The sequence below is a fragment of the Stenotrophomonas sp. PS02297 genome (genome assembly GCF_029959705.1).
GTDB lineage: Bacteria > Pseudomonadota > Gammaproteobacteria > Xanthomonadales > Xanthomonadaceae > Stenotrophomonas > Stenotrophomonas nitritireducens.
In genome coordinates this window covers 1-55,525 of record NZ_JASCOS010000006.1, presented here as the reverse complement: position 1 = coordinate 55,525, position 55,525 = coordinate 1, and the positions used below count along the sequence as shown (strand labels likewise).

General features: G+C 65.2%; 59 protein-coding genes and 1 pseudogene (1 of these 60 cut by a window edge). 23 read left to right on the top strand and 37 right to left on the bottom strand.

What is annotated here, in order from left to right:
• Together QMX80_RS02755 and QMX80_RS02750 are read right to left on the bottom strand one after the other, a co-directional pair.
• Positions 1-140, bottom strand: partial view of a CBASS cGAMP-activated phospholipase gene (locus QMX80_RS02755; protein WP_003454800.1) — the 5' portion only. Its footprint begins 862 nt before the window's first position; 140 of the gene's 1,002 nt are visible here — the first part of the coding sequence; its start codon is at positions 138-140; its stop codon lies beyond the left edge, outside the window.
• A 5-nt stretch (positions 141-145) separates the two neighbouring features.
• Positions 146-370 carry a DUF2188 domain-containing protein gene (locus QMX80_RS02750; RefSeq protein ID WP_003454802.1) on the bottom strand — a complete coding sequence of 75 codons (225 nt, stop codon included), beginning with the start codon at positions 368-370 and terminating at the stop codon, positions 146-148.
• A gap of 276 nt (positions 371-646) precedes the next feature.
• Between QMX80_RS02750 and QMX80_RS02745 the strand changes: the two genes are divergently transcribed.
• A complete protein-coding gene (locus tag QMX80_RS02745; protein ID WP_049591575.1) occupies positions 647-1,024 on the top strand; it encodes a helix-turn-helix transcriptional regulator in 378 nt (125 codons plus the stop codon).
• 11 nt (positions 1,025-1,035) lie between these two features.
• Positions 1,036-1,905, top strand: a complete 870-nt coding sequence (locus QMX80_RS02740; RefSeq protein ID WP_003454806.1) for an ImmA/IrrE family metallo-endopeptidase — start codon at positions 1,036-1,038, stop codon at positions 1,903-1,905.
• Positions 1,906-2,040: 135 nt separating this feature from the next.
• On the opposite strand, the gene QMX80_RS02735 is transcribed toward QMX80_RS02740, so the two are convergent.
• The 34 genes from QMX80_RS02735 to QMX80_RS02570 form a co-directional block, all read right to left on the bottom strand.
• Complete coding sequence (locus QMX80_RS02735) at positions 2,041-2,790, bottom strand: TIGR03747 family integrating conjugative element membrane protein (RefSeq protein WP_004265580.1); 750 nt, start codon at positions 2,788-2,790, stop codon at positions 2,041-2,043.
• A complete protein-coding gene (traD, locus tag QMX80_RS02730; RefSeq protein WP_049591576.1) occupies positions 2,787-4,946 on the bottom strand; it encodes a type IV conjugative transfer system coupling protein TraD in 2,160 nt (719 codons plus the stop codon). Before traD ends, QMX80_RS02735 begins: the two co-directional genes overlap by 4 nt.
• 20 nt (positions 4,947-4,966) lie before the next feature.
• A complete protein-coding gene (locus tag QMX80_RS02725) occupies positions 4,967-5,521 on the bottom strand; it encodes an integrating conjugative element protein (protein WP_004265578.1) in 555 nt (184 codons plus the stop codon).
• Entirely contained in the window at positions 5,518-6,102 is a 585-nt protein-coding gene (locus tag QMX80_RS02720; protein ID WP_016451647.1) for a transglycosylase SLT domain-containing protein, read from the bottom strand. The genes QMX80_RS02725 and QMX80_RS02720 overlap by 4 nt, the downstream gene beginning before the upstream one ends.
• Entirely contained in the window at positions 6,087-6,818 is a 732-nt protein-coding gene (locus QMX80_RS02715) for a TIGR03759 family integrating conjugative element protein (RefSeq protein WP_049591577.1), read from the bottom strand. Before QMX80_RS02715 ends, QMX80_RS02720 begins: the two co-directional genes overlap by 16 nt.
• A 9-nt stretch (positions 6,819-6,827) precedes the next feature.
• The gene (locus tag QMX80_RS02710) at positions 6,828-7,472 is read right to left on the bottom strand and encodes a hypothetical protein (RefSeq protein WP_004265569.1); all 645 of its coding nucleotides are present in this window, start codon (positions 7,470-7,472) and stop codon (positions 6,828-6,830) included.
• Positions 7,469-8,080 (bottom strand): PilL N-terminal domain-containing protein, encoded by a 612-nt coding sequence (locus QMX80_RS02705; protein WP_016451646.1) that lies wholly within the window; start codon positions 8,078-8,080, stop codon positions 7,469-7,471. Before QMX80_RS02705 ends, QMX80_RS02710 begins: the two co-directional genes overlap by 4 nt.
• 159 nt (positions 8,081-8,239) lie before the next feature.
• Positions 8,240-10,522, bottom strand: a complete 2,283-nt coding sequence (locus QMX80_RS02700) for a helicase-related protein (RefSeq protein WP_016451645.1) — start codon at positions 10,520-10,522, stop codon at positions 8,240-8,242.
• A 132-nt stretch (positions 10,523-10,654) separates the two neighbouring features.
• Positions 10,655-11,770 carry a DUF6094 domain-containing protein gene (locus QMX80_RS02695; protein WP_049591578.1) on the bottom strand — a complete coding sequence of 372 codons (1,116 nt, stop codon included), beginning with the start codon at positions 11,768-11,770 and terminating at the stop codon, positions 10,655-10,657.
• Positions 11,771-11,837: 67 nt separating this feature from the next.
• A complete protein-coding gene (locus QMX80_RS02690) occupies positions 11,838-12,494 on the bottom strand; it encodes a hypothetical protein (protein ID WP_004265557.1) in 657 nt (218 codons plus the stop codon).
• Positions 12,495-12,994: 500 nt separating this feature from the next.
• Positions 12,995-13,822 (bottom strand): DUF932 domain-containing protein, encoded by an 828-nt coding sequence (locus QMX80_RS02685; protein WP_004265548.1) that lies wholly within the window; start codon positions 13,820-13,822, stop codon positions 12,995-12,997.
• A gap of 137 nt (positions 13,823-13,959) precedes the next feature.
• Positions 13,960-14,229 carry a hypothetical protein gene (locus tag QMX80_RS02680; protein WP_003454871.1) on the bottom strand — a complete coding sequence of 90 codons (270 nt, stop codon included), beginning with the start codon at positions 14,227-14,229 and terminating at the stop codon, positions 13,960-13,962.
• A gap of 7 nt (positions 14,230-14,236) precedes the next feature.
• Complete coding sequence (locus QMX80_RS02675; RefSeq protein ID WP_003454873.1) at positions 14,237-14,629, bottom strand: hypothetical protein; 393 nt, start codon at positions 14,627-14,629, stop codon at positions 14,237-14,239.
• A gap of 101 nt (positions 14,630-14,730) precedes the next feature.
• Positions 14,731-15,360 (bottom strand): DUF3275 family protein, encoded by a 630-nt coding sequence (locus QMX80_RS02670; protein ID WP_003454876.1) that lies wholly within the window; start codon positions 15,358-15,360, stop codon positions 14,731-14,733.
• 120 nt (positions 15,361-15,480) lie between these two features.
• A complete protein-coding gene (locus QMX80_RS02665; protein ID WP_003454879.1) occupies positions 15,481-16,044 on the bottom strand; it encodes an STY4534 family ICE replication protein in 564 nt (187 codons plus the stop codon).
• 298 nt (positions 16,045-16,342) lie between these two features.
• A complete protein-coding gene (locus QMX80_RS02660; protein WP_003454883.1) occupies positions 16,343-16,687 on the bottom strand; it encodes a hypothetical protein in 345 nt (114 codons plus the stop codon).
• A gap of 143 nt (positions 16,688-16,830) precedes the next feature.
• The gene (locus QMX80_RS02655) at positions 16,831-17,196 is read right to left on the bottom strand and encodes a DUF3085 domain-containing protein (RefSeq protein ID WP_175191785.1); all 366 of its coding nucleotides are present in this window, start codon (positions 17,194-17,196) and stop codon (positions 16,831-16,833) included.
• A 75-nt stretch (positions 17,197-17,271) separates the two neighbouring features.
• Positions 17,272-18,069, bottom strand: a complete 798-nt coding sequence (locus tag QMX80_RS02650) for a hypothetical protein (RefSeq protein WP_049591581.1) — start codon at positions 18,067-18,069, stop codon at positions 17,272-17,274.
• Between the two features lie 292 nt (positions 18,070-18,361).
• The gene (locus QMX80_RS02645) at positions 18,362-19,078 is read right to left on the bottom strand and encodes a hypothetical protein (protein WP_016451644.1); all 717 of its coding nucleotides are present in this window, start codon (positions 19,076-19,078) and stop codon (positions 18,362-18,364) included.
• An 80-nt stretch (positions 19,079-19,158) separates the two neighbouring features.
• Positions 19,159-19,623, bottom strand: a complete 465-nt coding sequence (locus QMX80_RS02640; RefSeq protein ID WP_004265538.1) for a hypothetical protein — start codon at positions 19,621-19,623, stop codon at positions 19,159-19,161.
• 103 nt (positions 19,624-19,726) lie between these two features.
• Positions 19,727-20,119 (bottom strand): hypothetical protein, encoded by a 393-nt coding sequence (locus QMX80_RS02635; protein WP_003454890.1) that lies wholly within the window; start codon positions 20,117-20,119, stop codon positions 19,727-19,729.
• A 25-nt stretch (positions 20,120-20,144) separates the two neighbouring features.
• Positions 20,145-20,396, bottom strand: coding sequence for a hypothetical protein (locus QMX80_RS02630; protein WP_003454891.1), 252 nt, complete (start codon positions 20,394-20,396; stop codon positions 20,145-20,147).
• An 805-nt stretch (positions 20,397-21,201) separates the two neighbouring features.
• Positions 21,202-23,217, bottom strand: a complete 2,016-nt coding sequence (locus QMX80_RS02625) for a DNA topoisomerase III (RefSeq protein ID WP_004265528.1) — start codon at positions 23,215-23,217, stop codon at positions 21,202-21,204.
• Positions 23,218-23,494: 277 nt separating this feature from the next.
• Positions 23,495-23,944: a single-stranded DNA-binding protein gene (locus QMX80_RS02620; protein ID WP_003454893.1), complete on the bottom strand. Its 450-nt coding sequence runs from the start codon at positions 23,942-23,944 to the stop codon at positions 23,495-23,497.
• Positions 23,941-24,492, bottom strand: a complete 552-nt coding sequence (locus QMX80_RS02615; RefSeq protein WP_004265525.1) for a DUF3158 family protein — start codon at positions 24,490-24,492, stop codon at positions 23,941-23,943. Before QMX80_RS02615 ends, QMX80_RS02620 begins: the two co-directional genes overlap by 4 nt.
• A complete protein-coding gene (locus QMX80_RS02610) occupies positions 24,489-25,268 on the bottom strand; it encodes a PFL_4669 family integrating conjugative element protein (RefSeq protein WP_282275121.1) in 780 nt (259 codons plus the stop codon). The genes QMX80_RS02615 and QMX80_RS02610 overlap by 4 nt, the downstream gene beginning before the upstream one ends.
• Before the next feature lie 229 nt (positions 25,269-25,497).
• Positions 25,498-26,748 carry an STY4528 family pathogenicity island replication protein gene (locus tag QMX80_RS02605; RefSeq protein ID WP_020306388.1) on the bottom strand — a complete coding sequence of 417 codons (1,251 nt, stop codon included), beginning with the start codon at positions 26,746-26,748 and terminating at the stop codon, positions 25,498-25,500.
• 3 nt (positions 26,749-26,751) lie between these two features.
• The gene (locus tag QMX80_RS02600; protein ID WP_003454899.1) at positions 26,752-27,312 is read right to left on the bottom strand and encodes a DUF2857 domain-containing protein; all 561 of its coding nucleotides are present in this window, start codon (positions 27,310-27,312) and stop codon (positions 26,752-26,754) included.
• Between the two features lie 12 nt (positions 27,313-27,324).
• Positions 27,325-28,986 (bottom strand): ParB family protein, encoded by a 1,662-nt coding sequence (locus QMX80_RS02595; protein WP_016451641.1) that lies wholly within the window; start codon positions 28,984-28,986, stop codon positions 27,325-27,327.
• Positions 28,979-29,236 (bottom strand): hypothetical protein, encoded by a 258-nt coding sequence (locus QMX80_RS02590; protein WP_003454921.1) that lies wholly within the window; start codon positions 29,234-29,236, stop codon positions 28,979-28,981. The genes QMX80_RS02595 and QMX80_RS02590 overlap by 8 nt, the downstream gene beginning before the upstream one ends.
• Positions 29,220-30,086, bottom strand: a complete 867-nt coding sequence (locus tag QMX80_RS02585; RefSeq protein ID WP_004265510.1) for a ParA family protein — start codon at positions 30,084-30,086, stop codon at positions 29,220-29,222. Before QMX80_RS02585 ends, QMX80_RS02590 begins: the two co-directional genes overlap by 17 nt.
• Positions 30,087-30,126: 40 nt before the next feature.
• The gene (locus QMX80_RS02580) at positions 30,127-30,345 is read right to left on the bottom strand and encodes an AlpA family transcriptional regulator (RefSeq protein ID WP_003454927.1); all 219 of its coding nucleotides are present in this window, start codon (positions 30,343-30,345) and stop codon (positions 30,127-30,129) included.
• Between the two features lie 141 nt (positions 30,346-30,486).
• Positions 30,487-31,245: a hypothetical protein gene (locus QMX80_RS02575; protein ID WP_003454930.1), complete on the bottom strand. Its 759-nt coding sequence runs from the start codon at positions 31,243-31,245 to the stop codon at positions 30,487-30,489.
• A 539-nt stretch (positions 31,246-31,784) separates the two neighbouring features.
• Positions 31,785-32,693 (bottom strand): LysR family transcriptional regulator, encoded by a 909-nt coding sequence (locus tag QMX80_RS02570; protein ID WP_012761385.1) that lies wholly within the window; start codon positions 32,691-32,693, stop codon positions 31,785-31,787.
• A gap of 139 nt (positions 32,694-32,832) precedes the next feature.
• On the opposite strand from QMX80_RS02570, the pseudogene QMX80_RS02565 reads away from it, so the two are divergent.
• Positions 32,833-33,262, top strand: a pseudogene (locus tag QMX80_RS02565) (IS66 family transposase); the annotation flags it as partial.
• A 37-nt stretch (positions 33,263-33,299) separates the two neighbouring features.
• Here the strand turns inward: QMX80_RS02565 and QMX80_RS02560 are convergent.
• On the bottom strand, positions 33,300-33,677 hold the full coding sequence (locus tag QMX80_RS02560; protein WP_016446188.1) for an IS110 family transposase: 378 nt from the start codon (positions 33,675-33,677) through the stop codon (positions 33,300-33,302).
• Between the two features lie 284 nt (positions 33,678-33,961).
• On the opposite strand from QMX80_RS02560, the gene QMX80_RS02555 reads away from it, so the two are divergent.
• The 20 genes from QMX80_RS02555 (at position 33,962) to QMX80_RS02460 (ending at position 55,409) form a co-directional block, all read left to right on the top strand.
• On the top strand, positions 33,962-34,243 hold the full coding sequence (locus tag QMX80_RS02555; RefSeq protein ID WP_019373850.1) for a helix-turn-helix domain-containing protein: 282 nt from the start codon (positions 33,962-33,964) through the stop codon (positions 34,241-34,243).
• A 32-nt stretch (positions 34,244-34,275) separates the two neighbouring features.
• Positions 34,276-34,845 (top strand): Hsp20/alpha crystallin family protein, encoded by a 570-nt coding sequence (locus QMX80_RS02550; RefSeq protein ID WP_016446189.1) that lies wholly within the window; start codon positions 34,276-34,278, stop codon positions 34,843-34,845.
• 93 nt (positions 34,846-34,938) lie between these two features.
• On the top strand, positions 34,939-37,788 hold the full coding sequence (gene clpK, locus QMX80_RS02545; protein WP_049591583.1) for a heat shock survival AAA family ATPase ClpK: 2,850 nt from the start codon (positions 34,939-34,941) through the stop codon (positions 37,786-37,788).
• A gap of 16 nt (positions 37,789-37,804) precedes the next feature.
• A complete protein-coding gene (gene cls, locus QMX80_RS02540) occupies positions 37,805-39,235 on the top strand; it encodes a cardiolipin synthase (protein WP_282275083.1) in 1,431 nt (476 codons plus the stop codon).
• 27 nt (positions 39,236-39,262) lie between these two features.
• A complete protein-coding gene (gene ftsH / locus QMX80_RS02535; RefSeq protein ID WP_077446922.1) occupies positions 39,263-41,080 on the top strand; it encodes an ATP-dependent zinc metalloprotease FtsH in 1,818 nt (605 codons plus the stop codon).
• An 87-nt stretch (positions 41,081-41,167) separates the two neighbouring features.
• Positions 41,168-41,626 carry a small heat shock protein sHSP20-GI gene (hsp20-GI, locus tag QMX80_RS02530; protein ID WP_049591586.1) on the top strand — a complete coding sequence of 153 codons (459 nt, stop codon included), beginning with the start codon at positions 41,168-41,170 and terminating at the stop codon, positions 41,624-41,626.
• A gap of 22 nt (positions 41,627-41,648) precedes the next feature.
• Complete coding sequence (gene yfdX1, locus QMX80_RS02525) at positions 41,649-42,563, top strand: heat resistance protein YfdX1 (RefSeq protein ID WP_049592136.1); 915 nt, start codon at positions 41,649-41,651, stop codon at positions 42,561-42,563.
• Between the two features lie 102 nt (positions 42,564-42,665).
• Positions 42,666-43,553: a heat resistance protein YfdX2 gene (gene yfdX2, locus QMX80_RS02520; RefSeq protein WP_049591587.1), complete on the top strand. Its 888-nt coding sequence runs from the start codon at positions 42,666-42,668 to the stop codon at positions 43,551-43,553.
• Between the two features lie 97 nt (positions 43,554-43,650).
• Complete coding sequence (hdeD-GI, locus tag QMX80_RS02515; RefSeq protein ID WP_049591588.1) at positions 43,651-44,262, top strand: heat resistance membrane protein HdeD-GI; 612 nt, start codon at positions 43,651-43,653, stop codon at positions 44,260-44,262.
• A gap of 79 nt (positions 44,263-44,341) precedes the next feature.
• Complete coding sequence (locus QMX80_RS02510; RefSeq protein ID WP_049591589.1) at positions 44,342-45,487, top strand: hypothetical protein; 1,146 nt, start codon at positions 44,342-44,344, stop codon at positions 45,485-45,487.
• Entirely contained in the window at positions 45,477-45,917 is a 441-nt protein-coding gene (gene trx-GI, locus QMX80_RS02505; RefSeq protein ID WP_049591590.1) for a heat resistance system thioredoxin Trx-GI, read from the top strand. The genes QMX80_RS02510 and trx-GI overlap by 11 nt, the downstream gene beginning before the upstream one ends.
• Before the next feature lie 3 nt (positions 45,918-45,920).
• Positions 45,921-47,636, top strand: coding sequence for a heat resistance system K+/H+ antiporter KefB-GI (kefB-GI, locus tag QMX80_RS02500; RefSeq protein ID WP_049591591.1), 1,716 nt, complete (start codon positions 45,921-45,923; stop codon positions 47,634-47,636).
• A complete protein-coding gene (gene psiE-GI, locus QMX80_RS02495; protein WP_031329106.1) occupies positions 47,633-48,130 on the top strand; it encodes a heat resistance protein PsiE-GI in 498 nt (165 codons plus the stop codon). Before kefB-GI ends, psiE-GI begins: the two co-directional genes overlap by 4 nt.
• The gene (locus QMX80_RS02490) at positions 48,108-49,073 is read left to right on the top strand and encodes a zinc metalloprotease HtpX (protein ID WP_016451627.1); all 966 of its coding nucleotides are present in this window, start codon (positions 48,108-48,110) and stop codon (positions 49,071-49,073) included. The genes psiE-GI and QMX80_RS02490 overlap by 23 nt, the downstream gene beginning before the upstream one ends.
• A 24-nt stretch (positions 49,074-49,097) precedes the next feature.
• Complete coding sequence (locus tag QMX80_RS02485; protein ID WP_004265443.1) at positions 49,098-50,249, top strand: trypsin-like peptidase domain-containing protein; 1,152 nt, start codon at positions 49,098-49,100, stop codon at positions 50,247-50,249.
• A gap of 232 nt (positions 50,250-50,481) precedes the next feature.
• Complete coding sequence (locus QMX80_RS02480) at positions 50,482-51,390, top strand: LysR family transcriptional regulator (protein ID WP_003141085.1); 909 nt, start codon at positions 50,482-50,484, stop codon at positions 51,388-51,390.
• Between the two features lie 266 nt (positions 51,391-51,656).
• Complete coding sequence (gene rimK / locus QMX80_RS02475) at positions 51,657-52,532, top strand: 30S ribosomal protein S6--L-glutamate ligase (RefSeq protein ID WP_057505333.1); 876 nt, start codon at positions 51,657-51,659, stop codon at positions 52,530-52,532.
• A 213-nt stretch (positions 52,533-52,745) separates the two neighbouring features.
• On the top strand, positions 52,746-53,213 hold the full coding sequence (locus tag QMX80_RS02470; protein WP_057505332.1) for a hypothetical protein: 468 nt from the start codon (positions 52,746-52,748) through the stop codon (positions 53,211-53,213).
• Between the two features lie 188 nt (positions 53,214-53,401).
• Complete coding sequence (locus tag QMX80_RS02465) at positions 53,402-54,079, top strand: response regulator transcription factor (RefSeq protein WP_054667261.1); 678 nt, start codon at positions 53,402-53,404, stop codon at positions 54,077-54,079.
• Complete coding sequence (locus tag QMX80_RS02460) at positions 54,072-55,409, top strand: HAMP domain-containing sensor histidine kinase (protein ID WP_282275045.1); 1,338 nt, start codon at positions 54,072-54,074, stop codon at positions 55,407-55,409. The genes QMX80_RS02465 and QMX80_RS02460 overlap by 8 nt, the downstream gene beginning before the upstream one ends.
• Positions 55,410-55,525: the final 116 nt, after the last annotated feature.

The following is a 55,525-nucleotide window of genomic DNA, read 5'->3' as shown; positions in this document are numbered from 1 at the left end:
GTGCCGCAGATCAGGTCGAAGTGCGAAGCGATGGGGCGGCCTAGCACGGCTTCAAGCTCGGCAAGAACCGTCGCTGTGTACAAGCCGCGATAGCCGCCCCCAGACAGGGCGAGCACATGGTAGGTGGGCACGCCCATCATGGCACTCAGCCCTTCGGCGGGAAGGAGTCGTTACCGTGGCTGTCCTTGTCACGGATGCGACCGTCCGGACGGTGGATGACCAGTTCGGACTGCTGGTTGCGTGCGATGTCCCGCGCCGCGTCAATGGCCTGCTGCTGCGTATCGTGCACGGAGGTTGCCCGTTGATTGCCGGCACCCTTGACGGCCCAACCGTCCTGGTGAGGAACTACATGCTGATTTTTGCCTGTCATGGCGAATTTCCTAAAGTTGAACCATCGAGACCCCGGCCAGCCGGCCGGGTTGCCAATGACCACCGGTTGAAGCAAAATTCGTTGCTCTTGCAGACAACGGGCGAGTCAAGCCAAATCAACTTGCTGCAGTCGTAGAACTCACTTCTGTTGTCTGGCTGGACAACAATGTATCAGACTTGGTGCCAAGCTGCAAATGGTGGGCTTGGTGCCGCAGAACGCAACTGCTTCGGACCGGACACACACCGTTGTCCGCCGCAGCCACAAGGAACGGAACGGATGTCACAAACAGGCCTGGGCGTCGCCCTCAAGACGCTACGCGAGCGCAGAACCCTCTCATTGCGCGAAATCGGTCAACTGTCTTCGGTGGACCATGCCTATGTCCACCGGCTGGAGTCCGGCGAAAAGACAAATCCGTCAGTGGACTTAGTCGAGAAGCTGCTGAAGGTTCTCAAACCAGGTGAAAGAGATGCTGCGCTGGTGATGTGGCTTGTCGACCATGCGGAGGCCGATCCCCGCCTTGTTGAATTCGTGCTGAACGATCCTTCCATCAGCATCGACATCTTTTCGGCTGCAGCAGGCGTGAGGCATCGTGGAAATACAAGGCCCGATCCCGCGACACTGATCGCCCGGATACAGCGAGCATTCGAGGACTAGGATGACTGAATATGGATGAAGCGGATGTCACACAGAAAGCACGGGCCTTTGTTGCGAAGGTTGATGTGTCCGGCATCCGAGAAGACCTGACGCCCTATGTGGTCGCGGCCAACGCCAAAGTCAAGAAAGAGGAGCTTAGTGAGGGGGAGTCCGGCTACACGATCACCAAGCCGAATGGCAAGCACGTGATCACGGTGAATTCGCTGGAGACAGAAGAACGCCAACGCTTCACCATCTGCCACGAAATTGCGCATATCGTCCTTGCGCTGGAATCGAGCCACGAAGAGGTGCCGTCCTGGTCCTATGCGAAGCGGCATCCGAACGAAATCGCATGCGACACTTTCGCCGCCGAGTTGCTGATGCCGTATCAGCAATGGCTATCGCTTGTGCCCAAGGAAGAACCTTCGCTGGAGCTGATCCAGGGCATGGCGGCGCTTTTCAGCACATCATTTCCCGCCGCTGCGTCGCGGTTCGCCTCCCTCAGCGACATCCCTTGCGCCTTCGTCACCATGGAGCGCGGTGCAGTGCGCTACGCGGCACGCTCCACCAGTTTGCGACAGGCTGGGGCTTGGATATCTCCCAGGTCTGCCATTCCTGTCGGCTCTGTGGCTCACCGTCTCCGTTCTTCAGGCAGCAGTGCTGCCGACACAGATGAGGTTGCACAAGACATCTGGTTCGACAACTGGGAAAAGGGCCTCGATCTCTGGGAACTCTCCAGGCACTACGCACGTACTGACACCACGACCTCGCTGCTCTGGTTCGACAGCGACGATTTACCTGAGGTCGAAGTGAACCGCTTCGGTGTACGCGTCGAGGACGACGGTGGCTTGGCTGAACTCACTGGGCAGCTACCGTGGCCGGGACGCAGCAGGCGCCGCTGAGGCCATTTGCGTTCGTGTGTCTGAGTGGCCACATGGCCTCGAAGATGTAGGGTGGATGCAGTGTCAAAGGTCAAAAGATGTTTGGTGTCGATGAGTCGCCATGAAGAGTGAGACGGAGATTATCTTGAACCGCTTTCACAGATACTTCTTGAACGTCGCCGACGCGATGCACACCGCGACGCCGAGCAGCGCCGCGCTGGGCAGCAGGATCAGCAGCGGATGCACGCTGACCGGCAGCGCGAGGTAAGTGACCCAGGGCAGCACCGCCAGCGGCATCAGGCTGGCTCTCGCCCGGTGGTAGACGAAGCCCGATTCGCGGCCGGCGCCGAAGCCGCGCACGTCGCGGCGCACGAGCCCGTCCACCAGGCCGGTGAAGGCCGCCATCAGGAACAGCGGCAAGGTCAGGACCAGCACCAGCAGCCGCACGAGGAACACCAGCACTGTGTACGCCGAGGCGATCAGGTAGCTCTCGACATGCACGTAGAGCTGACCGATGTAGTAGCGGAAGTCCTGCGCCTGGCTGCGCGCGCCGGCACGCGATTGCGCCGCCGCGTCGCGTATCCAGTCCAGCAGGCCCGTTTTCACGAACAGTCCTTGGTAGGCCCACTCGACGAGCTGGAGGGCGCTGCGCCCCGGCTCCTGCACCAGCACGCTTTGCGTGAAATGCTCCGAGACCTGCGACAGCTCGTAGTTCAGCATGCCCTGCGCATGGCGCCAGCCCTGCTCGGGCCAGAAGAAGTGCATGCCGATGCACTCGATCGCGATGCACAGCACCAGCGAACCGGCCAACACCCCGAACAGCCGGAACGGCAGCGTGATGAGGCCTGCGATCAGGCCCTGCTGGCGAACCTGCTGGCGCTGGACGGCGACGGCGGGGTCGCTCATGCCGTGGCCCCTTCATCCGCGCTGGCCATCTGCTTGAATTCGGCGAGCAAGTCGTCGGGCAGTGCTTGGTCCTGCAGTCCGGGAAGCCCATTGTTGTCCCACCAATCGCCGGCCTCGACGTAGTGCTGGCGCATGTAGCCGGCCAGCTCCTGCAAATCCTTGGGCATGGCCTCGTCGGGGTCGGGCGCCGGCAAGGGCATGCGCACCTTCCAGAGGTGCCCGCCCTCGATCAGTGCAAAGCACTGGCCCTTGGGCAGCCCGACCACGTGCGCCGGTTCAATCAGCGGCACGCTGTTGCTGCTGATGCGGTCCTGCGTGTTGGAGGTGAAGGCGGTGTTGCCGGTCGGGTCCGAGCTGTCGGTGGCGCCGCTCATCACCGTCGTCGTGTAGACCTCGACCTTGGGCAGTTGCCGCGTCAGCAGTTCGGCCGTGGCGGTCTCGCGCACGCGCAGCATGAACAGGTTGTTGAAGTTGCCCACCACCTGGCCCGCCTTCGCGCGGTTGCCGATGCGTGCCTCGATGTCCGAGAGGGTCTGCGTGTAGGCCGTGACCTGGACGCCCGCGCCGCCGCCCTTGTTGACCATGGGTATGAACTCGTCGCCCATGAGTTCGTTGAACTCGTCGGCATGGACGTTGATGGGCACCTTGATGCCCGTCGCGGCACCCGGCAGGCCGTCGTCGATGCCGAACTTGTAGATGTGACCCGCGACGGATACGAGGTCGGAGAACATCGAATTGCCGACCGCCGCCGCGACTTCCGCGTCCGACAGTGCATCGAGGCCGACATAGACCACGGCCCGCTTCCTGATGATCTGCATCCAGTCGAAGATCGGGCGTGGGTCGGCGAGGTCCGAATAGTTCGGCGCCAGCAACTGCGCGATCTTGCCGGTGGTCAGCTTCTCCAGCAGCGGTAGGAGCGATGCGACGATCTTGTCGAAGTACGTCCTGTCGTAGCGCACCGCGCTGCGCAGGCCGTCGAGCACAGGGTCGTAGATGCGCACCTGCGACAGGTACTGCTCCAGCGCGACGACGCGCTTCTCGCGGCCGATCATGTTGCGCGGGATGTTCTTGTCGTTCAGCTTGGCTTCGAGCTGGACGATGACCTCCCAGGCCTTGGGCTCGTTCCGGGCGAAGTAGTGCTGGGCGTACTCGATGAACAGCGCATCGATGTTGATGACATGGCGCTGGATCAGCAGGTAGTCGGGCCGCTGCCCCAGCTCGACCAACGCCCGCGCGATGATGTTGACGAAGCGCCAGGCGAACTCGCGGAACGCCGCGCTGTTGCCTTCACCGGAAAGCTGGCCGGCGATGCGCGTGGCAACTTCCGAGATGCGTCCGAAGCGGCCCACCGCGTTGTAGCGGGCGCTGATGTCCGGCCAGCCCAGGTGGAAAACGTAGAACTCGCCTTCGCGTCCGGCGCGCTTGGCCTCCACGTACATGCGCTTCAACAGATCCGCATCGCCCTTGGGATCGAAGACGATCACGACCTCGTGCTGTCCATTGACCTTGCGCCGGATGTCCTGCGTGATGAACAGCTCGGCCAGGCGGGTCTTGCCGACGCGCGTGGTGCCTAACACCAAGCTGTGGCCGACGCGCTCGGCCAACGGCAGGGTGACGTCGACCTCGTGCGGCTCGATGCCGTGCAGCCGCGGCAGGCCGCCCACCGGCGGCAGCGGCCGCGCCGGGTTCAGCGGGCTGTCCCAGGCCAGGGCCTTCGCCATCTTGGACAACGGGTACGGCGCGAACTCCAGGCGCTCTTCCATGCGCCGTGCCATCCGATAGATTGCCGTCGGCTCCACGTAGCGACGGAACTCCGACCGATACGTCTGCATCAGTCGGTGCGTGTGACGCTGGTCCCAGTGGAAGCCCCGGCCGACGAACAGCCGCTGCTGGCTGACCGGCACGTCGCGGCTGGTCATCACGTAGCGCGGCAGGCGCCGGATGTTGCGCCGGTAGCGCAGGATGGCCCAGGCGTCGCGAAAGCGCAGCGCGCCGAAGGTGAGGAAAGCGAGCGCGCTGCCCAGGCCCAGCAAGGGACTCAGCGCGAGCGACCACGGGGCCATCAGGCACAGAAACGCGGCGCCCGCACAGACCGCGACGGTGTATAGCTCCACCGCTGGCCGCAGCAAGACTTCGACGGCTTGGGACTGGGGCATGGCGGGTGCTTCACGTCACGTCAGGGCTCGATGCCGGTGGCGGTGATCAGCACCGGGTAGTGCTTGAGCCCCAAGCGCTGCGCCAGCTCGTCGCCCGAGGCCGGCGACAGCATCAAGCCCGGTGCGAGGCGACGCAGCGCGGCCAGGGCTTCGGGCGTCGCCACGTTGACCACCAAGCCCACGGCGCGTAGCGCCTGCAAGTCCTTGCCCCGTCGTTGGAGCCAGGCTCGTGAGCGGTCGTCGTCGCCGATCAGGAACAGCGGCGTCAGGCCCGGCGCGCGGATCACGCGGCGCGGCTCGTCGCCGGGTGTCAGCCGCATCGAGCGCACCGGCAGCATGGCCGCCTCGGCTTCGGCCGGGCCGCCAATGCGCGGCTTGGTTTGCGGCGTGGCTGGCTGACCGGGCTGCGCATCCTGCGGATTCAAGGCCCGGTAGTACGGCAGCGCCGAGGTGCCGCCTTTGTCCTCGACCACGATCAGCGGCGGGGAACTGTTCTTGGTAACGGGGCCGCGGTCCTGCGCGTCTGCGGTGGTGGCCAGCAGCGCCGCAGTCGCGGCGACGAGGATGCGGTTCATGGCATGGGACTCCGGGCAGAGGGAAGTGAGGCTCCCGGCCCGAGCACGCGGGTCAGGTGCTGGTGGACGCTGCGGCGGTAACGGGCGGCGGGCGCCCCGCCCGCGGGGCGGTGGTAGCGGCCGATGGCGACCAGCCAGTCCTCGCCCGGCGTGTGCTGCTCCTGCAGGATTTCCGCGGCGATGGCGAGGTTGCGGTATGGGTCGAGCAGCTCGCAGGGATGCGCGTAGCGGTGCGCGTGGTAGCCGAGGTTGACCTGGCCGAGGCCGGCGTCGATGCGGTTGACCGGCGTGCGGGCGAGCGCCCGGCGGATGCCGGCGCAGGCCTCGGCCCGCGTGGCATAGCGTTCGGCGCGGCCGGCGACGTTGAGCGTCCACGGCCACGGGATCAGCCGGCCGCGCAGCCGGGCGCCGCTCTCCTGCAGCGCCACCGCATACAGCACCGGCGACGGCACGCCCGCCTGCTGGGCGGCGAGCTGGTAGGCGGGTGGTGGCACCTCCTGGCCGAAGACGATGGCGGCATGGGCGCTGAGGCCGAGGACCAAGGCCGCGCAGCCTGCACGGCGGGTTACTGCCGCTGCCATTGGCCGTTGACCTCGCGCACCACGGCGGGCAGATCGCCGGGCAGGCCGAGCGACAGCCAGCGCCCGGCGTCATGGTTGAGCGTGATGGTGCGGGAGCGCACGCGGCCGGCGTCGATGCCGGCCTGCGTCGCCCACTGGCGGATGCGGGCGTCCTCCTGGCGGCTGCCGACCATGTAGAGGTCGAAGGTGGTGCCGGCCACCTGCAGCTGGCGCACGCGCTGCTCGCACGACGGGCACTCGGCCTTCACGAAAACCGCCAGCCGGCCCGAGCCCCGGTTGCCGGCGCCCGGCGCCTTCGCACCCGGCATGTTCACGCGCTGCTGTCCCGGATAGAGCCGCTTCCACGCCGCGTCGTAGGCCCGCTGGTAGGCCAGCGTCTTGCCCACGCGCTTCGATTCCGCCTGCACCTGCAGCTCCGCATAGCGGTTGCGTTCCTCGTCGCTGCGCGCCTCGATGCCCAGCGCCGTGAGCGGATCGAGGTTCGGGGAATAGATGCCCAGCGGCCCCTGCATCAGTTGGCGGTAGCGCGCCCACTCATCGGAGCGCAGGCCCCAATCGCGCGCCAGCCGTTCGTCCAGCGCGGCGTCGCTGCTGTTCTGAATCTGGGCGGGCACCGTGCGAGAGGACGCGACCGGCGCCGACTGTGCCGAGGCCGTGCCTGCCGTTCCTGCGACAGCGGCGAGGATGGCGGCGAAGCAGATCGCGGCGTGCTTCATGGCCGGCTCCTACGGCAGCGCGAGGCGCTGGGTCTGTCCATCCACGCGGAACACGGCGGCGCGCGCCTCGATCGCCAGCAGATGCCACGCGCCCACGGCATCGCCTTCGCGCAGCAGCCACACGTCCAGCACCGACGACGCCTTGGGTGCCGCCACCGACAGGAAGCGCTCGCCGCCGCGCAGCTCCACGCCCACGACGTTGAACGGCGGTTCGGGCACCTTGGGCTTGGCCGGCTCGGCGGTGCGCCGGGGTGCCGCGGCAGGCGCGGCGGTTCGCTTCATGCGAGCTTCGAGGTCGCCCATGCGCGCCTGCAGCGCCTGCAAGTCGCCGGCATGGGCGTCTGCGCCCTGGGTGTGCTCCACCTGTGCCAGGCGTTCGTCCAGCAACTTGCGGGCGGCCTCGAAGTCGGGTTGGGTGACGGGCTTGGGCTGGTTCTTCGAGGCCGCCGCCTGCTGTTCGAGTTCGGCGACGCGCGTGTTGAGCGCCTGCACGTGGGCATCCTGGGCGCTGGCCTGGCTTTGCTCGCTCAGGCGCGACAGGCCCACGCTGTTGACCACGGCCAGGATGCTCACGAGCAGCAGCCATGCGGCCGCTGTGATCTTCAACCAGCGCGCGCGGCCGGCGTTCTCGTCGGGAAGCTGCGGGATGGTCATGGCTGGGCCTCCTGGGGCACGTGGGAATCGGCGGGTTCGGCGGCCGGCGCGCTCGGTGCCGGAGCCGCGGGAATCGGGCTTGCGCTCGGCGCACGCGCAGTCGTCACGCGCGTGAAGCACACCGCGCGCGAAGCGTCATCGACGGACAACTCCCAGGCCGGGCCGGCGAGTGCCAGCAAGGCATCGCGCAGCGGCAGCGGCCCGAGCCGCAGGTGCGCCGCCGGCAGCGGCAACGCGTACAGCGCGGTCGCCTCGGTCGCGTCGCAGAGCCGGTAGCCGGTGCGCAGCAGCACGTGCCGAAGGGCATCGCCGACGCTCGCGTCCAAGATCGGCGGAATCGAAATCTCGATCACCTGTCGCAGCAGGTCGCGCTGTGCCGGTTCCGGCACCATCTCGACCAGCGTGTAGCGCCCGTAGCGGGCCACCGGGATCAGGCCCGGCTCGGGCTCCGGGGCGATGGTTCTGACCAACACCGCAGGCTCGGGGAGCGAGTCATGGACAGTGGGAGGGCTCGTCGTGCCCGTGGCGGCGCAGCCGGTGATGAGCACGCAGCCGGCCAGCAAGGCAGGCACAGCCAAGCGGTGAGCGACGCAGGTGAGTGGTTGCATGGGGCAATTCCCTGGAACACGGAGCCCTCACCATCGCCGCCGCGAAGCGTTCGGGCAGCAAACAAAGGGAACTGGCAGGCGCCCGACTTCATCGCGCGCCATCGATGCACGGAAAAAAGAAGCCGGCGCCCCGAAGGGCAGCCGGCGTGGGTGGGTGGATCAGGCCGCGACGAGTTGCCGGGCCAGTGCCACCTCGACGGAATCACCGTCCTGGTTCAGCACGTCCAATCCCGACTCGGGCACGTCTCCCGACGTGCTCTGCGAGACCATGATCTTTCGCGCCATCAGCCCCAGGCAGGTCATCTGCGAGGAAGCCGCGTAGCCGAGGTAGATCACGCGAACCGGCAGCTTCTGGCCGATGCGCCATGAGCGCCGGGCCGCCTGCTGCAGGCTGTAGACGTTGTAGCCCGACTGCATGAACACGATCGTCGGAAACTCCAACAGGTCCAGGCCGGTTTTCACCAGCTCGGGGTTCGTGATCAGCACGTCGATGCCGCGGTCCAACTGCTCGGCGATCCAGTCCTCGCGGCGGGAGGCATCCACGCTTGCGCGCAGCACCGCCACCTTGAAGCCTTCCTGCTCCAGCAGCACCTTCAAGCGCGACGTGGTGTCGCGCGTGCCGGTGTAGACCGAATAGACCAGCGTCTTGCGACCCGCAGCCTTCTCCTGCTTGCAGATCTCGATCAGCTCGCGCTCCTTGGGCATCACCTCCAGCTCGTTGAACTGAGCCGGAACGAAGGCCAAGGTCTGGCGTGTGCGCGGGTGCACCACCGTCTCCGACCGGAAGCAGCAATCCGGCCAGGCCAGCAGCACGTTGAGGACCACACCGAGCAGCGTCGTGTCGCGCTTGGCCAGCGCCTGTTTCAGCGCCGAGGTCAGACGAAACGACAGATCGCGATAAGCCGCGGCTTGCGCCGTGTCCATCGCCACCTCGCGGAACTCCTCGTCGTAGGACGGCAGCACGTTGCCGCCGATGTCCTTCAACTTGAGGAATACCGTGAACGGCAGGACGCAACGCAGCACGCCCTTCGGGCCGAAGCCCGGCGCCTTGACCGTGCGCACCGAGACCTTGCTGCCCTTGGCCGTCTTGTGCGCCGTGCCCGTGCTCTCGGAATAGATGTCCTTGAGGATGCCGTGATCCCTCATGAACGCCATCGCGGCCGAGGTCATGCTGCCGCTCTTGGTCGGGCGGTAGCCGTCTTCGATCATTCGCCCAGGCAGGGCTCGGAACAGCAGGTGGAACAGGTCGTCGCCGTAGCCGCCCATCAGCGTGCCAGTGAGCAGCAAGGCCTTGCGCGCCTTCGCTGCGAGCACGCCCATGGCCTGGCCTTGGGCGCTACCGCCGTTCTTGTACTCATGCGCCTCGTCGGCGATGAGCAGGTCGAACGTGCCTTGCGGCAAGTACCTTTTGATGAATTCGCTGGGCTGATACCCGCCCTCGCCGAAGCCGAACTCCATGTTCGCCATCGCCCGCTCCATGCGGTGCGCCTGACGATCCGAGAACACCAGCTCACCGTTGGCATCCATGAGGTTGATGAACTCGTGGATGTTGTCGCCCAGCATTGAGGCCAGGAAGCCGTCGCCGAACTTCTTCATCAGCTTATGCGCCGTGACCTCTCCGATGGTCGGGATGCGCTGCAAGGCTTTGAAGACGGCCGTGGACTGGTCGCTGGCGGACAGGCTCCGCGGTCGCATCAGCGTCCACAGCGGTGCGGCGCAATGGCTGCACCGGCGGCGGTAGTCCTCGGCTTCGAGTTCGACCGGGTTGATCGGCTCGCCGTCGAGATTGGTGATGACCTGGCCGCAGTCCGGGCATGCGCCCACTTCGCCGTGCCGCGTGCGCCGCACGTTGAAGACGGGCTTCCAGTGGAAACCCATGCGCATCCGCACGCGACCGAGAACGTAGAACTCCTGGCCGCGTACCGGCACGCCCAATTGCTCGCGCAGTTTGATGAGCTTGACCAGCGTGTCCGGGCCATTGAGCACCCAGACCTTGGCGCCGGCCACCGTCTCCTGGATTTCCCGGCGCCATTTGTAGACCAGGTGAGGCGGCGAGAGGATCAGCGTGCGGCGATAGCCTTCGGCGTGCAGCACGGCCGCCGTGGCGATGCCGACCGTGGTCTTGCCGCAGCCCATCTCGCCATTGACGATCGCGGCGCGTTCGCCGCGGTCGGCCAGCAGCTCGGTAACGGCATGCACCACCTCGGCCTGCGCGCCGAACAGCTTGCGCTTGAGACTGGCCAGCACGAGCTGGCGATGCGGCCGGGCCTGGCCGGTGTAGACGGGAGGGTTGGCGCGGTTGAGCGAGTCCAGCAGCTCGTCGCCGAATTCGGCAACGAAATCCTGAAGGCTCATCGCCAGGGGAGAAGCAGTCGCTTCGAGCACGTCGCTCTGGACGGGCGTGCCATCAGCGGCGGGAACGACTTCGGTATCGAGGGACATGGTGATGCTCCAAAGAAGATGGGGCATGCACCTCCCCCTGCGGGGCGATGGCATGCCCCGGGGTGGGAAGAGAAGAACGGCGCGAAGCCGCAGTGGAAGAACAGATCGACGGCGACCGTCAGGGAACAGCGATCAGCGGATGGTCAACACCTCGCCGCAGGTCGGCGAGCCTGGTGTCATGTCCCAGGCACGGATGACCGGCACGAACTTGTCGGTCAGGATGCGCGTCTCGGCCACGGAACCGTCGTCGCGCTCGGTGTACTCCGTGTGCAAGGTCTTCTCCTTGTGGGTGTCGCCTTTGACGACGAGCACGCGGCCCGTCTTGGACTTCACCACTCCGGAGATCGCACCTGCGGCGAGTGCCAAGGCGAGATGCCAATGCGATAAACCTCGCGCCGGGGACCGCAGCGACTGCTGCGCGGCGCCCAGGTGCGTGTCGAGCGTCGGCCAGAGCCCTTGCAGTCGGCCGACTTCCTCGGCGAACTGCTCGGGCTCCATCGTCACGCGGTAGAAGTGCTCCGGCTCGGCCGTGGCAGGCACCGTGTAGGGCAGGAACGGCCATTCGACTGGCAGCTCTTCCGCTTCGGCGTCGCCAAGACCTATCTGCAGCAGCAGCGCGCGCGTGGCCTTGACAGACTCCGATGCCTGGTCGCGCTGGCGAACCTTGCGACCGAAGATCACGACCTGCTTGAACTGCGTGTCCACCGCGCGGTAGATGCGCAACTCGGCGAAGTGCCGGGTCAGCCATCCGACCAGCTCGGCGTCGAGCATGTAGTGCGGGACGATGTAGATCAGCACGCCGCCGTACTGCAACAGCGGCAGCGCCTTCTGATAGAACAGCTTTTCCAGCCGAGCGCGGCCCTGGCCCTGGTAGCCGACGTTGCCGTTGGTGTCCTTGGACAGGTCGCCATACGGCGGGTTGAGCCACAGCAGGCCGAAGCTCTGCCGGCTGATCAGTGTGTCCATCAGGTCGCCGTGGATGCAGCGATCGACCAGTTGCCGGGCATGGCGTGCGCGCTCGGCCTCGTACTCGACGGCGAAGGCCTGGACCTGCTCGCGCCCGAGGGCGTGCGCGGCTTCGGCGATCGCCACGCCTTCGCCGGCGCAGGGATCGAGGATGCACAGCGGCCCGGCCGAGGCCTCGGCGGGCGCCAGTGCGGTGAGTGCTCTTTCGAGCGTGGGTTCATCCGTGGGGAAGTACCCGTTCTTGACGAAGTTGCGGGCGAGCCGCGGGAACATGAGGGCCATGGGAATCTCCTGGCATTGAAGATGAAGGGATGCGGACATGCGCGCGTGCATGTCCGGTGAAGGAACCTCAAGCCACCGCTTCGAGCGGTTGCGCCGAGGGGGTGCGGCTGGCGGGTGCGCCGCCGACGAGCGCGCCGCTGCGGATCAGGCCGCCCAGCACCTCGGTCAGCGTCGGCACGTCGATGGCGAGCCGATGGCCTTCCAGAGGCCCGAGGGCGAACGGCAGGCGCGTCAGCATCGACTTCGCCTGCAGCAGTTCCAGTACGCTGTCGCGCCAGGGATCGAGAAGCGGCAGCGGGCACGTGTCCCGCACCAGCGTCCACAGCCGGTCGAGCCGGTGCGTGGAATCGCGAGGCAGGAGCGCCAGTGCGCTGGCGTTGGCCTTGTCGGGTTTGACGCAGCGCCGATCGAACAGCCAGATGTTGGTCAGCGAGCCGAACAGCGTGCGCCGGTAGGCGCGTGCGCTGCGTTTCTCCAGGTTCTCGACGTTGCCGACGAAGACCGGGATGCTGGCGCCCTGCTCGGTGATGACGTGGAACTGATCCAGTCCCTGTTCGTCCCGGCCCAGGGTGAGGCGGGCCAGGAATTCCTGGACGGCGGTGTCGCGCGCCCAGAGGGAGATGAAGACCAGGTTGCCGTTCTCGTCACCGACGACGCCATCGGCCATCAGGTCGGGGCATTCGTCGATGCGATAGAGCGTCTTGGGGGAAGAAGGTGCAGGCATGGTGATGTCCTCGAAGTGAGCGGAGACAGCACCAACCGCGAGGGCAGTCACTGCCCCAGGGGGATGGAAGAAGACGCGGTGAGCGTCGTGGTGAAGAATCAGACCGTGCGTCGCAACGCACCGTAGCCTTGAAGGTCTGGACTACCTGGGCATGTTGTCGGCAACGCCGACGGACATGGGACATAGCCTGCGCCAAGGTGCGCCTACAGCGGGAGCGGAAAACCGACCCAGCGTCCAACCCTGTTTGCGCTGGCGCATCGCCCGCGGCCTGGAAGGACGGCCATAAAAGAAAACCGCCCCGGGAACACCGAGGCGGCAAAGATGACTGCTTGGCTCAGGGAGGAAAAGCCAGGGAGGTATGCAGTCGAACCGCAATTTTCGCGGCGGCAGCGAATTGCCGCATTAGGGTTACACCGAACCAAACTGAACGTGGTGCGCTGGCAGCACAGCGCCGCCAAAGAAAAAGCGGACCATGCCGCGAGGCACGATCCGCTTGTGGGTCAGGCTTTGAGCTGACGCAGGCCATCCGCGAGCAGCCAAAGCGCCCGGTTGAGCCGGACGTTCTGGTCGATGCCCTGAACGGGTCGCGTGCGCTGCTGGCGCCCGTTGGCGGCACGGCCAGTCAGGCCGCCCTTGACCAGGTTCTCCTGAACCCGGTTGAAGACCGACCAAAGATCGGCACGGTTGTCGTCGAAACGACGAGGCCGCAGGATCTGCGTCTCCGTGATGGGCAAGGCCTTGCCCGACTCGTCGTACTTCAAGGTCAGCGCCGACCTGGCGAAGACTTCGGCCTCGCCGTCGTCGAGGGTGATGACGCGCATGGCGTCGCGCGAGTCCTGCACGCGCTCGAAGCCGTGCAGCACCTCGTAGGCGCCTTCGATCACGTGATCGGTGACGTTGCCCTTGTGGGGCACGCGCACGTCGGCGAAGGTGTCGCCGCACACCAGGCCGTTGTGGCAGACGAATCTGAACATGCCCGCGAGCATCTGGTAGCTGCTGGTGCCGTCGTGCGAGTTGAGCAGGATGATCTCGTTCGCCTCGGCGCCGTTGATCTGGCTGGCGTGGCGAAGGCGCAGCATGTGCTTGGTGTAGTCGCGGCGATCCTCGTGTCGCACGCGGGTCTGGCACACCATGAACGGCTGGAAACCTTCTCTGCGCAGTTCGGTCAGCACAGCCGCCGTGGGGATGTAACTGTACCGTTCGGAGCGGCTTTCGTGCGGGGTGTCCGCGAAGATGGATGGGGCCACGGTGCGAATCTGATCGTCCGACAACGGATGGTCGGCGCGCAGCACCGGGGAACGAGGGGCGAAGCGAGATGCGAGTTGCATGATGATCTCCTTGCGGAATGGAGCAATCGGCATCCAGCGGCCGAGGCCGGATGCGTGCGATTGCGTAGGACGAAGAAAAGCCCTGCTGAACAGGGCCTGATGAAAGGGATGAAGAAGTGCGCCGCGTGAAGGCCGGCCTATGGGTTCGGAACCGGCTCCCAGCCGCGGCTGTGCGGGTTGAAGCAAAGCGCTTCCTGGCCTTTGAGGATCGGCGTGAAGCCGTCGAGAAAGACGTGTCGCAGGTACAGCGCGCGGTAGGTCAGTGCCTGCCACGCCTGTTCTTCGCTCAGGCCGTTGGCGATGAAGTGCTCGCGCAGTTCGTCGTCGTCGGAAACCTCGTTGTTGGCCAACTGGTCTTCGACGAAGCGAAGCAGCTCGGGCGGCAAGGACGACATGAGGGTGTCCATGTTCGCCTCAGTCGGTGGCTGCATCGCCGGCCGCTTTGCGCGTCGGCTGCTGGTGGAAGGCATGCACCCTTGCGCGCCAGGTGGCGCAGCGCTGCGGCGCCATGTCGAGATAGCGCAGCGGGCACGAGTAGTAGTACGGGTGCTCGGCCTCGACCAGGAACTTGTAGCCCCATTCGCGGCCCTCGCTTTCCAGCAGATGGCAGCCGATCAAGGTGGCCGACTCGCCGGGTGCGAGACCCAGGACGCCGGCCTGCTTGGCGGTGACGCGCGCCACCGTCCACAGCACGTTGCCGACCAGCGTGTGGTCGATGACCTCACTGCGCGACCGCTCGGTTTCCTCGGTTGCGGTCAGCTCGCGGATCAACTGATCGCGCGTCAATCGAACGAATGTCCAGCCCATGGAATGACTCCTGTGAGAAAGGGCCGGAGTCCTCCCGCCGGGGAAGGAGCCCCGGCGGGTGGTGGAAAGCCGCAGGCATGCGGCGTGAAATGGCGATGGGATCAGACCCTGGTGAGGTGCCAGTCCTGGGACAGCGGAGCGAACTCGTAGCCCAGGTCGCCGAGGCGGTCGCGCTGCTGACGCAGCACGCGCCGATCCACGGTGGCATCGAGCTTGACGACATCGCCCAGCGGCCAGAGTGTGCCGAACAGCGCCGCGTCGCCGTCGTCGTCCGCATGGGCCGTAGCCTCGGCAGACGCAGCAGCCGGCTCGCTGCCGAACGGCGTGGTATCGACCAGCGGGTCGCGCGAGCTGCGCGCCTTCTTCCGGCCGGCCGCCTTGGGGGCGGTCGTCGGCGTCGGCGTGGCGGTCTGCGCTTCCTCGTCGATCGGATCGACTTCCTGCGGACTCAGCCGGCGGGCGTCGTCACGGCTCAGGGCGTCGATGTTGGACAAAGTCATCCCACCCAGGAGGGCGCGGATCTCAATGACCATGCGGCCGTTGGCGGTGTACGTGGACGGGCGAATCTCCGCGATGGCGAAATCGCCCTCGTACTTGCCTTCGGCGTACTGGTCGAGTTCGGCGTTCTTCACGACGAACTCGCCGATGGAGGTCGCAAGGCGCCCGACGTTGAAGTCGCCGTTACGGCCGTGGATGGTCTTGATGGCCAATTGGCCGGGAATGGTGATCATGAAGAACTCCTGCGGACGAAGCTGCGATCACGCACACGGCCGTCATGGCGACGGTCGCATGCGCACGCGAGTGGGAGAAGACAAGGCCCCGGACTCAATTCAGAGTCGGGGCCTTGCGGATCAGAACGACTCGGCAACTTCCAATGCAGGCGCATCGGCAGTGGCTTCGTCGGCAGCTTCGGCGGCGGGCCTGGCGGGCTCGAACGCAGCGGCTTGCGGCTCAGCGAACGTCGCGGGGACATCCGTGTTACGCACGTCGCGTTCGTCGCGCTGGTCGGCATCGGTCGGCTTGGGCTCGGCCTTGTAGACGAGCTTGCCGTCGACCTTGATCCAACTGACGAACAGCAGGCGGGCCTTGAAACTCACCCCCTGCTCGCCGGCACGCTTGCCCTTGGAGTAGGTGAAGGTGTCGGCCCACAGGTCGCCCAGACGGAAGCCGATCATCACTTTCTTCTCGGCATCGACCGCTTGGATGCAGCGGCGCACGAGGTGCTGCGCTTCGGAGCCCGAGACGCGCGTGTCGAAACGCACGTAGGCCACGTCATCGCTGGGGCCGTTGAGCGCCGCGATGTCGCAGGCCAGGAACGCATCGCCTTTCTTGGGCTTCACTTCGCGGATGCGATTGAGATACCCGAGTCCGGTGATGTGCAGGTCGAAGTAGGACTTGTCGGTGGAAGTGGTCATGGTGAATCTCCTGAGAACAATGAGGCGGAGACACACCCGACCCAAGGCGGGGAAGGTGTGGAACCCCCGCGTGGGTTGAAGGAACAGCTTGGGTGGCATCACCATCGGGAGAACCGATGGCTGTTCGCGCTGGGATGCCGGAGCGAACTGGTTGATCAACGCGGTCGGAACCGCGTCGCAGTCTTGAAGATCGAGACTGCCTGGGCATGCTGCTGACGGGCGTCAGCGGAACATGGCGGCAGCGTGGCGCCAGGCGCGCGCCCGCGCGAGCGGCAATCGGCACCGGCGGCTGTCCGCATTAGTGGCACCCTCTCGCCACCGGGTTGGGCAGGTACTGCCGCTTGCGGACCAGCATCTCGAAGGGCTCGCCCGCGCGGCTGGCGGTATCGAAGTCCACCACCACGAAGCCCGGTTCGATGGGCCGGTACTCCAGCCAGTGGATCGGCACTTGCCAGTGCTCGGCGCAGTCGCGCACGAAGCGCAAGGTGGCTTCCACTTCTTTTCCGGTGTTGGCGAAGCAGACGACGGCATCTGCGGGCAGGCCGCCGTTGGCTTGCAGCACGCGCCAGAGCATGTACGCGCTGGTGCGGCCGCCGCTGAAGCTGATGCAGGTCGGTTGCTCGATCTTGAACGGGTCTCGCATGCAGGCGTCACCAGGCGGTGGCACCGGCAGATGCCGGCGTGAGCGGCCCGAGCCGGACTGGAGACGAGCGCGTGCGATGCGGCCATGGGCCGCGGCACGAGATAAAGAGAAGCCCCCGTGAAGGGGGCTGGGAAGCAGTACGGTCAGTGGCCGGCCGGTGCAGCGGATACCGTCTGCATCGACAGGTGCGTGACCGTGGCCGACACTTCGAGGTCGTCCTCGCTGTGCAGGATACGGGTGAGGACCCGTTCCTGCAGGGCGAAGAACTCGCCGAAGTCGTCGCCGCCGAATTCGGCGCGCGCCAGTTCCCACCAGTCGTCGAACGCATCGACATCGGGGTTGCAGCCCACGGCGTAGGCGATGGTCTTGCGCCGCCCATCGGGCCGGCTCTCGCCGTGCTCGGCCATGAAATACACGCCCTGGTCCTTGACCAGGATGACGCGGCACTGGTTGGCCGCCGCCTCGGCAAGCACGGGCCGAAGCTCGGTGCCTTTGAATCGAACAGTCATGGAAGTGGTCTCCAACGGTGAAGGAAGAAGGTTTCCCGCCGCGAGGACGGGAAGCCGCTTGGGGACGTGAGGGGATCAGTGCTGGACGGGCTTGCGACCGGACAGGCGCTGTACGCGGATGAGGCGCCAGCTCCCGTCGTCGATCAGCCGCTCCAGCACCTGGCCCAAGGTGTCGAAGAACACTTCATCGACCCGCTCGACCAGCTCGCCTTCGCGATGCAGCTCCACCGCGTAGGTGTCGAGGCCGCGTTCGTAGAGCACGGTGACGCGCCCCTGGAACTTCGCCGAAGCGACGGTGAAGCCGATGGCCGGCGGCGTGGCGATGATGTTGCTGGGGCTCGGATCGACCACCGTGAAGTCCCGCGCGCCGGCATCCACCAGCAGGTGCGTGATGCGGCGGAATCCATCGGGCGCGGGCAACTGCTCCAGTTGGTGGATCAGCTCCTGCAGCTCGGGGCACTGCGGCTCGGGGATCGGCAGCTTGGCCGGCGCGGAACCCAGGATGAGCCGCTTCACCGTGTACGGCTGGCCGTCGGCGGTGAACTCAGTGCTCTCCTCGGGCGTATCCGCGCGCAAGCCGTCGAAGCGGCGCCGCGCATACGGTTCGACCTGCACCTTGGCGCCTTCGTCGGGCACGTCGGTGACGAGGGCCTTGTCGAGCACCGCGAACTCGGCCCGCCCCGTCTTGACGACGATGGCCTCGTCGGTGGTGGCGATGACCTTGCCCTCGAAGGGCTTGGGATCAACGTGGAAGCCCAGCGTCGAAACCTTGGGCTGGCCGTCGAAGATGTTGAACTTGAAGCTGCAGACGTTGGAAGGCACGTGGCCGCGAACCAGCGTCGGCATCTGTGCGCGGATGGCTTGGGTATCCATGGAAGACTCCTTGTGGCAACCAAGGGACTTCCGCCCGCAAGGGAGGTGTGTCCCTTGGGGGTGAGGTGGATGGACGCGACATGCGCCCGGAGAAGGAATAGCAACCAGCACGGCGAACCGTGCCGCAGCCTCGAAGGTCTCGACTGCCTGGGCATGCTTGCCGGCAACGCCAGCGAACATGCGAGCAGCGTGCGTCAGGCGTGGGCCAGCGACGCGGGGGAATCGGCACTGCGCGTCCACCGGCTTCGTCCAGAAAGAATACGAGCCCCGCGTGGGGGCTCGAAAGGTGGTGTCAGTCGTCGTAGATCGGCAGGCCGTCCAGCACCTGCGCATCGGCATCGAAGACCAGCATGCGCACGTCGGCGAGCGCGGCCAGGTGCAGCACGTGCATGAGGGATTCCGGCATGCCCTTCTTGCGATGCTCCTGCATCAGCCGCTTGGCCGTGATGCCTTCGACCGCGCGCAGGTTCTCGTCGGTCCAGGGCGTGGCGATCAGCTTCAACCCGATGGCCGGGCCGTACGGGATGCGGAAGGCGACGAACAGGAACAGCGTCGGCGTGGCGATGTCCGCCAGTTCGGCGAGGAAGCGGTGTGCGTCGGCGTCGAGGTGCGCGCTGCTGATTTCCCAGCACCGGCTGTAGTAGCCGGTTTCATAGCGCAGGCGCCGCACGACTTCCCGCGCCGCTTCTTCGGAGTAAGTGTCGCCCACGTGCAGTGGCTTGCCGTCTTCCTCGGCCATCACGGCATAGACCACGTTGCGGGCGAGCCCGTGGCTGCGGCATTGCGCCTGCAACTCGTTGGGGACCACCTGGTCCTCGGTGATCAGCACGAAGTCGTCCGAGAAGATGCAGGCCCGCCGTTCGACCTGGCTGTCCGGCAGATTCGACTGCGAAGGATGCAGCGGCAGGTAGGTCAGCGGGCAGTCGTCGTCGTAGGAGATGGCGAGCAGCCGCTGGACGGACAGGCCGTCGTAGCCGCGGACAAAGGGATTGTTGTTCGAGTAGGACATGGGATTTCTCCAGCAGGGGATGGCCGAGGCAATCCCCTGCTGGGGATTGAACCCCAGCGGGTGGATGAAGTGGCAGCCGGTCAGCCGGCAGCGGTAGAGGACGGGTCGCCCAGCGCCTTCAACAGGTCGAGCAGGCCGCCATTCGCAAGCTGGTACAGGCGGTTGTAGTCGTCGCCGGTCGGCGCCTGCTCCAGGCGATCCAGCCGCGCATCCAGGTTGAGGATGCTCTGGTGCACGTTGCGGGCGATGCTCAGCGCGGAAGGTTTTCCGGCCGGCTTAGGTGCATCGAGCACCGAAAGGACTTCAGCGGGCGATGGGTAGCGGCAGTCGGGTCCGTACTCGACCGGGAACACCTCGCGCCCGGTCAATCCGGTATTCGGGGTTCCGCTGCTGACATGCAGCACATACTCGTCGGGCACATCATTGCCGGCGTAGTCGAACACCACGATGCGCGGCTTGCGCACGTCGGCCGGCCAGCCTTCAAGGATGACCGCATCGATGTCGTCGTCGGTCACGAGCAGACCGATGGAAAAGTCAGGGGACATGAATCACTCCTTTCAAGAAAAGGAGGGACATGGCCCCATGCAGGGACGCATGTCCCTCGTGGGGTGGGAAGAAAAGAAGAACGTCGGCAGGCCGCAGCGCGGCTCACCAGCCGTTGTAGTTCAGCGTCAGGTCGGCGACGACCTTGCGCCGTTCCAGGTCGAGGCCGCCCAGGTCGGACAGACCCTCGAAGCCGCAACGCTTTAGCATCGCACCGCCCTCGCGGGCGTTGTAGAAGCTCACCATCGCGGACAGGAACATCCGCTGGCCGCTGCTCAGGACGCCGAGGGCATCGTTGAGCATCAGCAGCTTCGGCCGCAGATCCCACTTGGTGGTGGCACGCTGCAGGCCTTCGCGGGTGCCGTCGCCGAACCATTCGGCTCCGGCGATGTCGACGCCGCGTTTCCACGCCTCGAAGAAGGCTTGGGGCGCGGCGGCGAAGTGCTGGTGTTCCAGCTCGATCTGATCAAGTACCTCTTGAGGCAGGGCACGGTTCATGACATGGGCTCCTGGTGGTTGGACATCACGGGTGGAGGCGCTGCTGCCAGCGGCCCGTTTGCAGGGCGTGCTCGGCGGCGTGGTGCGAGCGGAAGTAGCTGACCGACTCCCGCGAGACCGGGCCGTCCGCATCGGCGGTGCCGATGTAGTGGCCGGCTGCGCTGCACAGCACTTGCAGGGGCAGGCGCTTGCCGACGCAGGCCAGGGCCTGGTAGCCGATGGATTCGGCTCGGGCCTGTTCAGCACTCAAAGGTGCCGATGCGAGCGCAAGGGACATGGTTTTCTCCTGTTGGTTGAAGACCGGGAGCACCACGCCCTGACGGGAGCGGATACCTCCCGAAGGGTTGAACATGAAAAGCACCCGCGTCGTGGCGACGCGCGTCCGCGGTGGTCGGTGCGAAGCGGACTGGATCGGTCAACGCGGCGAACCGCGTTGCAGCCTTGAGGACCGGGGCTGCCAGGGCATGGTGCTGACGACCGTCAGCGACACATGCGGGAAGAATGAAAGCGCGGCGGCACTCCGTCGCTGATCAAACGGAACCGAACGCCGTCCAGTTTGGGCCGAGCGCTGGCAAGAGCAGCGATGCACGATTCCGTTCGCCCACGACAAAGGCGCCGAAGCCTCGCAAGGCTTCGGCTGGAGAGAAATCAATCCACCTGTGGGCTGCAAGCAGGCCAGGCCATCGTCAAAGCCATTCGCTGCGTCAGCAATCTCACCCGGCCCGTTTCGTGGCTGGGGGCCGGAATCCTCTGGCGTGCATCCACACACAAAGGGAGCCCGTTGTTCCGCCGGCGGGCACCGGCACCGAATACCGTCGACCGCAAGCGGTCTCCTGGCGCCTCGCAGTTTTGCACACCAAGGCGTCAGGAGACCGCTCGCGTATCGGCGGAAGCACCTCGATCAGGGGAACCGCGGCGAACGCGATCCGGGGAGAAATGACCTTCTCGCCCAGCAGGCCGTGATGGGCCTGCAGGACGCGCACACCGTTGCAGAAGGGAACGCGCGCTGGGGAGTCCCGCGGGGTGCGGGAGGTTTGCCCCGCCGTCGGCAGCAGCCGGCGTGGCAGAGGGAAACGTGGGCGTCAGCTCGCCTTCGGAGACCGACGCCGCGGGCTTGGCGCTGCGGGCTTGCCTGTCGCGGTTTCGACCGGCTCCGTGCCCTTGCAGTCCGGGTAGCGGCTGCACGACCAGAACGCGCCGTTCTTGCCAGTGCGCTGGCGCATCGGGGCGCCGCACTGCGGGCAGCTCGGCGCGGGCGGCAGCTTGAGGGGGAGCGTTGCGCCGCGGTACTGCTGCACGAGCTGGGCGACCCAGGCCGATTGCTTGGCGATGAAGGTGTCCAGCGTCATCTGGCCGGCCTCGATCATGTCCAGCGCCTGCTCCCACACCGCCGTCGTGCCCGGATCGGCGATGGCCGCCGGCACCGCGTCGATCAGCGTGAAAGCCGCATCCGATGCGCGGATGGCACGGCCCTTCTTCACAAGATAGCCGCGTGCCAGTAAGGCGCTGATGACGTTGGCGCGCGTGGCCTCGGTGCCGATGCCCGTGGTGTCCTTGAGCTTCTGCTTCAGGCGTGGGTCGGTCACGAGCTTGGCGACGCCCTTCATGGCTTTGACCAGCTCGCCCTGCGTGTAGGGCTTGGGCGGCAGCGTCTTCAACGCCTTCAGATCGACCTGGCCGACCTGGCAGGAAGCTCCAGCACGCAGCGCCGGCAGCACCTGGCCGCGCTGCGCTTCCTCGCCGTCCGCGTCGTCGGGCTCCGGCGCCGCCAGTACCTGGCGCCATCCGGCCACCGCGATCTGCTTACCGACCGCGACCAGCGACTGCCCGCCGCACGTAAGCTGCGCCACCGTCCGGTCGAATTCGTGGTGCGGCAGGAACTGCGCGAGGTAGTGGGCGCGGATCAGCCTGTAGACGGCCAGCTCCTTGTCGCTCATCGCCGAGAGGTTCGCCGGTTCCAGCGTGGGAATGATGCCGTGGTGCGCCGTGACCTTGCCGTCGTTCCAGGCCCGCGAACGCTGCTGGCGATCCAGGCGGTCGATCAGCGGGCGCAGGCCGGGGTCGGTCTTGAGCAGGCTGTCGAGTACGGTGGGCACCTCGGCCAACATGCTCTCGGGCAGGTAGCCTGAGTCCGAGCGCGGATAGGTGGTCGCCTTGTGCGTCTCGTACAGCGCCTGGGCAATGTCCAGCGTCTCCTGCACGTCCAGACCCAACTGCTTCGAGCACACCTCCTGCAGCGTGCCGAGGTCGAACGGCAGCGGCGGCCCTTCGCGCACGCGCTCTGTTTCCACCGACAGCACCTGGGCGGCACCGGCCGCGCGCAGGCGCTCGGCAGCCTGCTGCGCCACCGGCTGTTGCAGGCAGCGGCCGGCGTCGTCGGTGCTGCCCTGCGGCGGCGTCCAGCTTGCGACGAAGGACTGGCCCGCATGTGAGAGTGCAACCTCGATGGCCCAGAACGGCACCGAAACGAAACGCGCGATCTCGCGGTCACGGTCCACCACCAGCTTGAGCGTCGGTGTCTGCACGCGCCCGACCGACAGCACGCCGGTGTAGCCGGCCTGGCGCCCGAGCAACGTGAACAGGCGGCTCAGGTTCATCCCGATCAGCCAGTCGGCACGCGATCGGGCGAGCGCGGAGAAGTAAAGCGGCAGCGTCTCGGCGGACGGCTTGAGCGTGCCCAGGGCCTTGCGGATCGACGCATCGTTGAGCGCCGACAGCCACAGGCGCTGGATCGGGCCGCGGTAGCCGCACAGCTCGATGATCTCGCGGGCAATCATCTCGCCCTCGCGGTCGGCGTCGGTCGCGATCACCAGTTCGCCCGCCTTGGCGACGAGCTGCTGCACGACCTTGAACTGCGCCGCGGTCGCCGCCTTGGGCTCGACACGCCAACGCTCGGGAAGAATAGGCAGTTGCTCGATGCCCCAGCGCTTGTACTGCTCGCCGTAGCCTTCGGGCGGAACCGCTTCGACCAGATGACCGATGCACCAGGTCACGACGACACCCGCACCGCTGTAGCAGCCGTTGCCGCGTTGGCCGGCGCCCAGCACACGGGCGATGTCCTTGCCCTGGGACGGCTTCTCGCACAGGAACACGCGCATGAAGCCTCCTTGGAAGTGTGCGGTCATCGGATGGCCCCAGCTTGGCCGGGCCAGCGGATGACGGCAGCAAGGAAGCCGATTGGCGCAGACACCGCTTTGTGATCGGCAGGCGATGCGTTGCCGCAGCGGCATGCGCGAAGCCGCAACGGCTGGCGCAGCGGGAGCGTCGTTTCGGGAGGGCGGCTGGAACCCGGTGGAACACCCTGGAGCTATCCCCTGGGGATAGCTGGTGCATGGCGGGCGTCTGACGGTTGCTACAGCCGCCCCCTGCGGGGAATCAGCCCTTGGCCTTGGTTTCCTTCGACGCCTTCGTCCCCTTGGTCTCCTTCGGCGGCGGTACTGCGGCCTCGGGTTCCAGCGTCCTGGCGCTGAGGGTCACGGCCTGGATGCGGTACGGCAGAATGCCGATGCGGCGGGCCTCGATCTTGAAGGTCGTGCGCTCGTTGTCGTCGGCGTCCTCCCACTCGTCCTTCACCGTGCGGCCTTCTACCAGCACGCGCATGCCCTTCTGGTACAGGTCTTTCCAGTGGTCGGCGTCGCGGTGCCACAGCTCCACCGGCGCCCAGAAGCCGCCGCGGTCCTCGAATTCACCGTCCTTCTTTGGGATCGGGTTGTCGAAGTAGACGTTCAGGCGCAGCAGCCGGCGCGGCTCGTCGTTGCCGTTAGGGAATTCGCGATAGTCCGGCGCGGAACCGATGTTGCCCTCGCCGACGAAGTGCGTGCTCATGGAGACTCCTTGGGGGTGGTGGATGGAACCGACGCGGCATGCCCGTGGACACGTCGCAGGTAAGCCGCTTCGGCCTGCGCGGCCTTGCTGGCGCACTCCTGGGCCTGGCGGCCCAGCGTGTGAAGGAGGCTGATCTGCATGTTCAAAGCGATGCGCTGCAGCTCCATCGCGTACAGGTCGTCGATCAGCGAGGCCGGCGTCGCCGGGCGGTCGAGCAGCGATTCCCACAGCGCCACGCCCATGGAAGAACGGTCGTGGTTGCGCCAGCGCAGGAAGGTCGTGCCTGCGCCAGTGGTCTGCTGGGCCAGTTGCACGTCGAGCAGCGAGAAGGGGTAGGCCCGCGCCTGTTGCAGCACGCGCCGCTGCGCCAGCCCGATTAAGTCGTCGCGCAGCGCCGTGCACTGGTTGGCCCAGGCCTCCAGACTCCCCTTACCTTTAAAAGGCTGTAAAAGGCCTTTTAGGTAGGAGCCGTGTTCCAGGCGCTGGAAGTCCGCCTGTTCCAGCGGCAGGAAGCGCGCCGGTTGGCCGTTGGAAGACGATGCTGTCATGCCTTCGTGCCTTCGCCGTCATGGTCGTGGTCGTCGTCCGCCACGTCGGCTGCGCCAGCGCTGGGTGCGGCATCCGCGGCTTTACCAGGCTTGCCCGACCGCCGTGCGATCGGTGGCGCAAAGCGCGAGCGGCGCGTGCCTTCGAGCACGTCCTGCGGCAACTCGCCGAACTTCTCCAGCGCCGCCCGCGCCACCGCGTTCTTCGAGGCGAAGTCGTCGCGCGTCGCGCCGGAGTAGCGGTACTGCTGTGCCAGCGAGAACAGGCTGCGCAGCGCATGCGCGCCGTCGTTGAGCCAGCGTTCCAGCGTGCTGCGGTCGATCAGCGCGGTGTGGTGGGCGAGGATCAGCTTGCGGGCCAGGTCGTCGTAGTCGGCCAGCAGGTACACCGCTATGAAGCCGAGCTGCGCATTGACGAACAGCGGCAGCTTCACGGGCTGCACGTTCATGTTCTCGCCCAGCGACAGCGCGGGCGGCACGTCGGCCAGCGCCTGGTCCACCTGCTCACGCAGCGCCTGCAAGCTGTCCTTGGTCTGCGTCAGCTTGTCCTCGATGCGCAGCATCCAGAAATCCGAGTAGGGATCGTCCTGCTCGGCGCCGCGCTTCATCTTGTTCATCACGCTGATGTAGCCGTTCAGGCCGATGATCCCGGGCCGGCCCTCGGCAGGCGCTCGGCCATGCCAGATGCGTGAAGCGTGGTGGGTGTGCAGCGTCAGCGACATCGCGCTGCGCAGCGATCCGAGATTCAACTGCAGGTGCGGCTGGGATTCATTGGCCATGGTGACGACTCGCGGTACGGGAACGAGCCGCCAGCATCGGCATCGCCCGGAAGGGCGTCAGTCAACAAACCGCAGCGGGTGCGCTCCCGGTTGTCGCCCCGGAAGGTCGCGTGTTCCGTCTATCCCCAGGGGATAGGTCCGCGCCGGGCTGCGACCGTGCGACGCATGACAGAACCGAAGCCGATGCCTGGAAGGCTTCGTGTCCCAGCTATCCCCTGGGGATAGCTGCTCAGGAATCGCCCAGGGTTGAACGCAGTTTCGCCAGGTAGGCCCGCGCTGCCTCGCGGCCAGGGCCGTTCGGCGCGGGCGGTGGCGGTGCAGACGGTGCCGGTGCGGCTGGCCGTGGCGGCGGCGCAGGCGGCGTCGATGGCGAACCGCCTTCGCCGGCCCAGGCCTTGAACTCGCCGCGCATCGCCTTCTGGATGATGCCGAACAGATAGCCGGCCGGGTTGCGTACCGCGCTTTTGCGGCAGCGCGCATCCCATTCGTCCAACACCGCCTGCCGCAGCGACTCGTCCACCTGCTGCAAGGCCACCATCGCGCCGCTTTGCTGCTCGTCCTTCAAGCGCAGCAGGCGCTCGGGCAGGCGCAGGTGCTGCAACGACTTCGCGCGCGGTACTGTACGTACTTGATTTATACGATCCATACGTACAGTACGGTCCTCCTTCGGATTCCGAAGTGAGCCGTCTGGCGCGGATTTCAGCCCTGCTTCGGATTCCGAAGACGGGCCTTCGAGATTCCGAAGCAGGCCGTCCTGGCCTTCTTCGGATTCGTGATCCACAGGCGCTTGTGGATAACTCGCGTCCGCCCATTCGTTGCGCGCCATGCGCTGTGCCAGCACCTGCAGCCGCGTGGGCAGCGTGCGGCCGTTGAGCATCGGGTCTTCGGCGATCTCGCGCAGGGTGTTCATGCCGACGATCTGCACCGCCTTCGCCGCATGGGTCAGCGCCTGGCTGACCAGGCCGAGGTAGTCGGGGTCGAGCTGCATCGCCTCGAAGGGTGTCAGCGGTTCGTCGTGCAGCACGTAGAGGTTGCTCAGGATGCGCCCGGTCTTCGGGTCGCGGCGCCGTCGCACCAGGCTCAGCCAGCGCGTCAGCCGCAGCAGCGTCAAGGCGCGCGCCACGGTCTCGTGCGAGGCCTGCGCCGCGCAGGGCATCGAGGCGAGGTAGGGGCGAAGCTGGTCGTAGGTCGGGAACGCCGTCACGCCGTCGCTCTGGAGCTGCAGGCGGAGCACCTGCCAGGCGTTGCGCTCCAGCGGCGTCAGGCGCCGGTCGAGGAACAGCGCACGCGGCACGCTCTCGTGCCGGTTGCCGCTGTAGAGGAAGCCGTCGCTGACCGGCGCGGCCGGCAATGCAGCAGCAGCGCCGCGCGGGGCTGGCGGTGTCGGTGGTGCCCGTGGCACCAGTTCCCGCAGCGCGTCGTCGAACAGTGCCGACAGCGCCACGGGGCCATCGCGCCGGGGTGCGCCGCCGGTCGCCATGGCCTACACCAGCCCCTGGTCGATCCAGTTGCGTATCGCCGACCAGATCACCGACATCGGCAGGTTCAAGGTCTCGGCCAGGTCCATGGTCAGCGTCAGCATCGCCACCTCATCGTCCAGCGCGATGCCGCGCTCCATGACGCCGGCCTTCCACTGCTTCCACAGCGCCGTGTCCTGCGCCTCGTCCAGCACCGGATGCCGCCCCTTGCGCTTGGGCAGGCCGAGGATGTCGCGGCGCAGGGCCACCTCCTGGTGCGTAAGCCCGTAGAAGCGGCTGACCATCTCCGTGCTGGCGCCCAGGCGCAGCATGCGGTCGACCGTCGCGATCTCTCGCTCCACGTCGTGCACTTGGCTCAGCAGCCGCTTCAGCACATCGCGGTTCACCGACACCGAACACCACGACACCGTGGCGTTCACCAGCATGCTCACGAGTTCGGGGTGCTTGAGCGCGTCCAGCTCCTCCTCGCCGAAGCCCATCGCCTTGCAGCGCCGCAGTTGCCCATTGCGCAGGTCGTGCAGCGCCTGTGCGATGACGGCCTGGTTGAGCGGATGCGGTGCCGACATGATGGCCTCTGCTCAGGCGCCGTGGCCGGGGTTGCTGGAGGCCGCGCCGGTCTCCAGATCCAGCAGCCGGCGCGCCATGCGCAGCAGCCGGAACAGCTTTACCAGCCCGGCATCGCTCAGGCGCGGATATGCGCCGCCGCCATGCAGCAAGGCCGCTAGGTCGTCGGCCAGCCGGGCGCCATCGAAGCCGGGGGCGGGTCGGGGCGCGGCGCACAGCGCATGCAGCAAGGTCAGCACCGCACACGCGAACGGAGGCAATGCGCGCACCGCCGGGGGCGCCACGCAGACGAAGCCCATGCCGCCTTCGCTGGGTTCGACCTGCCCGGCCACGTCGGCTTCCTCGGCGATCTCGCGCGCGAACTGTGCGATGTGCACCCGCAGCCGATCCGGCACATCCAGGCCGGGCTCGATGTACCAGACATCCGAGATGGGGTAGAGCCCGCCCGCCTGCACAGGGATCGCGCGCAGCGCGTCGGCCTCGAAGTCGGGCAGCTTGTCGCCCATCTGATCGGCCACCATGCGCTGGATGGATTGCAGGCGTTCGGTGGTCGGGGCCGGGGACACGATGTGACCCTGCAGGCGTTCGTCATCCTGCTGCATGCCCTTGTCGCTGGCGGCCGGCGTGGAACCGGCCTGCGCAGCCTGGCCAGGGCCAGGCTCCGACGACTGCACCGAGGGGCCGGGCGGCAGCGAAGGCGGTGACGGTGGTCGCGGTGGCCCGGCCGGCACCGCAGGTCTTGCCGCCTGCAGCGGCGCAGGATCGCTGGTCAATGCGCGCTGCCGGCTCTCGCTGTCGTCGATTTCCAGGCTCAGCGTGTCGTAGTCCGCTTCCAGCAGCTCGGCCATCTGGCCGACCAGCTCGTCCTGCACCCGCTGCGGTGAGAAGTTGTCGGGCTGCGTGTCGAACTGCGCCAGCAGGTCCTGGAACAGCGTAGCGAAGTCCATCGACAGGTTGCGCCTCAGGGCATGCCGCTCCCAGGTGCGTTCGCAGGCCTTGCGCAGCACCGCGAGCCGTTCCACCTGATGCCGGCCGAGCCCGCCGTACAGCAGCGTGGGGATCGCCGGGAGCAGGTAGTGCACGGCGTCCTGCATGCGGCTGATGTGCGACTGCGGCAGCGGGAAGCCATCGGCCGTAAGCCGCCGCGCCAGCTCGCTCTGCGACAGCGGCTGGCCGCTGTCCCGCCCCATTTCCTGCTCGTAGAACTCGCGCGCCTTCTCCACGCCCAAGGCCCGCTCGATGAAGCTGAGCCCGCCGCGCAACTCGTTCTCGGCCAGGTGCCCGGTCAGCATCACCACTTCGCCGCGCTGCGGCCACGGGCGGAACAGGCAGGGGATGCGGAAGAACCGTTCGTCTTTCGTCTCGCTCCACAGCTCGCGCAGGATCGCCAGGCGCGTGTTGCCGCCGTTGCGGATGATGTAGTGCGGTTCGCCGGGCCGGCGCGTGATCGCGGGCGGCGCATCGAGCCCGCGTTCGCGGATCGAGGCCTTGATGTCCTCGTAGGCCGGGTTGCGCGTCACGCGCGGGTCGTGGTCGTAGGGGCGCAACTGGTCCAGCGTCACCACCATCGGCGTGTCGGCGATGGGGTCGCTCAGGGCCGCGACCGAAGGGCCGTTGCGCTCGAAGCCCGAGGCCAGCAGATTGGCGGCCATGTCCTGCGGCGTCAGGTCAGCCACGGCCATTCTCCTGAGATGCTGCAACACCCTGGGCCGCCTGTCGGTCGGCGCGGCGAAGCTGCGCACGGGCGTTGCGCTCGGCGCGGTGGTCGCTCGCCGTCGAGCTGGTGTAGATCGGCGCGCAGCCTTGCTTCGTGAACAGCAGGTGCCCGCCGCGGGTGCGCACCACCTTCCAACCTTCTCCCAGGGCGAACTCGATCAGCCCTCGCAGCCGCTTGTGGCCGCGGGCCAGGTCATGTGCGCTGGCCATGGCCGGCCCCTCCCGCGTCGCCTCGGCCGGTGACGAGCGCAAAGCGCTCCTGCCACGCCGGGAACAGCTCGCCGGCCAGCGCGCGCATGGTCTCCAATGCGGCAGGTGCCGTGCGGCCCGCCGGCTGGCGGTATTCCACCCGATGCACCGGCAGTCCGCGCGTCGCGGCGCGCGGATAGGCTTCAATCGCCGGCACGTCGGTGTCCAGCACGCGCACGCCAGGCTGCTCCTGGAATACCTGACGCAGCGCCTGCTGGATCAGCCGCGCATTCGACGACACCGGATGCACGCGGTTGATGAGCAGGTGCAGCGGCGGCGGCTCGATGCCGAGGTGGCGGTACGGCGCGATGTCCTCGATGAGTTGCAGCGTGCCGCGCCGCAGCTCGCGCGCCGCGAGGATTTCCGGCGTCACCGGCGAAAGCGCCAAGTTCGAGGCCAGCACCGCCATCTCCAGCAGCACGCTGCGCGCGCCCTGGGTGTCGATCAGCAGCAGGTCGTAGTGCGGCGCCAGCGTGGGCAGCAGGTGGCGCAGCCGCAATCTGCCATCGGGCGCGTGCAGCAGCAGCGTGTTCAGCTCGCCGCGGTCGTCGTTCGAGAGCACCAGGTCAAGCCGCTCGATCGCGGTGCGCGACACCAGTTGCTCGGCGCGCTGCTCGTTGTAGGCCAGCATCTCGTAGATCCCGGCCGGCGCGCGCTCGGCCAGCGTGAAGTAGCTCGACAGCGTGGGCTGCACGTCCAGGTCCAGCAGCAGCACGCGCAGCCCGGTGTCGGCTGCGAAGCCGCCCAGGTTGGCCGCCGTCGTGGTCTTGCCGACGCCGCCCTTGGTCGAAATGATGGACACCACCTGCATGGGCCTCTCCCGGTTGAATGGCATGTACCGAGGAAAAGCGTCAGGCGCGCTCATCGAGGCGATCGGCGATCCATTGCTCGACCTCCGCCGAGTCCCAGCCCACGGCGCGCACGCCCAAGCGCAGCGCCTTGGGGAACTTGCCTTCTTTCATCAGGCTGTAGATGTGCGCGCGCTTGAAGCCGGTTTTGGCCTCGACTTCGGCGCGACGCAGGATGCGGTGCTCGGCCGGCACTGCCGGCGCGGTGGTCTGCGAAGACATGAGAGACACTCCTTGACGCTCACTGGCGCTGTTCGGAAAGTGCCTCGTATTCAATACACCGCGGTCGCCGAAATCACTGCAATTGCAGAAGCAGCGACTGCAATTGCAGTGCGCCGCATCGGCATCATGCTGGCCGCGTCGTCAGCGCGACGCCTCCAGGTGGCGCCGCGCCTGCGCGAGCTTGCTCCACAGCGTCCGCTCGCTGAGACCCGGCCGCCCCTCATGGTGTGCGATCAGCGCGCTGACCACGGCATCCATGCTGCGGAACGACGAATAGGCCGCGCCTGACGGCGAATTGCCCAGCAGCAGCGTCAGCAGTCCGCCGATGATGTTGAGGTAAGTCGTCTCGCTGCGCAGGCCAGGCTCGCGCGCCTGTTCGTCGTTGGCCGCGCGCGTGGCATGTTCCTTCGCCAGTGCTTCGTGCGCGGTGCGCAGCGTTTCATGCACCAGGGCAAGTTCGGCAAGTTGCGACTTCGCTGCTTCGCGATCGGCCAGCAGAATGTTGAGCGTGTCCACGCTCACCGCCGGATGCACCGCGCGTTCGATGCCGTCAAACAAAAACCCCGGCCGATCGCCGGGGTAGAACTGCGACATCCACGCTTTCAAGTCCACGTGGCGCACGGTCAGCTCGGGGTCGTCGAGCGCCGGCCGCTGCGAGTCCAGCACGATGCCGGCCTTGCCACCGGGCAATTCGCCATGCGTCAGCGCGTCGAAGATGCGCTCGGCATACAGGCGCAGCAGCGGCCAGCGCGGGAATTCGCCGGGCTCCGGCATGGCACGCTGCTCCAGCGCTTCCAGAATACGCTGCTCGAAGCGCAGGAGACCGCACCAGCGGACGGCCGCCTCGATCGGTCGGTAGTACGTCTTTGCGCCAAAGGCGTGGCTGCTCGATTTCGGCATATCGCGCTCTTCCCATCGTCGGATCGACACATGGCAAGCGCGCGCGGCCCACATGGGCGCAGCGATTGCCCAAAGAACCCGATGAAGCGCGAGCCGGTCGGCATCGTGGTGGACGTTGGGTGCGGCGATGTCGCCGAGCGTTACGCAGGGGGCAAACCTCCTTGCGGTGCCCGCTACACCTCAACCATAATGCACCTGCGAAAAATCTTGTTACCGGCGCAACGGTCTGAAAAGCCGCGCATCCAAGTTCGATCAGGAAGGGATGCTGCGCTTTACCGGAAAACCAGGGCAAAGTTTTCGTAGGAATACGGGCGGGGTAAAGCGCCAATGCGACTTCCGGCTGAGCCGGTTTGCATCCAGCAAGGGCTCATGCGTTCTGCGTCACTGCTGTGACCTCGACAGCTTGAAGGTGCCTTGCTTGATGCCGGGTGGATAGGCCCGATTCGCCATCCATGCCCGTGACGCAAAAGGTCGGCCGCCGATGCAATGCGGGTCAAGGTCCAGACCGAAAGGGAATCGTACCGTCCAAAATCCCCGCGTCACATCGGGCGTTGATCGGTGCCTTGCGGGCGTCCGACACGCTCCACGCGGTCGATGAACTGCCGCAGCGGCTCCATGATTTCGCCTTCGGGTCGCAGTAGATAGGTCGTCAGCGAAGCGGTCTCGTCGGCCAGCGGCCGCACGACGACATCGGCCTGATGGCAACCCGCCAGATGCGCCGCGCTCGAAAAGCCCACGCCGTAGCCGGCGGCCACGAGGGCCAGCATCAGGGAATGGGTCTTGACGTACTCGGCTACCGTCGGCTGCGCATCCACCGTGCGGAGCAGCCGTTCGCGCTGCCGGCTGCAACCTTCGCAGACCTGGGGATCGCACAGCACCAGCGGATAGCTCGCCACTTCCTCCAGCGGCACTTCCTTGAAAGCCAGCAGCGGATGCCTGGCGGGCAAAGCCACCACCAGCGGGTCTCGCCACACCGGCATGGCGACGATGCCGGCGTCCATTTCACCAGCCAATGCAAAACCTGCGTCATACAAGTCGTTGCGCAGTCCAGTCACCAACTGCGCCAGTGGCGTTTCAAATATCCGAATGCCGACCTGTGGTGCCTCCTCGCGGCAAAGCGCAAGCAACGCCGACAAGCGGGCCTGCCCCATGTCACCAGATAGTGCGATGCGCAGCGTGTTCCGCTGGTTCGCTGCGGCGCGTGCCTTGGTCTGCGCTTGCTCGAAGGCCAGCAGTACGCGCCGGGCTTCTTCGAGGAAGACCTGTCCCGCCGGTGTGAGACGAACACTGCGTGGCAAGCGGTTGAGCAGCGGCACCCCTAAATCCGCCTCCATCTGGCGGATCGTGCGCGACAGTGGAGACTGTTCGATGTGCAGCCGTCGAGCAGCCCGGCCGAAGTGCAGTTCCTCGGCTACGGCGATGAAGCAGCGAAGATGGCGTAAGTTCATGCTTTCTCCCTACCGATGTGATCAGTCCATATCATCGTAGGGAGCCGAATAGTGCGGAGGATTCACCTCTGTATCGAGATGAGAGCCATCCTGGGGGGTGATGCTCGGATGCTTTTCGCCCATGTCAGCGCCTACGGCGAAGCTCTCGTTCGAGATCGCCCAGCTGCGACGCCTGAAGTTCGGCAAGAAGAGCGAGCAGCTCGATGCCGAACAACGCGCGCTGTTCGACGAGGCTCTGGACGCCGACCTTGCCGCGGCTGAGGCGCAGCTCCAGGAACTGCTGGGCAAGAAGAAGCCGCCGGCTACGCCTGGCGCGATGCCTAAGCGCACCGCCTTGCCGGCGGACCTGCCGCGCGTGGACTGCCACCACGAGCCCGAGAACACTCGCTGCGCGTGCGGCTGTGCGCTCAAGCGCATCAGCGAGAAGCTGGACAACACACCGGGCGTATTCACGGTAGAGTGCCACATCCGCGGCAAGTGGACCTGCGCATAGGTGCCGAACGCTGACCCAGGCGCCGGTCCCGGCGGAGATCATCGCCAAGGGCATCCCCACCTGCGGGCTGCTCGCGTAGGTGCTGGTCGCAAAGGACTCCGACCATCTGCCGCTTACATGGTCGTCCCTAGGCAAGCAGGAATAAGCTGCGTGAGTGAATCGGGAGGTTTGCGTAGCTGATGGCTGGCCAGCAGCGTCTGCGCCGGCGGCTTCACCGGCACGAAGCGCATGTGCGGGCGGGTTGCCGCCTCGCAGATCGCTGCGGCATCGGCCGCACCGTTCTTGCGTCCCTTGCCGGCCATGCGGTAGGGCGTGACGAAGTGGCCTGCAATCAGCCGCGCATCCAGCCCATAGCCGCGCAGCTTGCGTGCCCAGTGATGCGCACCGCCGCAGGCCTCCAGGGCCACCAGGCAGCCGGGAGGCAGCTCCGCGCACCAGGCCGCAAACTTGTCAGCGGCCAGCGCCTTGGCAACCACCACGCGCGCATCCACCGCATGCACCTAGATAACCCGCTTGGCCAGATCCACCCCGACTCGGGCAATCTCGTTCATGGACTTCCCCTTTCACATGGCTGCAGACTGATGACTTGGGAAGCACCATCGCGGTGGCAGCCAACATTTGTTTCCTGGCTGCTTACGATTGAGTCACATCAATCGGCCAGCAGGTCGCTGGATGTTGACTCTTGACTTTCGGCATATTAGGCGCACTATCTTGCAAAGTCTTGCAAGAATTTCCTCGAGCGAGGCCGCGTGACGACGGAACTTGTGGGGGTGGTATGACAGCGCGCCAGCAGGCGATCTTCACACTCGACGAGTTGGCTGCCTACTTGAAAGTCGGCAAGCGGACGCTTTACCGGCTCGCTTCGCACGGGGAGATTCCGGCCTTCAAGGTCGGCGGGACGTGGCGGTTTCGTCAAAGTGAAATCGATCGATGGATCAATGATCAGATCCAAGCAGGCAGAAAGAAGGAGGTGATACGCACAGATGAGCAGCCGAAGTCAGCGAAACATCCCGTGTTGCCTGGGCGCGCTATCCATAGCCGCAGGCAAACGGATTGAGTGAGTCTTCAATTGATTTCTGGAGGTATGACATGGACATTGATTTCAAGAAATTGGCTCCCTGGAACTGGTTCAAAAAGGAGCAGGAAGAACAACAGAGCACTGCCTCGCTGCCGGTGCAGCGCAATGACCTGCCGGTGGCGGGTGGGCCCGTCAGTCCCATCCTGCAATTGCATCGCGAGATCGACCGCCTGTTCGACGACGCGTTTCGAGGCTTCGGTTTCCCGACGCTGGCCATGCCACGCTGGCCGTCGGACTGGCCGGGCATGCTGAAGCCGGCGCTGGACATCCAGGAGACCGACAAGCAGTACAAGATCGCCCTGGAAGTACCCGGCATCGAGGAGAAAGACATCCAGATCACGCTCGACAACGACGTGCTGCTGGTGCGCGGTGAAAAGCGTCAGGAGCAGGAAACGAAAGACGGCGGTTTCCACCGGGTGGAGCGCTCCTACGGCAGCTTTCAGCGCGCTCTGAACCTGCCGGCCGATGCCAACCAGGACACGATCAAGGCCGCTTTCAAGAACGGCGTGCTCACGATCACGATGGAAAAGCGCGAGGCCAGTACGCCCAAGCAGGGGCGCTCGATCCCGATCAACGGCTGACGCGGGGCAGCGCGTTTTTCTCAAAAACCACAAAGAGATGAGGCACCGTGATCGGCGGTGCCTCGTCAGATCAATCTTTACAGGAGCATCAGCATGGCCAGAAAACAATGCCAAGTCTGCGGCCAGCCCGCCACGGTGCGGGTGGAAGCCAATCTCAATGGTCGCCACAGCACCATGCTGTTGTGTGACGATCACTATCGCCAACTGGTGCGCCAGCAAAAGCGCACCGTCTCACCGCTGGAAGCCTTGTTCGGCTCGCGCAGCGGGCTGTTCGAAGACTTCCTTGGCAGCGACTTCTTCCGCATCGGTGACGACGCACCGTCCATGGCGGCCGATACCGACGAGGTCGTCGATGCCTCGTTCGGCGAACCCGCCCCGGCCGGTACGGGCACCGCGCGCCGTCGCGGCAGTGGGCTCGCCAGCCGCATCAGCGAACAGTCCGAGGCTTTGTTGCAGGAGGCCGCCCGACACGCTGCAGAGTTCGGGCGCGCCGAAGTCGATACCGAACACCTGCTGCTGGCGCTATCCGACAGCGACGTGGTCAAGACCATCCTGGGGCAGTTCAAGATCAAGGTCGATGACCTCAAGCGCCAGATCGAATCCGAAGCCAAGCGCGGCGATAAGCCGTTCGAGGGCGAGATCGGCGTGTCGCCCCGGGTCAAGGACGCGCTCAGCCGTGCTTTCGTGGCCTCCAACGAACTCGGCCACTCTTATGTCGGGCCGGAGCATTTCCTGATCGGGCTCGCCGAGGAAGGCGAAGGTTTGGCGGCCAACCTGCTGCGCCGTTACGGCCTCACGCCGCAAGCGCTGCGCCAGCAGGTAAGCAAGGTGGTCGGCAAAGGGGCCGAGGATGGCCGCGCCGAGACGCCGACCAACACGCCGGAACTCGAGAAGTATTCGCGCGACCTCACCAAGATGGCGCGCGAGGGCAAGCTCGATCCGGTCATCGGCCGCGCGCAGGAGATCGAGACGACCATCGAAGTGCTGGCCCGGCGCAAGAAGAACAACCCGGTGCTGATCGGCGAGCCCGGCGTCGGCAAGACCGCCATCGTCGAAGGGCTGGCGCAGCGCATGGTCGCCGGCGAAGTGCCCGAGACGCTGCGCGACAAGCGTCTGGTCGAACTCAACATCAACGCCATGGTGGCAGGCGCCAAGTACCGCGGCGAGTTCGAAGAGCGCGTGCAGAAGGTGCTCAAGGAAGTGACCGAGCACCAGGGCGAGCTGATTCTCTTCATCGACGAGGTGCACACCATCGTCGGTGCAGGCCAGGGTGGCGGCGAAGGCGGGCTGGACGTGGCCAACGTGTTCAAGCCGATGATGGCGCGCGGCGAACTGAACCTGATCGGCGCCACCACGCTCAACGAGTATCAGAAGTACATCGAGAAGGACGCCGCGCTGGAGCGTCGCTTCCAGCCGGTGATGGTGCCCGAGCCGACGGTAGCGCAGACCATGATGATCCTGCGCGGCCTGCGCGACACCTTCGAGGCGCACCACAAGGTCAGCATCACCGAGGATGCGATCATCGCCGCCGCCGAGTTGTCGGACCGCTACATCACCGCGCGCTTTTTGCCTGACAAGGCCATCGACCTGCTCGACCAGGCGGCCGCACGCGTGAAGCTGTCGGCCACGGCCCGCCCGGTGGCGGTGCAGGAGCTGGAGTCCGAACTGCACCAGCTGCGGCGTGAGCAGGACTATGTGGCCTCGCGCAAGCAGTACGACAAGGCCGCCGAGCTGGGCAAGCACATCGAGGCCAAAGAGGCCGAACTCAAGAAGCTTGTCGAGGAATGGGAACGCGAGCGCGCCTCGGGCAGTGCCGAAGTCAAAGCCGAGCATGTCGCGCAGATCGTCTCGCGCCTGACCGGCATTCCGGTCAACGAGCTGACGGTGGAAGAACGCGAGAAGCTGCTGCATCTGGAGCAGCGGCTGCACGAGCGCCTGGTGGGCCAGGACGAAGCGGTGCGCGCGGTGGCCGATGCCGTGCGTCTGGCGCGCGCGGGCCTGCGCGAAGGCGGCAAGCCAGTGGCCACCTTCCTGTTCCTCGGGCCGACGGGTGTGGGCAAGACCGAACTCGCCAAGGCGCTGGCCGAGTCGATCTATGGCGATGAAGGTGCGCTGCTGCGCATCGACATGTCCGAGTACGGTGAACGCCATACCGTGGCACGCCTGGTGGGCGCGCCTCCGGGCTATGTGGGCTATGACGAGGGGGGGCAGCTCACCGAGAAAGTGCGGCGCAAACCCTACAGCGTGTTGTTGCTCGATGAGATCGAAAAAGCGCACCCCGACGTCTACAACATCCTGTTGCAGGTGTTCGACGACGGGCGGCTCACCGACGGCAAGGGCCGGGTGGTGGATTTCACCAATACCATCATCATCGCCACCTCGAACTTGGGCTCGGACATCATCCAGCGTCGGCTGAAGGCCCGTGGCGCCGCCGGCGAGGAATACGAGAAGACCAAGGGCGAGGTGATGGACGTGCTGCGCGGACACTTCCGCCCCGAGTTCCTCAACCGCATCGACGAGATCATCGTCTTCCATGCGCTGGGCAAGGAGGAGATCCGCCATATCGTCGGCCTGCAGCTCGATCGTGTGGCCCGCAACGCCGCCAGCCAGGGCGTGACGCTGACCTTCGATCAGACCTTGATCGATCACTTCGCGGAGGAAGGCTACAAGCCCGAGTTCGGCGCGCGTGAGCTCAAGCGGCTGATCCGCAGCGAGCTGGAGACGGCACTGGCGCGCGAGATGCTGGGTGGCGGTATCGGCAAGGCCGATCACGCCAGCGCCCGCTGGGACGACAAGGCCGAACGGGTGGTCTTCGAGCGCCAGGAGCCACCCGCGAAGCCGGCCGAGCCTGAGAAGCCCGATGCCGCGAACGTGGCCGAGACGCCGCCTAGCGACGCGAGCAAGCCTGCGCGCAAGAAGAAGTCAGCGGGCGGCGAATCTTGAGCGATGGGAGGCTGTCGTGTCCGACCCCAACGGGCTGACATGGGCAGCCACCCTCGTGTCGCTGGCGGTCGCTATCCCCACAGCGGGGCACGCGGTCATCTACAAGCGTGACCCTCGATCGGCCACGCTGTGGGTACTGCTGATCGCCTTGTTGCCGCTGGGCGGTTCGCTGCTGTATGGGCTGTTCGGCATCAACCGTTACCAGCGGCGGGCGCGGCGGCTCTTCCCGGGGGCAGATCCTGCTGTTCGGCAGGACCTCGCGCCTACGATGCCCCAGGCCGTATCGCCGCCGCTTGCCGGTCTGGCCCACCTGGTGGGACGCGCCACCGGCCAGTCGCTGACCGGCGGCAACCGCATCGAGCCGCTTGTCGATGGCGAGCAGGCCTACCCGGCCATGCTCGCCGCCATCGAGTCGGCGCGGCACAGCGTCGCGCTGGCCTCGTACATCTTCGACAGCCAAGGCATCGGGGCGCAGTTCGTCGATGCGCTGCGCCGGGCTCATGAGCGCGGCGTGCAAGTGCGGGTGCTGATCGACGACGTGTATGCCCGCTGGACGCCCCGCAGCGCCTACCGCGCCTTGCAGCGCGCCGGCGTTCCGGCGGCGACGTTCAACCCGACGTTGATTCCCGCGCGCCTGCATGCCGCGCATCTGCGCAATCACCGCAAGCTGCTGGTGATCGATGGCGAGACGGGTTTCACCGGCGGCATGAACATCTTCAGCCCGTATTGGCGGCCCGATGCGCCGGAGCAGGCCTGTCACGATTTGCACTTTCGTCTGCGCGGGCCGGTGGTTGCGCATCTGATGCGGTGCTTCACCGATGATTGGTGCGATACCACGGGCGAGCGGCTCAGCAAGGGTTTCTGGGGCGAACCGCCCGCAACGGCTGATGAGCAAGGAACCTCTTGGGCGCGCGGCATCGAGGCCGGTCCCGATGAGGCCCTGGACAGGATGCGCTGGACCTTCATGGGCGCTTTGAGCGCGGCGAAGCATTCGGTGCGCATCTGGACACCTTACTTCGTGCCCGATCAGACGATGATGGCGGCGCTGAGCACGGCCGCGTTGCGCGGCGTGCGCGTCGAGGTGCTGACGCCCGCAAACGGCGACCATCCCACGGTGCAATGGGCCGCGCGCGCCCACTACTGGCAGGTGCTGGAGCACGGTGTACGCATCTTCGAACGGCCTGGCCCGTTCGACCACAGCAAGCTGATGCTGATAGACGGCCAGTGGTGCTGCCTGGGTTCGGCCAATTGGGATGCGCGCAGCCTGCGCCTCAACTTCGAGTTCAATGTGGAGGTGTACGACACCGGGCTGTCTACGCGGCTGGAATCCCTTTTTGATGCCGCCCGTGATGCATCGAACGAGATATCGGCCATGGCGTTGCGCGCCCGCCCGCTGGCCATCCGCTTGCGCGACGGGGTGGCCCGTCTGTTCACCCCCATTCTCTAGCGGCACGACTTGCGAGGAACATTGCCCATGGAAAAGAAAGATCAATGGAACATTGGCTACTGGATCGTCGCCGGCCTGTTGCTGCTGACGCTGCAGAACTACTGGCAGGCGGCCAAGACCGTCGAGCCCGTGCCCTACAGCGAATTCGAGAAGGCGCTGGCCGAGGGGCGCGTCGCCGAAGTGCTGGTGTCGGACCGCACGGTCACCGGGCGCCTGAAATCGCCGGACAGCCGGGGCAAGACCACCATCGTGGCCACTCGCGTCGAACCCGACCTGGCCGAGCGGCTGTCCAAGTACGACGTGCCTTACGCGCGGGTGGTGGAAAGCACCTGGCTACGTGATGTGCTCTCCTGGATTCTGCCGGCGGTGGCCTTCTTCGGCGTCTGGTTCTTCCTGTTCCGCCGCTTCGCCGAGAAGCAGGGCATGGGCGGCTTCCTGAGCATCGGCAAGAGCCGCGCCAAGGTGTTCATGGAGAAGAACACTGGCGTGACCTTTGCCGATGTCGCTGGTGTCGATGAGGCCAAGGCCGAGCTGGTCGAAATCGTCGACTTCCTGAAGAACCCGCAGGATTACGGCCGCCTCGGCGCGCGCATCCCGAAAGGTGTGTTGCTGGTTGGCCCGCCCGGCACGGGCAAGACCCTGCTGGCCAAGGCCGTGGCGGGCGAGGCCGGGGTACCGTTCTTCTCTATCTCCGGCTCGGAGTTCGTCGAGATGTTTGTCGGCGTGGGCGCGGCGCGCGTGCGCGACCTGTTCGAGCAGGCGCGCGGGCAGGCGCCGGCCATCATCTTCATCGATGAACTCGACGCGCTGGGCCGTGCACGCGGCGTCGGCGGGCCCATCGGCGGCCACGACGAGCGTGAGCAGACGCTCAACCAGCTGCTCACCGAGATGGACGGCTTCGACAGCTCGGTGGGGCTGATCATCCTCGCCGCCACCAACCGCCCCGAAATCCTCGACCAGGCGCTGCTGCGCGCCGGCCGCTTCGACCGCCAGGTGCTGGTGGACCGGCCCGACAAGAAGGGACGGCTGGACATCCTGAAAGTCCACGTCAAGAAGGTGACGCTGGCTCAGGATATCGATCTCGAACAGGTGGCTGCGCTGACCACGGGCTTTTCGGGTGCAGACCTCGCGAACCTGGTCAACGAGGCCGCGCTGGCCGCGACCCGGCGCAAAGCGTCCGCCGTGGAGTTGCAGGATTTCACCGCCGCCATCGAGCGCATCGTGGCGGGCCTGGAGAAGAAGAACCGAGTACTCAATCCCAAGGAGCGGGAAACCGTGGCCTATCACGAGATGGGCCATGCGCTGGTGGCGCTGGCGCTGCCCGGCACCGACCCCGTGCACAAGATCTCGATCATCCCGCGCGGCATCGGCGCGCTGGGCTACACCTTGCAGCGCCCCACCGAAGACCGCTTCCTGATGACGCGTACCGATCTCGAGCACAAGATCGCCGTACTGCTGGGCGGGCGTGCCGCCGAAAAGCTGGTGTTCGGCGAGTTGTCTACCGGGGCGGCGGACGATCTGGCGCGAGCCACCGACATCGCCCGCGACATGATCACCCGCTTTGGCATGGACGAAGGACTGGGCTACATCGCCTTCGAGGCGCAGCGGCCACGCTTTCTCGATTCACCGGAACTGGCCCAAGGCGGCTGCCGGGTGGCCGAATCGACCCAGGCGCGCATCGATCAGGCCATCCGCGACATCGTGATGGGCGTGTTCGAGCGCGCCTACCGGATCCTCGACACCAACCGCGCGGTGCTGGAGCGTTGTGCGCGCGAACTGCTGGCGCGGGAAACGCTCGACGAAAGCGATATCCGTCAATTGACTCAAGGACTTGTTCGGAACTGAAAACAGTAGTAGGTGCCATTCAGAGTAAGCCGGCGGCTCTGTTCGGTGCGTCATCCAATTCGCCGGCATTGTTCAAGGAGAACCGATATGTCTGCATTGACTCCGTGGGACCCCTTCCGGGAACTGGATGAATTGCAAAACCGCCTGGCGACGATGTTCGGACGAATACCCCAGCGACAGGGCGCCCGTACCGGCAACGAAGCCATGACCACGGCGGACTGGGCACCAATGGCGGACATCAGCGAGGATGAGAACGCATTCCTCCTCAAGCTGGATCTGCCGGAGGTCCCCAAGGATGCCGTGCGCGTCAGCGCGGAAAACGGTGTGCTCACCATCAGCGGCGAGCGCAAACTGGAAAAAGAGGAGCAGGGCAAGAAGTTCCACCGCATCGAACGTGCGTATGGCCGCTTTGTGCGCAGCTTTGTCTTGCCTGACAACGTTGATCCGACCAAGGTGACGGCTTCCATGAAAGACGGCGTGCTGGAAGTGCGGCTTGTCAAGGCCGAGCAAGCCAAACCGAAACAGATTGAAATCTCAGTCAGCTAACCTTTATTAGGAGCCCATGATCATGAATATCAAACAGCCACAATACACCTTCTCCGCACTTGCCCTGGCGGTCGTCGTCGGACTGAGCGGACCGGCTCAGGCCCAATCGGCGGCAGGTTCTAGCCCAGGTGCTGCAGCACCCTCTGCCGCATCCAAGGCAGCGCAGCCACAGGTAGATGACAAGGCCGCCCGGGAAGCCGAAAAAAAGCGTGCTGAGCTCACTCAGGACGCCATCACGGCGCTCACCAAGACCCAGGAGGCTTTGACACTCCTTGATGCAAAGAAGACCAAGGAGGCGCTCGCTGCGCTGGAACTGGCCAGCGGAAAGCTGGAACTGGTATTGGCACGCGACGCCAAACTTGCTTTGGCGCCGGTCGATGTACGCGTCATCACCCACGATATCCACGCCAACGTGGAATCGGTGAAGAAGGCGGTCAAGTTGTCTCGGGAGTTGTTGGGTGATGGCGAGGTGCAAAAGGCCCGGCCCATCGTCGCCAATCTGGCCAGCGAAATCGTGATCGAAACCGGCAACCTGCCGATGGCAACGTACCCGGCAGCGATGAAGTCGGCCGCACGGCTCATCGACAGCGGCAAGATCGACGACGCCAAGGCGGAACTCGCCCGAGCACTGAACACGCTGGTGGTGACCTCGGTCGCCTTTCCTCTGCCCGTGCTACGGGCTGAAGCCGCGATGGCAAAAGCTGAAAAGCTGGCCGAGACCGACAAGCGCGATGCCAAGCAGAACGAGGAGCTCAGCACCTTGCTGTCGTCCGTGCGCACGGAGATCGAGATGGCGCAGATCCTGGGTTATGGCAAGAAGGCGGATTTCAAACCCATCTTCGATCATGTGAAGTCCATTGAGCAAAAGTCGGCTGGTGGCAAAAGCGGCAAGGGATGGTTCGACGAGTTGAAGACGCGCCTCCAAAAGCTGTTTTGAGATGATGAAGGGGCCGACTGTTCGGTCGGTCAGTCTCGCGATGTTCGCAGTCAGCCCCAATAGATTCGCCTATTTTCACTAACTCACACGAGGCATATCACCATGAATGAGCAAACATCGAATCCCAATGCGACGAACAAAGAAATAAACGAACAGGCCGCGGTAAGCAGCCTTCCTGTCAGTCCAGAGGCCAAGGCTGAAGTCGTCACGGAGGTACAGCCTGAGGTTCAGAAGGAAACGGACTCGCAGGCGGCAGACAAACGTAAACAAGTCCTCGATGAGGCAGTCTCGGCCTTGTCGCTGACCAAATCAGCGCTGGCCGCACTTGACGGCAAGGACGCTGCACGCGCATTGGCAACGCTGGCCGAAGTGACGGGAAAGCTGGAGCTGATCGTTGCGCGCGAACCCACGCTCGCCCTGGCCCCCGTTGATGTGCGCACCATCGTGCACGACTTGTTCGCCAACACGGAAACCATTGAGGCGATGACCGACGAGGCGCTGGATGCCCTCAAACATGGCGAGGTGCAACGGGCACGTCACGTGCTGGCTTTGCTGGCCAGTGAAATCGTGATCGCGGTCACCAACATCCCTCTGGCGTCCTATCCCGCAGCCGTGAAGTCAGTCGTGCCGCTGATCGATCAGGGCAAGATCGAAGAAGCCAAAGCCGCGCTGCAGTCAGCGCTCAGCACGCTGGTCGAGGAGCGCAGCGTGCTTCCGCTGCCCGTCCTGCGTGCGAAGCTGCTCCTGAAGCGCGCCGAGACCTTGGTAGAAGATGGTCAGCGGAGCGAAGCGTCCAATGAGCGCCTGGAGACATTATTGAACGAAGCGCGGCAGCAGTTGGAAATGGCAGAACTGCTGGGCTATGGAAAGAAGAAGGACTTTGAGCCCCTGTATGCTGAACTCAAGAAAGTCAAGCAAAAGACGGCTGGGGGAGGCGGCGGAAAAGGCTGGCTCGATGAAATCAAGGCAAAACTGTCCAAGTTGTTCTGAAACCGCTGGATAGGGCCTAAGAGGGGCGCGTCGCGCCCCTCTCTTGTCCCATGAGTGTTTGATTTTTTATTTTGTATAGGTCTTTAGGAGATATTGCATGAACACAGACACCATCGCTAATTCCAATGCGGATGACCCCACCAAAGCACTGTGTTCGCTGAGCCAAAATTGGTGGCTTTTTGTGCTGCGCGGTGTCTTGGCATTGATTTTTGCAGCCCTTGCGTTCTGGATGCCACAATCGGCTCTGTTGGCCATGACCATCATGTTCGGCGCATTTTCCTTGGTCAATGGCGCTTTCAACTTGGTTGCAGCGGTGCGCCATATCCAGAAAAAAGAGCGCTGGGGCTGGCTGCTGTTCAGCGGCATTGTCGGCATACTTACGGGCGTCGTCGTCCTGGTTGCTCCTTGGGTCGCCACGATAGTCTTGGCTTCTTTTTTATGGGCTAGCGTGGGCTTCTGGGCGATTTTCACCGGTGTGCTGGAGATATCCGCCGCCGTTCGGCTGCGTCAAGAAATCAAGGGTGAAATTTGGCTTGCCTTCAGTGGACTGCTCTCGATTGTCCTTGGCGCTATCGTCTTGTGGATATTTTTTTCCCGTCCGGTCGAGTCATTCCTGGCCGCAGGCTGGCTGTTGGGCTTCTATGCGGCAGTCTATGGTGTCACGCTTTTGTTCTTGAGTTGGCGTCTTCGCAAAACGCGCCAGGTATAAGAGCGGGTCAAACTAAATTCTATGGATATGAGCATCCTCGATTCATACCTCCATAGAAATGACATCGAAGGAGTCATACATGCAGATGCAATATAGCTATCGAGCTATCGACAAAGAGTTTCATGAACCTTGGCAGAGAGCTTTGGGAAATGTGATCGAGCACGCCCTCAAGCCATTGCTCGACAAACACACTAAACATTCAGTGCGACTTCAAATCGTCCTTGATCGCGACAAGATCAAGCGGCAATTTCTGGCCAGTGGCTATATGCACCTGCCCGGCAAAAAGATTGTCAGCGTTACTGCATCACATGACGAGCTGACGCCCCTCGCGCAGATGCTCGCACAGTCGTTGTTCCGTCAGGCCAAGAAGCATTTTGACCGACTGCATGCTCAGGATCAAATCAAGCGCAAAGCACGACGCGAGCGCTTGCGCGAGCTCAAGGTGCGGATTGCCGCAAAACCCGCATCAGCCGCCCATGAGGGCGAGGTGACCCGAATGCCTCTACTGTCGAAACTTGAGGCTGTCGCAAGGCGTGAGCTGGCTTATCTGCGGGCCGTCGGCGATTTACCGCGCGATTATCCGACGCTGCGCGACGTGGTGGATGAAGCGATTGTCCGAGCTGAGGTGGAATGGCAATCCGTGGCGGGGGAAAAAGAGGCTTACACCGGTCTTTTGAAGCATCTGTTCGCCGTCCTGGATAACGAAGTGGCAAGCAGCCGGCAATTTGGCGAATTCGTTTCTCTGGACGCGCCGGTCGAACCGGATGCCCAAGACGTCGCCGAGGCCATGGTGGAAGAGGAAATCTTCGAATTTTATCAGCCCGATGACACACTCAAGCTGGCCGATATGTTCGCTGGCAGTCAGCATCCCGATGCCGCAACGATCGCGGAACAGGAGGAGCTGATTGATCGGTCGAGCGAGTTCGCTTTTGCATTCGACCTGCTGAAGGACATGCCGCGTTTGTGGCGGCGCATTTTTCTGCTTATCCGTGTGGACGGGCTGGATGCCAGCAGCGTCTCTGAAATCCTGCTGATTCCTAGTAAGGAAGATACTGTCCAAAGGTGGCTCATGCAGGCCGAAGCGTTCATCGCTGCTCATTTGGAAGAGGCCGGAGTAAGCAAAGACGGGAACGATTGGCTCCAAGGCGTTGATTGGTCGGCATTGTCTGTGACCCGAAGCGCGGCAGCCTCACTGTGGTCCAAGGAGGCGAACCATGAAGAATGATCTTCACCTCGTCTGTCCGCATTGCCAGTCCATCAACCGCGTACCGACTGCGAAGCTATCGGAACATCCCAACTGCGGCCGCTGCCAGCAGCCCTTGTTCACGGGCGAGCCCATCGAGTTGACCACGGCGACGTTCTCGCGCCACGTGGAGCGCAGCGATTTGCCGCTGCTGGTCGATTTCTGGGCGCCATGGTGCGGGCCGTGCAAGATGATGGCCCCGCAGTTCCAGCAAGCGGCGCACCAGCTCGAACCCAGGATCCGGCTGGCGAAGGTGAATACCGAGGCTGAGCCCCACCTGGCCGCGCAGTTCGGTATCCGCAGCATCCCGACACTGGCCCTGTTCCAGGGGGGACGTGAGATCGCCCGTCAGGCCGGCGCCATGGGCGTGCAGGACATCGTGCGCTGGGTATCGGCACAGCTTGGGCGCTGACCGATGCAGGGCCTGCTGGGCGTTACGCTGAGTCTGCTGGCGGCGTGCAGTCTGGCGGCTGTGGTGACGGCTGCGCTCAGAGTGCCCGCCTTGCTGGGTTACCTCGCCGTCGGCGCCTTACTGGGCCCCTCAGTCACCGGCGTGATCGCGCCGGGAGAAGCGCTTGATTTTCTGTCCGAGCTGGGAGTGGCGCTGCTGCTGTTCATGGTCGGACTGGAATTCTCCCTCGGGCACTTTTGGCTCACTCGCAAGACCGTACTGGTGGCTGGCAGTTTGCAGATGGTCGTTGTGGCCGCACCTCTGACCCTGATGCTGATGGGTTTGGGGCAGCCAGCTCAGAGCGCTGCGCTGCTCGGCACTGCGGCGGCCATGTCGTCCACGGCGCTGGTCAGCCGACAACTGGCCGACCAAGGCGAGCTCACCACCCGCCACGGCCGCAGTGTCATCGCCGTGCTGGTCTTTCAGGATCTGGCCAGCGTGCCCCTGCTGGCCTTGCTGGCGATCTGGGCGCGCGGCGAGTCGCCGAAGGTCGAGAGCATGCTGCTCGAAGTGTTGGGCGTGCTGGTGTTGTTCGCAGCAGCGGCGGTTGCTTCGCGCCGTCTGTTGCATGGCCTGCTGGGCTGGGTGGCTCGCCAAGGTCATGAGGAAGCGTTCATGCTCGCCTCCTTGTGTGTGGTCGTGGCCGCGGCCGCCGCTGCGCACGCCGTCGGCGTATCCGCCGCCCTGGGCGCGTTTCTGGCCGGGATGGTGCTGGGCGAGAGCGACGTCCGGCACCACATGGAAAACCACCTCAAACCGTTTCGCGATGTGTTGTCGGGGGTGTTCTTCGTGACTGTCGGCCTGCAGCTGGACGGAGCACAGATTCTTTCGGCACCGCTGACGGTGTTGGCGTGGCTGGCAGTGCTGGTACCGGTCAAGATCGGGCTCAACACCCTGGCCTTGCGGGCGACGCGCTTGTCCGCCCTCGATGCCTGGCGCACGGGCATAGCGTTGGGGCATGGCGGCGAGTTCGCCCTGCTGTTGTTGGGCATGGTCTTGCAGCAGCATCTGATCCCCGCGACCGTCGTACAACCCATGCTGGTCGCGCTGGTGCTCAGCATGGCCCTGGCACCGCTACTGATCCGCCATCACGATGTACTTGCCCGGTTCTTGAGCCGCACCGGCGGCGTCATTCAGCCACCCCAGGCTGAAGAAGTTGAGATCACCGCGCAGACAGCGCGATATCGAGACCATGTCATCGTTTGCGGCGCGGGCGAGCTTGGCCTGACAGTCAGCGAGATTCTTCGCCACGCCGGCGTGGCGCATCTGCTGCTGGAGGCGGACGCGCAGAAGGTCGAGGCCGCGCGTGCCGCCGGCGCGCCGGTGTTCCATGGCGATGCCAGTCGGCCCGATACCTTGCTGGCTGCCGGCTTGACGCATGCGCACATGGTGGTGCTGACGTTCGCCCATGCCCAGCAAGCGTTGCGCATCGCCCAGGCGATTGCCGAGCGCCGTCCGGCGCTGACCTTGTGGGTGTCATGCAGAAGTACGACCGCGGCCGATGCATTTCGCGCCATGCCCAACGTGCGCGTGTACCAGCAATCCTTTGCCGCAGCTATTGGGCTGGCGGAACAGGTGATGTCGACGCTTGGCATGTCGACCGAGCTGATTGAAGGACACATCAGCGCAATGCGCCGCCGTCTCGACAGCAGCCGTTTTCCAGGGAGTTCATCGTCATGAAATCAACACGCCTTAACCCATTTCAGGTCTTGCGCGACCAATTGGCCATCATGAGTTTTTACGAGCGCTTCGAGCAGGTCGTCGCGCTCGTGCTGTCGGCGGTGATTGCCGTCATCATCGTGGTGTCGCTGTTCCAGCTCATCTCCATCGTCTTCACGCTGCTGGTTCTCGATGCCTTCAATCCCCTGGATCACAAGGTATTCCAGAGTGTGTTCGGCATGATCATGACGCTCTTGATCGCGATGGAGTTCAAGCATTCCATCGTGCGCGTGGCGCTGCGTCGGGACAGCATCATCCAGGTCAAGACCGTGATCCTCATCGGCCTGATCGCGCTGGCGCGCAAGTTCGTGATCCTCGACCCCGAGGCGAGCCCTGGCAAGATCGCCGCGCTTGCAGGCGCCACGCTGGCGCTTGGTGCCACTTACTGGCTGCTGCGCGAGCGCGACGACCGCGCCGCCGAGACATCTGAGCATGACCCGTCATCATCCCAGTGACCCGCGCGCGGCGTTGTTGCAACACCGCTGGCTCAACCGCCTGCAGACCGGGCTGTTGGTCCTGACCCTGGTCGGGATCGCAGCCGCCGCAGGAAGCCTGCTGTTCGGGGAAAGCGACCTGTGGCTCGCGCTGTTTGCCGTTGCAGGCACGCTGCTGCTGGAACCGGCAGCCGCATCCGCCTTGACCTTGCGCCTATACCGCGCCCGGGCGCTGCACCCACACGAAGCCCCGGAAATTTGGGCCCTGTTGCACGAGCTGTCCGTCCGTGCCGGTTTGCCCGCAACGCCGGTGCCGCACTACGTGCCCAGTGCCGTCGTCAACGCCTTCGCCACCGGATCGAAGCAGGAGGCATCGATCGCCCTCACCGATGGCCTGCTGCGCCGCCTGAGCCCACGCGAGCTGGCGGGTGTGCTCGCGCACGAGATCGCGCACATCGCCAGTGAGGATCTGCGCGTCATGGGGCTGGCGGATTCCGTCAGTCGCTTCACGAGCCTACTGGCCCTTATGGGACAGATCGCGATCCTGCTGAGCCTGCCCGCGCTGCTGGTTGGCGCGGCGGAGGTCTATTGGCCTGGTTTATTGTTATTGGCCGCATCGCCCCAGCTGGCCCTGCTCGCACAGCTCGGCTTGTCTCGCGTGCGTGAGTTCGACGCTGACCGCCTCGCTGCGGAACTGACTGGCGACCCGCAGGGGCTTGCGTCCGCGCTGGCGAAAATCGAGCGGGTCAGCCGCTCCTGGCGCGCCTGGTTGTGGCCGGGATGGGGCAATCCCGAACCCTCCTGGTTGCGCACGCATCCGGCCACGCAAGAACGCATCTCACGCCTACTGACGTTGGCGCCTGGGCCAGCATCAGCGTTGCCACTCCACGCGCCCCATTTCTTGCCGGAATCCGCTTTGACGCCGCGCCCACCGCGCTGGCGCCCGAGCGGGCTGTGGCGCTGATTGCCTATCAACAGGAGACTTCTCATGGCCTACCCCGACCCGTACCAACGTCCCGCGCCGGACCACTTCGTCCGGCGCTGGCTCTTCATCACCGCCTGTATTGCCGCGCTCATGCTGCTGTGGCAGTTCCTGCCCGCCATCGAGGCCTGGTTCAGTCCGCGCGAGGCGGCAGAACGCACTGTGACGGCGCGTGGCGATCTGGCGGCGGACGAGAAAGCCACCATCGAACTGTTCGAGAAATCGCGCGCCTCGGTGGTCTACATCACTACCGCACAATTGGTACGCGATGTCTGGACGCGCAACGTCTTCTCCGTGCCGCGCGGCACTGGCTCGGGCTTCATCTGGGACGACGCCGGCCACGTCGTCACTAACTTCCACGTCATCCAGGGCGCGTCCGAAGCCACCGTCAAACTGGCCGACGGCCGCGACTACCAGGCCGCACTGGTGGGGACGAGCCCCGCGCACGACATCGCTGTGCTCAAGATCGGCGTCGGTTTCAAGCGCCCGCCGGCCGTGCCGGTCGGCACCAGTGCCGACCTCAAGGTGGGTCAGAAGGTGTTCGCTATCGGCAACCCCTTCGGCCTGGACTGGACGCTCACCACCGGCATCGTCTCCGCGCTCGACCGCTCGTTACCCGGAGAAGCGGGCGGCCCGGCCATCGATCACCTGATCCAGACCGACGCCGCCATCAACCCTGGCAACTCCGGTGGGCCGCTGCTCGATTCGGCAGGAAGGCTCATCGGCATCAACACGGCGATCTATAGCCCCTCCGGCGCCTCGGCCGGGATTGGTTTCGCCGTGCCGGTGGACACCGTCATGCGCGTAGTCCCGCAACTCATCAAGACCGGTAAGTACATCCGTCCGGCGCTGGGCATTGAGGTGGACGAACAGCTCAATCAGCGCCTGCTGGCGCTGACTGGAAGCAAGGGCGTGTTCGTGTTGCGTGTTACCCCTGGTTCGGCAGCGCACAAGGCCGGCCTCGCGGGTGTCGAAGTCACGCCGCAAGGCATCGTGCCGGGCGACCGCATCATCGATGTTGATGGCCAGGCGACGGACGATGTGGCCAAGCTGCTCGCGCGGCTAGACGACAGGAAGGTCGGCGATGTGGTGGTCTTGTCAGTGGAGCGGGCCGGCAAATCGCGCGAGGTGCGTGTGGAGCTGCAACCCGGGAATTGATTGAACTGAACCTGTGGATCAGGCGGTAGTGCAGCGTCGCGGCGATTGAGGTTCTCAGGTCTTCGGCCAGGTAGCGTTCCGCCTCAACCTCCGTAATTTTCGGATGCGATCTGCCTATCCGAATAGGCAAGCATGCAACGCCGGAACCTCTTGCCAATCATCGAAGGAGAAAGCGAGGCGCAATCCGCATGAGGTGGACGCAGGCCAGGAACGAGGCAAACAGGAGGCCGCATTGGAACTCAGACTACTGCGCTATTTCGTTGCGGTCGCGGAAGAACTGCATTTCGCGCGAGCGGCCGAGCGCCTTGGCGTAGAACAATCGCCTGTGTCGCGCGCAATGCGAAATCTCGAAGCCACGCTCGGCGTGCAGTTGTTCGACCGCAGCGCGCACCAGACGCGACTGACCTGGGCCGGTCAAGTGTTCCTCGGTGAGTGCCGGCGCGTGCTGGCCACCGTGGAGCAGGCGGTGAGTGCCGCAAAGGCGGCGGCGCAGGGCTATCAGGGTTATCTGCGCATCGCCATCTGCGACAGCTTGGCGCAGCCCCACATTGCCACCTTGCTGGCGCGCAGCCGCGAGGAAGAGCCCGAACTGGAGATTCGCGTCTTCGAGCTGCCTTTCGCGCAGCAGCTCAAGGGCCTGCACAACGATCTGCTGGACATCGGTTTTGCGCTGTCGGACGCGGTGAGCGAAGGCCTTGTCGCCGAGCCCGTGTGGACCGATCCTCTGTCGGTGATCGTGCCCGTGCGCCACCCCTTGTTGGCGCACGCGGAAGTGCCATTGGATGAAGCCTTGAAGTTTCCGTTGGTACTGTGCCATCCGGACGCGGGATCGGGCTGCCACCACCAGATCCAGGCGGTGCTTCAAGGTGCGTCCAAGCCGCTCAAGCTGGTAGATCAGGTGACGAGCCTAGGCGTGATGCTGACTCTGGTCGGTGCCGGTTATGGCCTAGGTTTCGCCATTGCCTCGCAGGTGCAGACCCTGAACCGCCCCGACATAACCGTTCGCCCCTTGGCCGGCACGCCGCCCATGCTGTCCACCTACCTGCTGCGCCGCAGCGCCGAACCCTCTGAGCCCATGAAGCGGTTTCTGCAGCGCGCCCGCGAGGAGTTCCTGCCAAAGGGAGATGAACCGGCCTCGTGACGTTGAGCGCTCGGGTACATTGGCTACTGCTGGCTGTCCATGGCTCGCACTGGACTTGCTCGGAGCGCGCGTTGACCAAGCGTGGTTTTTCAGTCCATAATTATGTCCATCTCGGTTCGCCGAGTGCGGAAAACTCGTTATCAATCAACGAGTTGGGAACACGATGATGTTCCCATCACCCGCTCCATCTTCCAGGTGCCGCGCAGGCACTGAGGCGTCAGGCAAGGGCAGGGCGTGATGTGCCCGCCTGTCTTCCAGGCCCTGCGATGAAGCTCGCCATTCTTTCCCGCAACAGCAAGCTCTACTCGACCCGCCGCCTGGTCGAAGCAGCGCGTGCGCGCGGCCATACGGTCCGCATCCTCGACCCGCTGCGCTGCTACATGCGCATCACCGCGGGCGATTTCAGCATGCATTACAAGGGCAGGCCGCTGACCGGCATCGACGCGGTGATCCCACGCATCGGCGCCTCCATCACCCGCTACGGCACCGCCGTGCTGCGCCAGTTCGAGATGATGGGCGCACGCACGCCCAATCCGTCCGATGCGATCCTGCGCGCGCGCGACAAACTGCGCGCGCACCAGATCCTTGCCGCCAAGGGCATCGACATGCCGGTGACGGTGTTCGGCGACAACCCGGACGACACCGACGACCTCCTGTCCATGTTGGGGGCGCCGCCGCACGTGGTGAAGCTCAGCGAAGGCACGCAGGGCCGGGGCGTGATCCTCACCGAGAAACTGAGCGCCTCGCGGGGGACGGTGGAGGCGCTGCGCGGCCTGTACGCCAATTTCCTGGTCCAGGAATTCATCGCCGAGGCGCAGGGGGCCGACCTGCGCTGCCTGGTCGTGGGCGACCAGGTGGTGGCGACCATGCGCCGCCAGGCCCAGGAGGGCGAGTTCCGCTCCAACCTGCATGCCGGTGGCAGCGCCGAGCCGGTGGCCTGCAGCAAGGCTGAACAGCAGGTCGCGGTGCGCTCGGCCAAGGCCCTGGGGCTGGGCATCGCCGGCGTGGACATGATCCGTTCCCGGCGCGGGCCGCTGGTGCTGGAGGTGAACTCCACCCCCGGGCTGGAAGGGATCGAGAGCGTATCCGGCGGCGACATCGCCGGCCGGATGATCGACTACGTGGCGAATCTGAAACGCTGAGCGGGTATTCCGAATTGCTTGCAAGGTTTTAACGGACCTTTAATTCCGGGGGTCATAGGCTTGTTCCACTGCGACCAGCCCTCCTCAGCGGGTCCGGTGATCGGGAATCTTCAGGCCCTGGCGTTCGTGCGCCAGGGCCTTGTTTTTTACCACTTGTTGACTTCGAAGCTGCGCGCTAGAGTCCAAAAGATAACCAGACAGGAAGTTGAACCGATGAACCGCAAGTTGCTTTACGCCGCCCTGATTGCCTTTCCGATGATGTCCGCGACCGCGGCACCTGCGGTGGAAAAGCCGCTGACGGAAGGAAAACCGTATGTGGAGCAGCGGCAGCGCATCATGAGCGATCTGCAGGGAGGAGAGATCTACAGCGAGATTAGCGCCGAGAATCGTGGCCGCGTGGTCGAAGCGCTGGGGCGCATCGACAGGCTGCTGGGGAATGGCGAGCACACCCACATTCCGGACAAGGACAAGATCGCGGTCTTCAATGATCAGGATCTGGTCAATACCCTCCTGACCCAAGCACGTGAAGACAGTCGCCTCATCTGTCGTCGTGAGCGCCCGGTGGGCAGCAACCGGCCGCAGAACATCTGTATCACTGTGGCCGCTCGTCGTCAGGCGCGCGAGGACGGAACGGATGTGTTGCGTCATCTCAAGCCATCGCAGGAACCGATCAGCAACTGAAGCATCGTCCCGCAAGGGGAGGGATTCATACATGCCGCGATCATCGTGAACGCGGCTGTGGATCGGCTGCCGGCATGGGCCGAACCGTGAATGAGAGGTGCGGTGCCCGCTCGGAGTGATGAGGGCTGGCAACCATCCTGCCCGTGAGCCGGATATGCTGAATCCTTCGGAAAAAGACAGAGGTCCCAGTGCGCATTCTTGTAATTGAAGACAACAGCGACATCGCGGCCAACCTGGGCGACTATCTCGAAGATCGCGGACACACGGTGGATTTCGCCGCCGATGGCGTGACCGGCCTGCATCTGGCGGTGGTGCACGATTTCGACGCGATCGTGCTCGACCTCAACCTGCCGGGCATGGACGGCATCGAGGTCTGCCGCAAGCTGCGCAACGACGCGCGCAAGCAGACGCCGGTGCTGATGCTCACCGCGCGCGACTCGCTGGACAACAAGCTCGCCGGTTTCGATTCCGGCGCCGACGACTATCTGATCAAGCCGTTCGCGCTGCAGGAAGTCGAGGTGCGGCTCAACGCGCTGTCGCGCCGCGGCAAGGGTGGCCACACCCGCGTGCTGGAAACCGGCGACCTGGAATACAACCTGGACACGCTGGAAGTGCGGCGCCAGGGCAAGCTGCTGCAGCTCAACCCGACCGCGCTGAAGATCCTGCAGGCGCTGATGGAGGCCTCGCCCGCAGTGGTCACCCGGCAGGAGCTGGAAACCCGCGTGTGGGGCGAGGAGTTGCCCGATTCGGATTCCCTGCGCGTGCACATCCACGGCCTGCGCGCCGTGGTGGACAAGCCGTTCAACGCGCCGATGATCCAGACCCGCCACGGCATCGGATACCGGATCGCCGCTCCCGATGCCTGAAAACGCGTCGCCTGCGGTCGTCCGCAAGCAGGGGCGCTACCGTCGCCGCCTGCGCAGCCGCATCATCGTCTCGTTCGTGCTGTTGGGCTTCTGCCTGACGGCGTTGTTCGCGTTCGCCACCAATTGGGCGCGGGTCCGCGTAGAGAATCAACTCGTCGAAGAGGTGATGAATCGGAACATCGACGAGTATGCAAAGCGGTATTCCCTCGACCCCAGCCGGAACGCGACCTGGCCGGTTAAGCAGATGTACGCACGCGCGGTGAAGCCCGATAAATTCGAGGCGCTGCGGGCCGAGGAGCCGGATTGGTACGAGTTCAAGGACGGCATCCACAATCTTTCAGGGGCCGATGAAGGCGGGCAGCGGTTCTCGTACAAATTGGCAGTAAGAAAAACACCGGAAGCATGGTTCTTCCTTGCCTACGATATGACCGACAGCATTCGCGGTGAGCAGCAACTCAAGCAGGCGCTGTTCCTGTCGGTTATTGTCTTCAGCGTGCTGTCTTGGATTTTGGGCTGGTGGTCGGCTTCGCGTGTAATGCGGCCGGTGTCGGATTTGGCCAAGCGCCTGCGCGCCTATCGCGGCGGCACAACACATCCCGAGCCTCTTGCGCCGCGTTTTCCCGATGATGAGGTGGGGCAGTTGGCCGAGGCGCTGGACGACTATTCGGCGCGCCTGACCGAAGTGGTGCAGCGTGACCGCGAATTCAACGCGGACGTGAGCCATGAGCTGCGCACGCCGCTGGCGGTCATCCGTGGTGCGACGGAACTGCTGCTTGCGCGCCCGGGCCTCGACGAAAAGATGCTGCAACGGCTGCAGCGCATCCAGCGCGCCGAGCAACAATGCAGCGACCTGATCGGCTCGCTGCTGCTGCTGTCGCGCAACGAACGCGGGCAGGGCAGCAGCAATGTCGCCAAGGTCGCCGAGCAGCTGCTTGAGGCGCATCGTGCCCAGCTTGGCGGCAAGCCGTTGGAACTGGTGCTCGAAGGCGGGCGCGACCTGGTCATCGATGCCCCGGAAGCGGCCCTGTCGGTGGCGCTGGGTAACCTGATCGGCAACGCGGTGAAGTACACGCAGGAAGGCCAGGTGCGGGTACGGGTGCTGGACGATGCGGTCGAGGTGATCGACACCGGCCCCGGGCTGAGCGAGAAGGATGCGGCCAGCCTGTTCCAGCGTGGTTACCGCGGTACCCACGCCGGCCATTCGCAGGGCGGCGGCATCGGCCTGTCCATCGTCAGCCGGCTGTGCGCACTCTATGGTTGGCAGGTCAGCATCCGCCCGGGCGACGAGCGTGGCGTGGTAGGCGCGCTGACCTTTACGCCCGCCGCCTGACCATGTAGAGCGGGGCAAAGCCCCGCTGGGGCCTGCCCGGGAAAGCCCCGCCCGGCGGTGGCCCGCGCGACAGAACAAGGGCCCCGTGTAGAGCGGGGGCAAACCCCCCGGGGGGG

Coding starts and splice junctions, on each gene's coding strand:
- QMX80_RS02750 (WP_003454802.1), bottom strand. CDS start 370: ATGACAGGCAAAAATCAGCATGTAGTTCCTCACCAGGACGGTTGGGCC.
- QMX80_RS02745 (WP_049591575.1), top strand. CDS start 647: ATGTCACAAACAGGCCTGGGCGTCGCCCTCAAGACGCTACGCGAGCGC.
- QMX80_RS02740 (WP_003454806.1), top strand. CDS start 1,036: ATGGATGAAGCGGATGTCACACAGAAAGCACGGGCCTTTGTTGCGAAG.
- QMX80_RS02735 (WP_004265580.1), bottom strand. CDS start 2,790: ATGAGCGACCCCGCCGTCGCCGTCCAGCGCCAGCAGGTTCGCCAGCAG.
- traD (WP_049591576.1), bottom strand. CDS start 4,946: ATGCCCCAGTCCCAAGCCGTCGAAGTCTTGCTGCGGCCAGCGGTGGAG.
- QMX80_RS02725 (WP_004265578.1), bottom strand. CDS start 5,521: ATGAACCGCATCCTCGTCGCCGCGACTGCGGCGCTGCTGGCCACCACC.
- QMX80_RS02720 (WP_016451647.1), bottom strand. CDS start 6,102: ATGGCAGCGGCAGTAACCCGCCGTGCAGGCTGCGCGGCCTTGGTCCTC.
- QMX80_RS02715 (WP_049591577.1), bottom strand. CDS start 6,818: ATGAAGCACGCCGCGATCTGCTTCGCCGCCATCCTCGCCGCTGTCGCA.
- QMX80_RS02710 (WP_004265569.1), bottom strand. CDS start 7,472: ATGACCATCCCGCAGCTTCCCGACGAGAACGCCGGCCGCGCGCGCTGG.
- QMX80_RS02705 (WP_016451646.1), bottom strand. CDS start 8,080: ATGCAACCACTCACCTGCGTCGCTCACCGCTTGGCTGTGCCTGCCTTG.
- QMX80_RS02700 (WP_016451645.1), bottom strand. CDS start 10,522: ATGTCCCTCGATACCGAAGTCGTTCCCGCCGCTGATGGCACGCCCGTC.
- QMX80_RS02695 (WP_049591578.1), bottom strand. CDS start 11,770: ATGGCCCTCATGTTCCCGCGGCTCGCCCGCAACTTCGTCAAGAACGGG.
- QMX80_RS02690 (WP_004265557.1), bottom strand. CDS start 12,494: ATGCCTGCACCTTCTTCCCCCAAGACGCTCTATCGCATCGACGAATGC.
- QMX80_RS02685 (WP_004265548.1), bottom strand. CDS start 13,822: ATGCAACTCGCATCTCGCTTCGCCCCTCGTTCCCCGGTGCTGCGCGCC.
- QMX80_RS02680 (WP_003454871.1), bottom strand. CDS start 14,229: ATGGACACCCTCATGTCGTCCTTGCCGCCCGAGCTGCTTCGCTTCGTC.
- QMX80_RS02675 (WP_003454873.1), bottom strand. CDS start 14,629: ATGGGCTGGACATTCGTTCGATTGACGCGCGATCAGTTGATCCGCGAG.
- QMX80_RS02670 (WP_003454876.1), bottom strand. CDS start 15,360: ATGATCACCATTCCCGGCCAATTGGCCATCAAGACCATCCACGGCCGT.
- QMX80_RS02665 (WP_003454879.1), bottom strand. CDS start 16,044: ATGACCACTTCCACCGACAAGTCCTACTTCGACCTGCACATCACCGGA.
- QMX80_RS02660 (WP_003454883.1), bottom strand. CDS start 16,687: ATGCGAGACCCGTTCAAGATCGAGCAACCGACCTGCATCAGCTTCAGC.
- QMX80_RS02655 (WP_175191785.1), bottom strand. CDS start 17,196: ATGACTGTTCGATTCAAAGGCACCGAGCTTCGGCCCGTGCTTGCCGAG.
- QMX80_RS02650 (WP_049591581.1), bottom strand. CDS start 18,069: ATGGATACCCAAGCCATCCGCGCACAGATGCCGACGCTGGTTCGCGGC.
- QMX80_RS02645 (WP_016451644.1), bottom strand. CDS start 19,078: ATGTCCTACTCGAACAACAATCCCTTTGTCCGCGGCTACGACGGCCTG.
- QMX80_RS02640 (WP_004265538.1), bottom strand. CDS start 19,623: ATGTCCCCTGACTTTTCCATCGGTCTGCTCGTGACCGACGACGACATC.
- QMX80_RS02635 (WP_003454890.1), bottom strand. CDS start 20,119: ATGAACCGTGCCCTGCCTCAAGAGGTACTTGATCAGATCGAGCTGGAA.
- QMX80_RS02630 (WP_003454891.1), bottom strand. CDS start 20,396: ATGTCCCTTGCGCTCGCATCGGCACCTTTGAGTGCTGAACAGGCCCGA.
- QMX80_RS02625 (WP_004265528.1), bottom strand. CDS start 23,217: ATGCGCGTGTTCCTGTGCGAGAAGCCGTCCCAGGGCAAGGACATCGCC.
- QMX80_RS02620 (WP_003454893.1), bottom strand. CDS start 23,944: ATGAGCACGCACTTCGTCGGCGAGGGCAACATCGGTTCCGCGCCGGAC.
- QMX80_RS02615 (WP_004265525.1), bottom strand. CDS start 24,492: ATGACAGCATCGTCTTCCAACGGCCAACCGGCGCGCTTCCTGCCGCTG.
- QMX80_RS02610 (WP_282275121.1), bottom strand. CDS start 25,268: ATGGCCAATGAATCCCAGCCGCACCTGCAGTTGAATCTCGGATCGCTG.
- QMX80_RS02605 (WP_020306388.1), bottom strand. CDS start 26,748: ATGGCGACCGGCGGCGCACCCCGGCGCGATGGCCCCGTGGCGCTGTCG.
- QMX80_RS02600 (WP_003454899.1), bottom strand. CDS start 27,312: ATGTCGGCACCGCATCCGCTCAACCAGGCCGTCATCGCACAGGCGCTG.
- QMX80_RS02590 (WP_003454921.1), bottom strand. CDS start 29,236: ATGGCCAGCGCACATGACCTGGCCCGCGGCCACAAGCGGCTGCGAGGG.
- QMX80_RS02585 (WP_004265510.1), bottom strand. CDS start 30,086: ATGCAGGTGGTGTCCATCATTTCGACCAAGGGCGGCGTCGGCAAGACC.
- QMX80_RS02580 (WP_003454927.1), bottom strand. CDS start 30,345: ATGTCTTCGCAGACCACCGCGCCGGCAGTGCCGGCCGAGCACCGCATC.
- QMX80_RS02575 (WP_003454930.1), bottom strand. CDS start 31,245: ATGCCGAAATCGAGCAGCCACGCCTTTGGCGCAAAGACGTACTACCGA.
- QMX80_RS02570 (WP_012761385.1), bottom strand. CDS start 32,693: ATGAACTTACGCCATCTTCGCTGCTTCATCGCCGTAGCCGAGGAACTG.
- QMX80_RS02555 (WP_019373850.1), top strand. CDS start 33,962: ATGACAGCGCGCCAGCAGGCGATCTTCACACTCGACGAGTTGGCTGCC.
- QMX80_RS02550 (WP_016446189.1), top strand. CDS start 34,276: ATGGACATTGATTTCAAGAAATTGGCTCCCTGGAACTGGTTCAAAAAG.
- clpK (WP_049591583.1), top strand. CDS start 34,939: ATGGCCAGAAAACAATGCCAAGTCTGCGGCCAGCCCGCCACGGTGCGG.
- ftsH (WP_077446922.1), top strand. CDS start 39,263: ATGGAAAAGAAAGATCAATGGAACATTGGCTACTGGATCGTCGCCGGC.
- hsp20-GI (WP_049591586.1), top strand. CDS start 41,168: ATGTCTGCATTGACTCCGTGGGACCCCTTCCGGGAACTGGATGAATTG.
- yfdX1 (WP_049592136.1), top strand. CDS start 41,649: ATGAATATCAAACAGCCACAATACACCTTCTCCGCACTTGCCCTGGCG.
- yfdX2 (WP_049591587.1), top strand. CDS start 42,666: ATGAATGAGCAAACATCGAATCCCAATGCGACGAACAAAGAAATAAAC.
- hdeD-GI (WP_049591588.1), top strand. CDS start 43,651: ATGAACACAGACACCATCGCTAATTCCAATGCGGATGACCCCACCAAA.
- QMX80_RS02510 (WP_049591589.1), top strand. CDS start 44,342: ATGCAGATGCAATATAGCTATCGAGCTATCGACAAAGAGTTTCATGAA.
- trx-GI (WP_049591590.1), top strand. CDS start 45,477: ATGAAGAATGATCTTCACCTCGTCTGTCCGCATTGCCAGTCCATCAAC.
- kefB-GI (WP_049591591.1), top strand. CDS start 45,921: ATGCAGGGCCTGCTGGGCGTTACGCTGAGTCTGCTGGCGGCGTGCAGT.
- psiE-GI (WP_031329106.1), top strand. CDS start 47,633: ATGAAATCAACACGCCTTAACCCATTTCAGGTCTTGCGCGACCAATTG.
- QMX80_RS02490 (WP_016451627.1), top strand. CDS start 48,108: ATGACCCGTCATCATCCCAGTGACCCGCGCGCGGCGTTGTTGCAACAC.
- QMX80_RS02485 (WP_004265443.1), top strand. CDS start 49,098: ATGGCCTACCCCGACCCGTACCAACGTCCCGCGCCGGACCACTTCGTC.
- rimK (WP_057505333.1), top strand. CDS start 51,657: ATGAAGCTCGCCATTCTTTCCCGCAACAGCAAGCTCTACTCGACCCGC.
- QMX80_RS02470 (WP_057505332.1), top strand. CDS start 52,746: ATGAACCGCAAGTTGCTTTACGCCGCCCTGATTGCCTTTCCGATGATG.
- QMX80_RS02460 (WP_282275045.1), top strand. CDS start 54,072: ATGCCTGAAAACGCGTCGCCTGCGGTCGTCCGCAAGCAGGGGCGCTAC.